56 protein-coding genes and 3 pseudogenes (1 of these 59 only partly in view) are annotated in these 57,671 nt (G+C 37.1%); 7 read left to right on the top strand and 52 right to left on the bottom strand.

The window, feature by feature from the left end; genetic code table 11:
* Positions 1 to 40: 40 nt before the first annotated feature.
* The 25 genes and pseudogenes from cccA to rpsU all read right to left on the bottom strand — a co-directional run bounded on the left by cccA (position 41) and on the right by rpsU (position 23,568).
* A complete protein-coding gene (gene cccA / locus BTHG_RS18115) occupies positions 41 to 400 on the bottom strand; it encodes a cytochrome c550 (protein ID WP_010678151.1) in 360 nt (119 codons plus the stop codon).
* 226 nt (positions 401 to 626) lie between these two features.
* Positions 627 to 1,766 carry an acyl-CoA dehydrogenase family protein gene (locus BTHG_RS18120; RefSeq protein WP_010678152.1) on the bottom strand — a complete coding sequence of 380 codons (1,140 nt, stop codon included), beginning with the start codon at positions 1,764 to 1,766 and terminating at the stop codon, positions 627 to 629.
* Positions 1,767 to 1,835: 69 nt separating this feature from the next.
* Positions 1,836 to 2,369, bottom strand: coding sequence for a hypothetical protein (locus BTHG_RS18125; protein ID WP_010678153.1), 534 nt, complete (start codon positions 2,367 to 2,369; stop codon positions 1,836 to 1,838).
* 146 nt (positions 2,370 to 2,515) lie between these two features.
* Positions 2,516 to 3,651: pseudogene (gene rpoD, locus BTHG_RS25360) on the bottom strand (RNA polymerase sigma factor RpoD).
* Between the two features lie 52 nt (positions 3,652 to 3,703).
* Positions 3,704 to 5,514 (bottom strand): annotated as a pseudogene (dnaG, locus tag BTHG_RS25365) (DNA primase).
* A 263-nt stretch (positions 5,515 to 5,777) separates the two neighbouring features.
* Positions 5,778 to 5,978, bottom strand: coding sequence for a hypothetical protein (locus tag BTHG_RS27490; RefSeq protein ID WP_010678155.1), 201 nt, complete (start codon positions 5,976 to 5,978; stop codon positions 5,778 to 5,780).
* A gap of 381 nt (positions 5,979 to 6,359) precedes the next feature.
* Positions 6,360 to 7,172: a pyruvate, water dikinase regulatory protein gene (locus tag BTHG_RS18145; RefSeq protein WP_010678156.1), complete on the bottom strand. Its 813-nt coding sequence runs from the start codon at positions 7,170 to 7,172 to the stop codon at positions 6,360 to 6,362.
* 47 nt (positions 7,173 to 7,219) lie between these two features.
* A complete protein-coding gene (locus BTHG_RS18150) occupies positions 7,220 to 7,858 on the bottom strand; it encodes a helix-turn-helix transcriptional regulator (RefSeq protein WP_187370811.1) in 639 nt (212 codons plus the stop codon).
* 138 nt (positions 7,859 to 7,996) lie between these two features.
* Entirely contained in the window at positions 7,997 to 10,075 is a 2,079-nt protein-coding gene (glyS, locus tag BTHG_RS18155; protein ID WP_010678158.1) for a glycine--tRNA ligase subunit beta, read from the bottom strand.
* Positions 10,068 to 10,958 carry a glycine--tRNA ligase subunit alpha gene (gene glyQ, locus BTHG_RS18160; protein WP_010678159.1) on the bottom strand — a complete coding sequence of 297 codons (891 nt, stop codon included), beginning with the start codon at positions 10,956 to 10,958 and terminating at the stop codon, positions 10,068 to 10,070. Before glyQ ends, glyS begins: the two co-directional genes overlap by 8 nt.
* A gap of 590 nt (positions 10,959 to 11,548) precedes the next feature.
* Positions 11,549 to 12,298 carry a DNA repair protein RecO gene (gene recO / locus BTHG_RS18165; protein ID WP_010678160.1) on the bottom strand — a complete coding sequence of 250 codons (750 nt, stop codon included), beginning with the start codon at positions 12,296 to 12,298 and terminating at the stop codon, positions 11,549 to 11,551.
* 96 nt (positions 12,299 to 12,394) lie between these two features.
* The gene (locus tag BTHG_RS26365) at positions 12,395 to 12,538 is read right to left on the bottom strand and encodes a YqzL family protein (RefSeq protein WP_010678161.1); all 144 of its coding nucleotides are present in this window, start codon (positions 12,536 to 12,538) and stop codon (positions 12,395 to 12,397) included.
* Between the two features lie 145 nt (positions 12,539 to 12,683).
* The gene (gene era / locus BTHG_RS18175; protein WP_010678162.1) at positions 12,684 to 13,595 is read right to left on the bottom strand and encodes a GTPase Era; all 912 of its coding nucleotides are present in this window, start codon (positions 13,593 to 13,595) and stop codon (positions 12,684 to 12,686) included.
* On the bottom strand, positions 13,582 to 13,986 hold the full coding sequence (locus BTHG_RS18180; RefSeq protein WP_010678163.1) for a cytidine deaminase: 405 nt from the start codon (positions 13,984 to 13,986) through the stop codon (positions 13,582 to 13,584). Before BTHG_RS18180 ends, era begins: the two co-directional genes overlap by 14 nt.
* Positions 13,987 to 14,130: 144 nt before the next feature.
* Complete coding sequence (locus tag BTHG_RS18185; protein ID WP_042342264.1) at positions 14,131 to 14,508, bottom strand: diacylglycerol kinase family protein; 378 nt, start codon at positions 14,506 to 14,508, stop codon at positions 14,131 to 14,133.
* Positions 14,492 to 14,962 (bottom strand): rRNA maturation RNase YbeY, encoded by a 471-nt coding sequence (gene ybeY / locus BTHG_RS18190; protein WP_010678165.1) that lies wholly within the window; start codon positions 14,960 to 14,962, stop codon positions 14,492 to 14,494. The genes BTHG_RS18185 and ybeY overlap by 17 nt, the downstream gene beginning before the upstream one ends.
* Positions 14,959 to 17,157 (bottom strand): HD family phosphohydrolase, encoded by a 2,199-nt coding sequence (locus BTHG_RS18195; RefSeq protein ID WP_042342312.1) that lies wholly within the window; start codon positions 17,155 to 17,157, stop codon positions 14,959 to 14,961. Before BTHG_RS18195 ends, ybeY begins: the two co-directional genes overlap by 4 nt.
* Before the next feature lie 79 nt (positions 17,158 to 17,236).
* On the bottom strand, positions 17,237 to 18,208 hold the full coding sequence (locus BTHG_RS18200; RefSeq protein ID WP_010678167.1) for a PhoH family protein: 972 nt from the start codon (positions 18,206 to 18,208) through the stop codon (positions 17,237 to 17,239).
* 3 nt (positions 18,209 to 18,211) lie between these two features.
* Positions 18,212 to 19,399, bottom strand: coding sequence for a sporulation protein YqfD (gene yqfD / locus BTHG_RS18205; RefSeq protein ID WP_010678168.1), 1,188 nt, complete (start codon positions 19,397 to 19,399; stop codon positions 18,212 to 18,214).
* Positions 19,400 to 19,429: 30 nt separating this feature from the next.
* Complete coding sequence (gene yqfC, locus BTHG_RS18210; protein WP_010678169.1) at positions 19,430 to 19,714, bottom strand: sporulation protein YqfC; 285 nt, start codon at positions 19,712 to 19,714, stop codon at positions 19,430 to 19,432.
* A gap of 126 nt (positions 19,715 to 19,840) precedes the next feature.
* Positions 19,841 to 20,320, bottom strand: a complete 480-nt coding sequence (locus BTHG_RS18215; RefSeq protein ID WP_010678170.1) for a hypothetical protein — start codon at positions 20,318 to 20,320, stop codon at positions 19,841 to 19,843.
* 48 nt (positions 20,321 to 20,368) lie between these two features.
* Complete coding sequence (gene floA / locus BTHG_RS18220; protein ID WP_010678171.1) at positions 20,369 to 21,355, bottom strand: flotillin-like protein FloA; 987 nt, start codon at positions 21,353 to 21,355, stop codon at positions 20,369 to 20,371.
* Positions 21,356 to 21,386: 31 nt separating this feature from the next.
* Positions 21,387 to 22,712, bottom strand: coding sequence for an NfeD family protein (locus BTHG_RS18225; protein WP_010678172.1), 1,326 nt, complete (start codon positions 22,710 to 22,712; stop codon positions 21,387 to 21,389).
* A 219-nt stretch (positions 22,713 to 22,931) separates the two neighbouring features.
* Entirely contained in the window at positions 22,932 to 23,378 is a 447-nt protein-coding gene (locus tag BTHG_RS18230; protein ID WP_010678173.1) for a GatB/YqeY domain-containing protein, read from the bottom strand.
* A 16-nt stretch (positions 23,379 to 23,394) separates the two neighbouring features.
* Positions 23,395 to 23,568: a 30S ribosomal protein S21 gene (rpsU, locus tag BTHG_RS18235; protein WP_010678174.1), complete on the bottom strand. Its 174-nt coding sequence runs from the start codon at positions 23,566 to 23,568 to the stop codon at positions 23,395 to 23,397.
* A gap of 346 nt (positions 23,569 to 23,914) precedes the next feature.
* Here rpsU and BTHG_RS18240 point away from each other — a divergent pair, with 346 nt between their 5' ends.
* Entirely contained in the window at positions 23,915 to 24,841 is a 927-nt protein-coding gene (locus tag BTHG_RS18240; RefSeq protein WP_010678175.1) for a Na/Pi symporter, read from the top strand.
* 218 nt (positions 24,842 to 25,059) lie between these two features.
* On the opposite strand, the gene deoC is transcribed toward BTHG_RS18240, so the two are convergent.
* The 13 genes and pseudogenes from deoC to gpr all read right to left on the bottom strand — a co-directional run bounded on the left by deoC (position 25,060) and on the right by gpr (position 40,550).
* On the bottom strand, positions 25,060 to 25,728 hold the full coding sequence (gene deoC, locus BTHG_RS18245) for a deoxyribose-phosphate aldolase (RefSeq protein ID WP_010678176.1): 669 nt from the start codon (positions 25,726 to 25,728) through the stop codon (positions 25,060 to 25,062).
* Positions 25,729 to 25,860: 132 nt separating this feature from the next.
* Entirely contained in the window at positions 25,861 to 27,222 is a 1,362-nt protein-coding gene (gene mtaB / locus BTHG_RS18250) for a tRNA (N(6)-L-threonylcarbamoyladenosine(37)-C(2))-methylthiotransferase MtaB (RefSeq protein WP_010678177.1), read from the bottom strand.
* A 5-nt stretch (positions 27,223 to 27,227) separates the two neighbouring features.
* Positions 27,228 to 27,970: pseudogene (locus tag BTHG_RS25380) on the bottom strand (16S rRNA (uracil(1498)-N(3))-methyltransferase).
* 12 nt (positions 27,971 to 27,982) lie between these two features.
* On the bottom strand, positions 27,983 to 28,927 hold the full coding sequence (gene prmA, locus BTHG_RS18260; RefSeq protein WP_010678180.1) for a 50S ribosomal protein L11 methyltransferase: 945 nt from the start codon (positions 28,925 to 28,927) through the stop codon (positions 27,983 to 27,985).
* Positions 28,928 to 29,117: 190 nt separating this feature from the next.
* Positions 29,118 to 30,248, bottom strand: coding sequence for a molecular chaperone DnaJ (gene dnaJ, locus BTHG_RS18265; protein WP_010678181.1), 1,131 nt, complete (start codon positions 30,246 to 30,248; stop codon positions 29,118 to 29,120).
* 376 nt (positions 30,249 to 30,624) lie between these two features.
* The gene (dnaK, locus tag BTHG_RS18270) at positions 30,625 to 32,466 is read right to left on the bottom strand and encodes a molecular chaperone DnaK (RefSeq protein WP_010678182.1); all 1,842 of its coding nucleotides are present in this window, start codon (positions 32,464 to 32,466) and stop codon (positions 30,625 to 30,627) included.
* Between the two features lie 33 nt (positions 32,467 to 32,499).
* Positions 32,500 to 33,096 (bottom strand): nucleotide exchange factor GrpE, encoded by a 597-nt coding sequence (gene grpE / locus BTHG_RS18275; protein WP_010678183.1) that lies wholly within the window; start codon positions 33,094 to 33,096, stop codon positions 32,500 to 32,502.
* Positions 33,097 to 33,187: 91 nt separating this feature from the next.
* On the bottom strand, positions 33,188 to 34,219 hold the full coding sequence (gene hrcA, locus BTHG_RS18280; protein ID WP_010678184.1) for a heat-inducible transcriptional repressor HrcA: 1,032 nt from the start codon (positions 34,217 to 34,219) through the stop codon (positions 33,188 to 33,190).
* A gap of 101 nt (positions 34,220 to 34,320) precedes the next feature.
* A complete protein-coding gene (gene hemW / locus BTHG_RS18285) occupies positions 34,321 to 35,457 on the bottom strand; it encodes a radical SAM family heme chaperone HemW (protein ID WP_010678185.1) in 1,137 nt (378 codons plus the stop codon).
* A gap of 73 nt (positions 35,458 to 35,530) precedes the next feature.
* Positions 35,531 to 37,354, bottom strand: coding sequence for a translation elongation factor 4 (gene lepA, locus BTHG_RS18290; protein WP_010678186.1), 1,824 nt, complete (start codon positions 37,352 to 37,354; stop codon positions 35,531 to 35,533).
* Positions 37,355 to 37,766: 412 nt separating this feature from the next.
* Positions 37,767 to 38,120 (bottom strand): YqxA family protein, encoded by a 354-nt coding sequence (locus BTHG_RS18295; protein WP_010678187.1) that lies wholly within the window; start codon positions 38,118 to 38,120, stop codon positions 37,767 to 37,769.
* 18 nt (positions 38,121 to 38,138) lie between these two features.
* Entirely contained in the window at positions 38,139 to 39,335 is a 1,197-nt protein-coding gene (spoIIP, locus tag BTHG_RS18300) for a stage II sporulation protein P (protein WP_010678188.1), read from the bottom strand.
* 87 nt (positions 39,336 to 39,422) lie between these two features.
* Positions 39,423 to 40,550 carry a GPR endopeptidase gene (gpr, locus tag BTHG_RS18305; RefSeq protein ID WP_010678189.1) on the bottom strand — a complete coding sequence of 376 codons (1,128 nt, stop codon included), beginning with the start codon at positions 40,548 to 40,550 and terminating at the stop codon, positions 39,423 to 39,425.
* A 250-nt stretch (positions 40,551 to 40,800) separates the two neighbouring features.
* Between gpr and rpsT the strand changes: the two genes are divergently transcribed.
* On the top strand, positions 40,801 to 41,067 hold the full coding sequence (rpsT, locus tag BTHG_RS18310; protein WP_010678191.1) for a 30S ribosomal protein S20: 267 nt from the start codon (positions 40,801 to 40,803) through the stop codon (positions 41,065 to 41,067).
* Positions 41,068 to 41,115: 48 nt separating this feature from the next.
* Here rpsT and holA read toward each other — a convergent pair whose 3' ends face one another.
* The gene (holA, locus tag BTHG_RS18315) at positions 41,116 to 42,132 is read right to left on the bottom strand and encodes a DNA polymerase III subunit delta (protein ID WP_026021888.1); all 1,017 of its coding nucleotides are present in this window, start codon (positions 42,130 to 42,132) and stop codon (positions 41,116 to 41,118) included.
* Positions 42,133 to 42,583: 451 nt separating this feature from the next.
* Between holA and BTHG_RS26370 the strand changes: the two genes are divergently transcribed.
* Positions 42,584 to 42,718, top strand: coding sequence for a YqzM family protein (locus BTHG_RS26370; protein WP_010678193.1), 135 nt, complete (start codon positions 42,584 to 42,586; stop codon positions 42,716 to 42,718).
* A 78-nt stretch (positions 42,719 to 42,796) separates the two neighbouring features.
* Here the strand turns inward: BTHG_RS26370 and BTHG_RS18325 are convergent, their stop codons facing one another.
* The 3 genes from BTHG_RS18325 to BTHG_RS18335 form a co-directional block, all read right to left on the bottom strand.
* The gene (locus BTHG_RS18325) at positions 42,797 to 45,103 is read right to left on the bottom strand and encodes a DNA internalization-related competence protein ComEC/Rec2 (protein WP_010678194.1); all 2,307 of its coding nucleotides are present in this window, start codon (positions 45,101 to 45,103) and stop codon (positions 42,797 to 42,799) included.
* Positions 45,104 to 45,128: 25 nt separating this feature from the next.
* Positions 45,129 to 45,698, bottom strand: a complete 570-nt coding sequence (locus BTHG_RS18330) for a ComE operon protein 2 (RefSeq protein ID WP_010678195.1) — start codon at positions 45,696 to 45,698, stop codon at positions 45,129 to 45,131.
* A 61-nt stretch (positions 45,699 to 45,759) separates the two neighbouring features.
* Complete coding sequence (locus tag BTHG_RS18335) at positions 45,760 to 46,368, bottom strand: helix-hairpin-helix domain-containing protein (protein ID WP_010678196.1); 609 nt, start codon at positions 46,366 to 46,368, stop codon at positions 45,760 to 45,762.
* 103 nt (positions 46,369 to 46,471) lie between these two features.
* On the opposite strand from BTHG_RS18335, the gene comER reads away from it, so the two are divergent.
* Positions 46,472 to 47,305, top strand: a complete 834-nt coding sequence (gene comER, locus BTHG_RS18340) for a late competence protein ComER (RefSeq protein ID WP_010678197.1) — start codon at positions 46,472 to 46,474, stop codon at positions 47,303 to 47,305.
* A gap of 159 nt (positions 47,306 to 47,464) precedes the next feature.
* On the opposite strand, the gene BTHG_RS18345 is transcribed toward comER, so the two are convergent.
* The 8 genes from BTHG_RS18345 to BTHG_RS18380 form a co-directional block, all read right to left on the bottom strand.
* Positions 47,465 to 48,208 (bottom strand): class I SAM-dependent DNA methyltransferase, encoded by a 744-nt coding sequence (locus BTHG_RS18345; protein WP_010678198.1) that lies wholly within the window; start codon positions 48,206 to 48,208, stop codon positions 47,465 to 47,467.
* Positions 48,205 to 48,561, bottom strand: a complete 357-nt coding sequence (gene rsfS / locus BTHG_RS18350; protein ID WP_010678199.1) for a ribosome silencing factor — start codon at positions 48,559 to 48,561, stop codon at positions 48,205 to 48,207. Before rsfS ends, BTHG_RS18345 begins: the two co-directional genes overlap by 4 nt.
* Entirely contained in the window at positions 48,554 to 49,135 is a 582-nt protein-coding gene (gene yqeK / locus BTHG_RS18355; protein WP_010678200.1) for a bis(5'-nucleosyl)-tetraphosphatase (symmetrical) YqeK, read from the bottom strand. The genes rsfS and yqeK overlap by 8 nt, the downstream gene beginning before the upstream one ends.
* Complete coding sequence (locus tag BTHG_RS18360) at positions 49,125 to 49,694, bottom strand: nicotinate-nucleotide adenylyltransferase (RefSeq protein ID WP_026021889.1); 570 nt, start codon at positions 49,692 to 49,694, stop codon at positions 49,125 to 49,127. Before BTHG_RS18360 ends, yqeK begins: the two co-directional genes overlap by 11 nt.
* A gap of 213 nt (positions 49,695 to 49,907) precedes the next feature.
* Positions 49,908 to 50,207, bottom strand: a complete 300-nt coding sequence (gene yhbY / locus BTHG_RS18365) for a ribosome assembly RNA-binding protein YhbY (RefSeq protein WP_010678202.1) — start codon at positions 50,205 to 50,207, stop codon at positions 49,908 to 49,910.
* Entirely contained in the window at positions 50,201 to 51,046 is an 846-nt protein-coding gene (gene aroE / locus BTHG_RS18370) for a shikimate dehydrogenase (protein WP_010678203.1), read from the bottom strand. Before aroE ends, yhbY begins: the two co-directional genes overlap by 7 nt.
* Before the next feature lie 42 nt (positions 51,047 to 51,088).
* Positions 51,089 to 52,198 (bottom strand): ribosome biogenesis GTPase YqeH, encoded by a 1,110-nt coding sequence (gene yqeH, locus BTHG_RS18375; RefSeq protein ID WP_010678204.1) that lies wholly within the window; start codon positions 52,196 to 52,198, stop codon positions 51,089 to 51,091.
* Positions 52,199 to 52,202: 4 nt separating this feature from the next.
* On the bottom strand, positions 52,203 to 52,718 hold the full coding sequence (locus tag BTHG_RS18380) for a YqeG family HAD IIIA-type phosphatase (protein WP_010678205.1): 516 nt from the start codon (positions 52,716 to 52,718) through the stop codon (positions 52,203 to 52,205).
* Positions 52,719 to 53,108: 390 nt separating this feature from the next.
* Between BTHG_RS18380 and BTHG_RS18385 the strand changes: the two genes are divergently transcribed.
* Positions 53,109 to 53,249 (top strand): sporulation histidine kinase inhibitor Sda, encoded by a 141-nt coding sequence (locus BTHG_RS18385; protein WP_010678206.1) that lies wholly within the window; start codon positions 53,109 to 53,111, stop codon positions 53,247 to 53,249.
* A gap of 11 nt (positions 53,250 to 53,260) precedes the next feature.
* Here BTHG_RS18385 and BTHG_RS18390 read toward each other — a convergent pair whose 3' ends face one another.
* Positions 53,261 to 54,073: a phosphatidylserine decarboxylase gene (locus tag BTHG_RS18390; protein ID WP_010678207.1), complete on the bottom strand. Its 813-nt coding sequence runs from the start codon at positions 54,071 to 54,073 to the stop codon at positions 53,261 to 53,263.
* 141 nt (positions 54,074 to 54,214) lie between these two features.
* On the opposite strand from BTHG_RS18390, the gene pssA reads away from it, so the two are divergent.
* Positions 54,215 to 54,787 carry a CDP-diacylglycerol--serine O-phosphatidyltransferase gene (gene pssA / locus BTHG_RS18395; RefSeq protein WP_010678208.1) on the top strand — a complete coding sequence of 191 codons (573 nt, stop codon included), beginning with the start codon at positions 54,215 to 54,217 and terminating at the stop codon, positions 54,785 to 54,787.
* Between the two features lie 10 nt (positions 54,788 to 54,797).
* Here the strand turns inward: pssA and BTHG_RS18400 are convergent, their stop codons facing one another.
* Positions 54,798 to 56,591: a M3 family oligoendopeptidase gene (locus tag BTHG_RS18400; RefSeq protein WP_010678209.1), complete on the bottom strand. Its 1,794-nt coding sequence runs from the start codon at positions 56,589 to 56,591 to the stop codon at positions 54,798 to 54,800.
* A gap of 175 nt (positions 56,592 to 56,766) precedes the next feature.
* Between BTHG_RS18400 and BTHG_RS18405 the strand changes: the two genes are divergently transcribed.
* A protein-coding gene (locus BTHG_RS18405) for a spore germination protein (RefSeq protein WP_010678210.1) crosses the window boundary here: on the top strand, positions 56,767 to 57,671 show its 5' portion. The gene runs 649 nt beyond the window's last position; 905 of the gene's 1,554 nt are visible here — the first part of the coding sequence; the start codon lies at positions 56,767 to 56,769; its stop codon lies off the right edge, out of view.

Consider the following 57,671-nt stretch of genomic DNA (forward strand, 5'->3'; position numbering starts at 1 on the left):
CCCTTTACATTTTTATGCAAAGGGCTTTACTTCATTTATTTTATTTTTGTTCTACTAACCAATTTGCTATTTCTTGTACTTGTGCAGGGTCTTTAACCAATCCTGCTGGCATTGCGCCCCTACCATTTGTAATTACGTCTTGAATCTCTTCAACAGAAAGATGGTCACCAACACCTTTTAATGCAGGTGCGTTACCTTGTCCTGCTAAATCCTGACCATGACAGGCTGCACATGTACTCTTGACAACCTCTTCTGGGGAAGCAGCAGCTGTTTCAGGAGCCTCCTCACCTTTGTTTGCCATTTCGTCCATGTTGCCTAGTCCAACAAAGCCTAATAGGAACATAAGTCCAATACCGAAAACTGCAATCAGAGCAAATGGTATTAACGGATTCTTTTTCATTTTTCTGACCTCCCTTACCTTATGTACATCATAAAAGCGAATATAATTATTATTCTATACAAACACTCTCTATTTTACTTTAAAAAAGCTAGAAACGAAAGACCTAATTGCACAAGAACACAATTAACATATTATTGCAAAATTATTTTACACAAAAATGTCACAAATTCGTCATAAAAATAAATAGGAACTCCTACCAAATGGAAAGGAGTTCCCAGTAACATAATTAGCAACCAATCGAACGCGCAATGACCAATCGTTGAATTTCGGATGTACCTTCGCCAATTTCAAGAAGCTTTGCATCCCGCATAAATCGTTCAACATGATATTCTTTCATATAACCATACCCACCATGAATTTGGACAGCCTGATTGGTTACCTCCATACAAATCTCAGAGGCATAAAGCTTTGCCATTGAAGCTTCTTTTGAAAACTTGCGTCCTTGGTCTTTTAACCATGCTGCTTTGTAAACCATATTTCGTGCCAACTCAATTTTCATCGCCATATCTGCTAGTTTAAATTGAATTGCTTGGAAGCTAGAAATCGATTTACCAAATTGTTTACGCTCTTTTGCGTAAGATAGTGCTTTTTCATATGCAGCCTGTGCGATACCTACCGCCATGGCTCCAATACCTATTCTGCCGCCATCGAGTGTGATTAGAAACTGTCTGAAGCCTTCTCCGCGTTTCCCCAGTAAGTTTTCTTCTGGAACATGGACATCCTCTAGGACTAGCTCCGTCGTGTTTGAAGCATTTAACCCCATTTTCTCATAATTATCTATAACCTGAAAACCTTTCGCATGGGTTGGGACAATTATAGCGCTAATCTCTTTTTTTGCTCCATCACGTCCTGTTATTGCAGTAAGAGCCAAATGTTTTGCAAAACTCGCATTTGTGATAAAGCATTTGTTTCCGTTTATAATAAACTCATTATTTTTAAGAACTGCCTCTGTTTGCGTTCCCCCTGCATCTGAACCTGCATTTGGCTCGGTCAATCCAAATGCCCCTAGGGATTCACCCGTACAAATAGGCGTTAAATATTTTTGTTTTTGCTCTTCTGTTCCAAATAAATGGAGGGGGGCACCACCTAACGAGATATGTGCTGAGTATGTAATTCCGGTAGAACCACAGGCACGGCTTAATTCTTCGACCACAATTGCAAAACTAATCGTATCAGAATCGGCTCCACCATATTTTTGCGGAAACGGCAAGCCCATCATTCCTAATTCACCAAGCTTTTGAAAAATTTCTTTTGGGAAACGTTTGTCTTTATCTCTTTGTTCAGCACCCGGAGCTACTTCCGCTTCAGAAAATTCCCTAATTGTTTTTTGAATTATTTTTTGCTCAATCGTTAAATCGAAATTCATTTATACCCCTCCCGTTGTATGCGTTTACACTTATTATTATAAAGGGAGTGGTTTAATTTTCAAATATTTTTAAATATTTACTATTATAAGGCCTGAGGTGATACCACCAAGAATACCTGCAATTAAAAAATATTTTTTCTTAGTGAAAATCCCGACAATGACCCAACAAATACAATTCAATAAAATAACTCCAAACATATAGATACCTTGCCCTTTGAATAGAAGTTCACTTCCATTCACTGAAAGAAGAAGGATAAAGAGGGCAAGGATAATTGAACCGATATGTACGGCAAATGGATTTTTTCTACTAAAAACCAAGCCTAAAATACAGATAATTAAAAAAATAAAGTTTATAACCATTTGCATTATAGCCGATATTTCAGTAAAATAAGTGACAAGAAACAAAACTGGTAAAAGCAAACCAATTCCAACTATCGAAATATATGGGTTTTTCTTACTGGGTGTAGTCTGAGTTGTTTGTTCAACCCCATCCCCTTCTGTATATAACGTGATAAGGAAATTACAATAAGCTTCTGGCAACAATTTATTTTCGCGCCAATAGAGAATTTCGTTTAGTATAATCTTTTTTCTATCTTGGTTCATGAAAGCGTTCACCTTTTTTAAGCATATGATGAAAGACTGAGAACACCACTCTTGTGGCAATGTCTTTGTTACCCATCTATTGTGGGCCTAAAAAAAAGAGTTTACTTCAATTTTATGAAGTAAACTACGAAATGTAAATAAAAATTTTATTCTAAGAAATCCTTGAGTCTCTTACTACGGCTTGGATGACGAAGCTTGCGTAGTGCTTTCGCCTCAATTTGACGAATACGTTCGCGAGTTACGCCAAAGACTTTACCTACCTCTTCAAGAGTACGTGTACGTCCATCATCTAAACCAAAGCGAAGTCGTAAGACATTTTCTTCTCGGTCTGTTAAGGTATCAAGGACATCTTCAAGCTGTTCTTTTAAAAGCTCATATGCAGCATGCTCTGATGGAGATGTTGCATCCTGGTCTTCAATAAAATCACCAAGATGTGAGTCATCTTCTTCACCGATTGGTGTTTCCAACGAAACAGGTTCTTGTGCGATTTTTAAGATTTCTCTTACCTTTTCAGGTGTTAAATCCATATCCTCTGCAATTTCTTCAGGTGTTGGTTCGCGCCCAAGGTCCTGTAGTAACTGACGTTGCACACGGATTAATTTATTTATTGTTTCTACCATATGAACAGGGATACGAATGGTTCTTGCTTGGTCTGCTATTGCACGTGTAATTGCCTGTCTAATCCACCAGGTTGCATACGTACTGAATTTGAAACCTTTGCGATAATCAAATTTCTCAACGGCTTTAATAAGGCCCATATTTCCTTCTTGGATTAAATCAAGGAAAAGCATACCACGACCAACATAACGCTTTGCGATACTTACTACTAGGCGCAGATTGGCTTCAGCGAGTCGTCTCTTTGCCTCTTCATCACCTTGTTCGATTCTTTCTGCAAGTTGAATTTCGTCATCTGCTGAAAGCAGGTCAACACGACCAATTTCTTTTAGGTACATACGTACTGGGTCATTTATCTTAACTCCAGGAGGTACACTTAGGTCATTCAAATCAAATTCTTCTTCTTTGGATAATTCTTGAATATTGGGATCACCTTCGTTGGTATCATCGGCATCATGTTCTTCACCTTCACCTATTAATTCAATCCCCTGCTCCCCTAGGAACTCGTAGTATTCATCAAGATGGTCTGATTCTACTTCAAAACCGGACATACGCTCGGCGATTTCTTCATACGTTAATACACCGCGTTTTTTCCTAGTTCAGTTAATTTTTCTTTAACTTGTTCTAATGTAAGTTCTGTATCAACTTGCTTAGACTTTTCAGCCATTTGTTCCCCTCCTTCCAAACTAGTAAGACATAGAGGTTAGAAAACCTATTGCTTAATGTAATGCTTTTTTCATTTGAATTATCTCATTTGCAATCGTTGCAGCCTTTAAATAATCCTTACTGCGTTCAGCCTCTACTTGCTCAGATTCTTTTTCTTTTATCATTGACATTTTTTTATGATTCAACACCTGTTTCACATAATCTGATAAAACAGAATCTGTTACCTCTTCTTCAACTGACATCATTGCAATATCAGTCACAATCCGTTTTAAATTATCATCATGTATCCTTGTTAGAAATGTACTGATATCAGGTTCATAACCTTCTTCGTAAAATGCATATAAATACGTTATTATTGCTCGATGTTCTTCAATATTAAATTCAGCCTGAAGTTGATCCTGTACTTTATTAGCTATATCACGATCTCGTAGCATATAAGCAATTAAGAATCGTTCTGCATTTTGATATGCTTTTAGTAAATGCTGTTTCGTTAAAGCAGGTTTCGCTTTCGTATTATTTCTATTCGAAGAGAAATTATCCCTTTTTTTCCGTTCAGTTTTATAATACTGGAGCTGTTGCTGTTTAAGTGCATCAAGAGAAATTGAGAATTCACTTGACAGTTGACGCAAATAATGGTCTCTTTCTACGGCATTTTCTAAAGAAGAAATTTCCTTAATAACATCTTCTATATAGCGGATACGTTCTCCTTCATCCTGAAGATTTTTTCCTCTTCGTAAGGACTGCATTTTAAATGCCATTAATGTAAGACTTGCCCCTATTACATCATTTTTAAACTTCTCTGCACCATATTTCTTAATGTAGTCATCAGGGTCCATGCCATTTGGCATAGTTGCAACTCGAACATAGCAACCTGCTCGGGCAAGCATTGCTGAAGCCCGTAGAGCGGCGTCTAATCCAGCATTATCAGAGTCATAACAGATGATGACAGATTCCGCATTTCTTCTAATTATTTTTACATGTTCTTCAGTTAATGAAGTACCCATTGTACCAATTGAATTAGGAACATCTGCTGAATCAGCTGATATTACATCTGCAAATCCTTCAAAAAGGACCACTTGCTGGTGTTTTCGAATATCAAGTCTTGCTTGATGGAAATTATAAAGGGTCTTACTCTTATTAAATATGATAGTTTCAGGACTATTTAAATATTTTGGTTCCTGTCCTTTATCAAGTACCCTGCCAGAAAAAGCGATTGTTTTACCTTGATGATCCCATATAGGGAACATAATGCGGTTACGAAATCGATCAAAGAATGACCCGGTGTCCTCCTTTTTAACGAGCAATCCAGCCCGCTCCATCAACTCAGGTCTAAAGCCCCTTTTTTGGAGAAACTTCGTGGCAAAGTCCCACGAATCGAGGGAATAGCCAATTTCAAACTTATCGATGATTTCTTTCGTAAAGCCCCTATTTGTTAAATAATCTAGAGCTTGCTCGCCCTCTTTTGTATTAAGTAATAGATGATGATAAAATTTCTTTAATAATTCGTGTGCCTCTTGCATTTTTGATGCATCATTGTTTTTTCAGTACCAGCAGTTTGCCTTTCATAATCTGATAAGTCTATGTTCACTTTTTCAGCTAAGTTTACAGCTGCTTCTGAGAAGGAATAACCTTCTAAATCCATTAAAAAAGAAAATACATTTCCACCTGCTCCACAGCCAAAGCAATGAAAGATTTGTTTATCGGGGGAAACAGAAAATGAAGGGGTATTTTCACCGTGAAATGGACATAAGCCAAAGTAATTTCTTCCTTGCTTCTTCAATTGAACATATTCACTAATAACATCAACAATGTCAACAGATAAACGAATTTTTTCGATTGTTTCTTCGGGAATTCGATAGCCCATGTTTTAACATCCCCAAGTACTAAGATATTCGATGTTTAGAGTTTAAATCCTGCAAGATTCGACAAACTTTTTTTAAAAATTTTAGTAAAATGTTGTTTGTCATCTTTGTAAAGGGTTTTAGTCCTTTTGAATAAGAACCATTACGTTTTCCCTTTGCAGATAAAAATCCAAAATGGAATATATTCCATATCTTCTTCTTTAAACTCTTTTCCACGGGGTGAACTAATATACTTACTCAGCCAGTATCCTGGGTAATGACGATATCATTTTTGATAGCATGATTCATAATAAAGATCTACAGCCTCTTTTTCTGCATCCACATATACCCACTTTCCACCCATAGGATTTGACATAACATGTGCATAAGAAGCTACAAATACAACATTGATATTATATGTCCCTGCTATGCTAAGTATTTCTTCCTTAACTGGACATGCATCCGCATCAACAAATATTTTATTCAATTTTCGTCATATTTCTCTATTCTACATCACTCCAGAGAATCCTTCTTTTCCTGAAAAGATTTTACTATGTTCAAAAAAACTGTGATTGTCCAATCTTTAGGTGAGTATTAAGAAGGGATGTTCATTTGCATTTTTGGAAAGAGAAATTTGAAATAAGAAAAAAATGTCGAAAATTAATTCATCTATTTCCTTAACTTACCCTTGACAACCTTCAATACATAGTTTATTCTATCCAATCGAACTCTAAACCTAAAAATATGTATTTTTATCACAATTTTTTATTATAATATAAAATTCTTTCAAGCGCCATAAAAAAACATATCTTTTTGAGATATGTTTTTTCCATTGTGTAATGAGAGAAAATTGAAGTTTTATTTAAATTTAATTGGTTCTTCGTTTATTGATTTTATTTAAAATAATATTTGCCGTCTCTTCAACAGCTTTATTTGAGACATCCACCACATCACAACCAATTCTATTCACGATTGATTCAAAATGGCCCAGTTCTTCTTTGATCCGGTTGATATTTGCATAGATTGCTTGGTCATCTAACCCTAATGATTTTAATCTTTCACGTCTAATATGGTTTAGCTTTTCAGGACTGATTTTTAATCCAAAGCACTTATTGGGTGATACTTTGAAAAGTTCTTCCGGTGGATCGACCTCCGGTACAATTGGTACATTTGCTACTTTATACCGTTTATGTGCAAGATATTGAGATAAAGGGGTCTTAGAGGTTCTCGAAACGCCAATAAGGATGATATCTGCACGAAGAATCCCCCTTGGGTCACGACCATCGTCATACTTAACCGCAAATTCGATTGCCTCAATTTTTTTAAAATAATCTTCATCTAGCTTTCTTACAAGGCCAGCTTCAAATCTTGGGTTGCTTTCATAAAGACCGGACATTTTTTCAATAAGTGGCCCGATGATATCGTTCACAATGACTCCTTCTCGTGCCGCTTCCTTCACAAGGAAATCTCTTAGTTCAGGAACCACAAGTGTAAAGGCAATAATTGCATTATTAAGCTTTGCAAGAGCTACTACCTCTGCCAAGGTCGCTGTATCTTCAACATATGGAATTCGTTTAATGTCTGTATGTGAGCCGTTAAATTGACTAACTGCCGCTTTTACAACTAATTCTGCTGTTTCCCCAACTGAATCTGAAACTACATACACTACGCGATTACTCATTTCCTTCTCCATCTCCTTACGTAAAAATCATAAGAACCAAATATATCTCAGATAATTTCATCTCCGGCTAACGCTACCAATGCTTTTGTCATATTTGTCTTGGTGATTCTTCCAATGACTTCAACACCCCGCTCAGAGTGCTTCACAACTGGTAATGCATCTATTTGCTTCTCAATTAATTTATGAGCAACATCGAGTAAAAGATCATCTTTTTCACACATTGTAATATTAGGCATTCTCGTCATAATGATTGTGACAGGAACGGATTTTAAATCTTGGTTTCCAAGACTCGCCCGCAGTAAATCTTTTCTCGACAAGACCCCAACAAGAATTGACGATTTGTCCACCACAAATAACGTTCCTACATCTTCCAAAAACATCGTCACAATTGCATCATACACAGATATACTTTCATTTATCACAACAGGAATGGATTGATAATCCATCACTTTTATTTTTTTTATTTTATCAGCTAGTAATTGCTGACCCGTTTTTCCGGTATAAAAATAACCAACACGAGGCCTTGCTTCTAGATAGCCAGCCATTGTGAGAATGGCGAGGTCTGGGCGAAGTGTTGCCCGCGTTAAATTTAAACGATCTGCAATGGCTTCTCCGGTAATTGGACCATTGTCTTTTACAATTTGCACAATTTGTTCTTGGCGTTTACTAAGTTCTATTGTACTCACCACCGATCCTATAAACATTGTTTTATGTATATATTATTTAATAAGGCTATACTAATTAGAATTATTATATACTAATTGAATCATAACGTATAGTGTATAGAAAAAGACTAGGAGCATGTTTTGCTCCTAGTTCATTTTTTATTTTACAATTATTGCATTCATGTCTCCAATTAAATAAATGATGTTGGCTAGTTGAACCATTTGAGAAAGACGGTTTTTCCTAACAACCTCATCGTCAGCCATGACCATTGTATGATCAAAATATTGGTCAATTACCTCTCTTAATGATGCTAATAAATGGAAAGATTCTTTCACATTGTGATTATTGAGACTATCGATTACCTTTGGTTTTATCTCTGTGAACTTTTCATAGAGCTGTTTTTCTTCATTTGACTCAAAGAGGTTCGGATTTATTTCGGCTTCTACCCCTTTTTTCGCAATGTTAACAACCCTACTTAATGACTCAATTGTTGATTTAAATTCTTGATGGTCTTTATTGTTTTCAAGCATTTCTGCCTTTTCCACGATAAGTCCTACATTTCCAATCTTTGTACCAAGAACTGCATCAATAATATCATAACGAATGTTTCTAGTATTTAGTTCATGTTTGATGCGCAACTTAAAGAACTGAACAAGCTCTTTCTCTATTTCTTGTTTTTCCAGCTTTGCGATATTAGCCTTGATAAATAGATTTAATACATATTCAAATAACTCTTCAAGGTTAATATTCCAGCCCTTATCAAGCAAGATTTGAACTACACCTGATGCCATACGGCGTAATGCATATGGATCTTGGGAACCTGTTGGAATGATACCAATTGAGAAGCAACCAACAATTGTATCAAGCTTATCAGCAAGACTAATGATAGCACCAATCGTTGATGCAGGACTAGCGTCATCGGCATGCCGCGGCATATAATGCTCATTAATAGCAATAGCCACATCTTCGTCTTCCCCACTCACTCGTGCATATCGTTCACCCATAACCCCTTGAAGTTCAGGGAATTCGTAGACCATATTTGTGACAAGGTCAAATTTACATATTTCTGCAGCTCTGTTTGCCTTTTTCTGTGTCTCACTATCTAATCCAAGATGCTCTGCTATATGCTTTGTAATTTGTTGAATTCTTCTAACCTTATCACCAATTGAACCAATTTCCTCATGATAAATAATTTTATCGAGCTTTTTAATTAAGTCGTCGATTTTTAATTTTTGGTCTTCCTTATAGAAGAAATCAGCATCTGATAAACGGGCATGAAGAACCTTCTCGTTACCTTTAGCAACTTTGTCAAGATGGTTATGGTCACCATTACGAACTGCTACAAAGTATGGAAGTAGAGCACCGTTTTTATCTTTAACAGGGAAATAGCGTTGATGCTCTCTCATGCTTGTAATTAACACTTCTTCCGGTAAACTTAAAAATTCTTTTTCGAATTTTCCATAAAAAGCTGTTGGATATTCAACAAGATTTGTTACTTCTTCAAGTAGATCAGCATCAATTGGAACCTCCCAATTGTTATCTTCCTCTAGTATCTTAATTTGGTTTGTGATGGCTTCTTTTCGTTCAAGATAATCTGCAATGACATATTGAGACATGAGAAGATTGTTATAATCTCTAGGAGATGTAATCTCAACCTCATGACCTAAGAAACGATGTCCTTTTGTTTTATTACTAGATGTTACGTTTGTGATTGTCATTGGGAAGATTTCATTTCCAAATAACGCAACAATCCATTTGATAGGACGAACATAGCGAAGTTCTTGGTTACCCCAGCGCATATTTTTAGGGAACGAAAGATGTGTAATAACATCCTCTAGTTCACCTAAGATTTCTTTTGTTTCTTTCCCTTTAATAAACTTATTGATATGTGCGTATTCAACACCGTTGATTTCTTTAAAAAAGATATCCTCGACTGTAGCACCTTGTCCCCTTGTAAACCCTATCGCAGCCTTTGTCCAATTCCCATCCTGGTCTAAGGCAATTTTTTTAGCTGGACCTTTTGCTTCAAGTTCAACATCTTTTTGCTTTTCTTCAACATCATGAACCAAAACCGCAAGTCTTCGGGGTGAAGAAAATCTTTCAATCTGCTCAAAAGAAATATTATGTTCAAGCAACCAGTTAGATACCTTATCTCCAAGCTGATTCATGGCATCTGTTACAAACCGCGCTGGCATCTCCTCTAATCCAATTTCAATCAATAAATCTCGATTACTCATTATGATCGTCTCCTTTTGCCTTCAGCATCGGGAAGCCCAATTTCTCCCGCTCTTCATAAAACGTTTTAGCAACTTTACGTGCTAAATTTCGAACTCTACCGATATATCCTGTTCTTTCAGTAACTGAGATTGCTCCCCTTGCATCTAACTGATTAAAGGTGTGTGAACATTTTAAAACATAGTCATATGCCGGATGAACAAGGCCTTCGTCCATTTGGCGATGTGCTTCCTTTTCATAAATACTAAATAAATTAAATAGCATTTCTGTGTCAGATGTTTCAAATGTATATTTTGAATGCTCATATTCAGGCTGATGAAAAATATCACGAACTGAAAAGCCTTTCGTCCACTCAAGGTCAAAAACATTTTCTTTGTCCTGAATATATGAGGCTAATCGTTCAATTCCATAGGTAATTTCAACTGAGACTGGTTTACACTCAATACCACCCACTTGCTGAAAATAGGTAAACTGAGTAACTTCCATTCCGTCAAGCCAAACTTCCCAACCAAGGCCCGCTGCTCCAAGAGTTGGCGCCTCCCAGTTGTCTTCAACAAAACGAATATCATGCTCTAATGGATTGATTCCTAAAGCACGTAAGGACTCAAGGTAAAGCTCCTGAATATTATCAGGTGATGGTTTCATAATTACTTGAAACTGATGATGTTGGTATAAACGGTTCGGGTTTTCACCATAACGTCCATCTACTGGGCGTCTTGATGGCTCAACATAGGCTACATTCCATGGCTCAGGACCAAGGCTTCTTAGAAATGTATAAGGGCTCATAGTTCCTGCGCCCTTTTCAACATCATAGGCTTGCATAAGAATACAACCTTGGTCTGACCAATGTTTTTGTAAAGTTAATATCATTTCTTGGATATTCATTAATTCTGCACCTCCACAATTTATAAAGCGAAAGCGCCTTGCTCAGCCCCGACAAGCACAAGAAGCGCCAGCAGGAAGGTTGCTCTTTGACCTTCATGATGGATTGGCTTGTGACCTCGAGGGGCTAGGCGCTGCAGCTAGATTCAAAAAACTATTTGAACAAAAATAAAAAACTCCCCTCCTCTATGCCTAATTCTAGACATAGGGACGAGAGTTTACCCGCGGTTCCACCCTATTTGCAATAACCCATAGTAAGAGTTAATGCCTCTTTCAAACGATACACTCTGGAACGCCTTCCTTATCTGTTCATACCCTAGCTTCCACCGTCCTAGGTTCGCTTTTATGAACTATTAATAAGTACTACTTTCCTTCACCGTGCTATATTTAGATGATGTTCAAAAAGTAGCCAAATGATAAGTCAGCGAATCACTAAGTCACTCGGCCTCTCCATCCTCGCGTATTTAGAGCATACGATTTCGGTCCTCAAGGCTCGCTTTCCTTGACCTTCTTGCTTCTGATTCATCAACTTTTTGAACTCAAATTGTAATTGAAATATAATTCAATTTCTCTACCATGTCAAGTAGGCTACTTTACGTTAGTCGAAAATTGTCAAGCTGGTCTAGGAATCGCTTTGATTTTAAATACAAGCCAGAGTACTCTTCATAATACATGTCAATAACCATCTTGATTTCTTTCTTTGTTGCCTCTTTCACAGTAATCGTCCCTAACCGGTTTAAATCAAAGTAATAAAACAAACGCAATAATCGAATCGTTGCTTGTGACACTTTAAGATGATATGGCTCCTTTCCATAACAGCGATGGCAAAGCAGCCCACCTTCTTTTATCGAAAATGCAAACTCACCCTCTGTACTTTTACAGATGGTACATTCATCAAAGCGTGGATACAATCCTAGTAAAGGAAGCATCTTTAACTCGTATATATAAAGAAGAATATCTGGGTCATATCCCTCATTCAAATAATGTAATGTTTGATACAGAATTTCGAATAAGAAAGGGTTTGACCTCTTTTCTTCCGTACATTTATCGGTTAGCTCGATTACATATGATGCATATGCCGTAAGAAAAATATCTTCACGAATTGATCGAAAGGTTGAGATGGTTTCACCTTGTTGTAAACCGCCTAATCCAGACGTTTTTTGCACTAAAAACTGACCGTATGTAAAAATCTGGGTAATAGCAGCTAGGCGACTACTTGGTTTCTTTGCGCCCCTTGCCATTACCCCAATTTTCCCCCACTCACGGGTATACAATGTTACGATTTTATTCGTTTCACCATAATCACTTGTTCTTATGATAATACCTTCGCATTTTTGTAGCACTTCTGTCACCATCCATTGGCAACAAGGCAAACCAATTACCATTGTTACTGAAATATGCGTCCAGATAAATAAGTCTATGACGCTTTTTTAGGATGGTCAAGTAATTGGAAAATCTATTTCTGCTAGCTCCTCACTTTGTGACTCGGGTCTCTCATTCTTCTCTTGTTCCAATTCCTTAAAAAGAAGATACGTATCAACATTACCTGTTTGACTAAACACCTTCCAGGTAAAATCTAACATACTAACCCCACCTTTCTGTTATTTACACTAGCAAAGACTATTCCAATTTCCTTCACTTGTATGAATATCTTGACCGAAAACCCTAAAAAACATGTCACACAAATTTTGCTAATCGGAGTATTTTTTTTCAGAAAAAGAGTGTTTATTAATATTCATCTTCTCTAAAACCAAAATCTCGAAGTTGGGACATTTTGTTGCGCCAGTCCTTCTGAACCTTTACCCAAAGCTCTAAATAAACCTTAGAACCAAGCAGGGCTTCAATATCTGCTCTTGCTCGTTTTCCCACTTCTTTTAACATACTTCCTTGCTTACCAATGATAATTCCTTTTTGTGAATTACGCTCAACGATTATGGTGGCACCAACGTAAACTGTATTGCCACCTTCTCTTCTTTCAAGAGAATCCATTACAACTGCTATTGAATGTGGAATTTCCTCTCTTGTAAGGTGAAGTACCTTTTCACGAATTAGTTCAGTGATGATGAATCGTTCTGGATGGTCTGTTACCTGGTCTGCAGGATAGTATTGTGGACCTTCCGGTAAGTACGTTTTAATCTGTTCAACTAATCTTGAGGTATTTGTTCCTTGCAATGCAGAAATTGGGACAATTTCCTTAAAAGGATAGAGTCCTTTGTATTTCTCTATTAATTCCAATAATTTATCAGGATGTATCTGGTCTATCTTATTAACAACAAGGAAGACTGGTGTCTGAATATTTTTTAGACGTTCGATTATGAACTCGTCACCCCGACCATATCCTTCCTCGGCATTGATCATAAATAAAACTAAATCCACTTCCTTAAGTGTGTTCTGGGCGACCTTCATCATAAAATCCCCTAGCTTATGCTTAGGCTTATGAATCCCAGGTGTATCGATAAAAATAATCTGGGAATCTTCTTCAGTTAAGACCCCTTGTACCTTATTTCGTGTCGTTTGTGGTTTATCACTCATTATGGCAATTTTTTGACCAATAACATGATTTAGAAAAGTAGATTTTCCAACATTTGGTCGCCCAATGATTGAAACAAACCCTGATTTAAAATTATTATTCGTTTCCATGTAAATCCTCCGGTGTAAATGCTCCTGGTAGTAGTTCATCAATTGTTATCTCTTGTACATCACCTTTGAGATTTGATAAGTATACCTTTGTATCACGCCCACACAGCTCAGAAATCACTTGACGACATGCGCCACATGGTGGTACTGGACGTTCTGTATCTGCAACTACAGCAATCGCTGCAAACTCTTTATCTCCTTCAGAAACAGCCTTAAATAGTGCTGTTCTTTCAGCACAGTTTGTTACACTATAGGCTGCATTTTCAATATTACACCCATGGTATACTTTCCCATCTTTTGTGAGAATGGCAGCTCCTACTTTAAATTTTGAATACGGAACATATGCTAGTTCTCTTGCTTTTTTCGCTTCGTCGATTAGTTCCTCAGTCTTCAAGTATATCTTCCTTTCTGCGTATCTAAAAGGTTTTTGAACCCGAATTTTTAGTACGGAAGTGTATTTTTATTTTACATAAAAACCGAAATGATTTCATGGTTTTACATCAATTGTTACATAATTGTAAGAATTTTCTCTAAACTATCATTTGAGATAAGGCAAAAATATAAAGATTCCTACGAGAACCGATATAACTGCATAGATAAGGACAGCACCAGCAGCTATATCTTTGGCCTTTTTAGCTAAAGGATGGAATTCACTTGTAACCAAATCGACCACTTTTTCAACGGCTGTGTTCATTAATTCAATTGAAAACATTCCGCCGATTACGATAATAATAATAATCCATTCTACTCTTGAGATTTGTAATAGGACACCACAAATCACAACAATCACTGAAGCTAAAAAATGAATTTGCAAATTACGTTCTGAAAAAAATGCTTCTCGTAAGCCTTGTAAAGCATATGAAAAGCTTTTAGTTAAACGTGTCCATTCACTTTTTCTATTATCTTTCAAGTCCATAGGCCTCTAATATTTCCTTTTGTCTTGAAAACATTTTATCCTCATCCTCTTTTGTCATATGGTCATAGCCTAGTAAATGCAAGAAACCATGGACTGCAAGGAACCCCAATTCCCGAGCAAATGAGTGACCATATTCCTCGGCCTGTTCCCTTGTTCTTGGAATTGAAATAATAATGTCTCCTAAGACTTTTGGGACATCATCTCCAATGATAGCAATTTCCCCTTCCCCCATTTCTTCTAGGGCAAAGGAGATAACATCTGTAGGTTGATCCTTGTCTCGATAATCTCTGTTTATTTCTTGAATGCGCTTATTATCAACAAATGTAATCGAAACCTCTGTTCCTTCTTTGACATTTTCTTTGTCGGCAGCTAAAAATAATAGTTCCCGAACCAATGTGCAATCTTCTTGACTTACTTCACCAATCTCATCATTAAAATCGATTTCTAATCTCATGCTTCCTTCACCTTCTGTTTTGTGGTCTCTGCAGGGTATTCTATTCTAGAGTGGAATATCCCCTTTAGGGACTCACAAAGTGTTTTTGCGACAATATCAAGTTCTTTAAGTGTGATATCACATTCATCAAATTGCCCATCCTGTAAGCGGTCTGCAATGATACTATTAACAAGTGACTCAATCTTTTGTGGGGTTGGATTTGATAGCGACCGTACTGCAGCTTCAACACTATCAGCTATTCCAATCACTGCAGCTTCTTTTGTTTGCGCCTTAGGACCGACATATCTAAAATCTGATTCCAGGATATCACGATCACTTTGCTGCTTTGCCTTATGGTAAAAATATTTTAGCAATGTTGTACCATGATGCTGTTCAGCAATATCAATAATTTCTTTTGGCATTTTATATTTAAGCAATGTTTCTGCACCATCTGTGGCATGGGCCGTAATAATTGTTTTACTAAGCTGTGGTGCAATCTTATCATGTGGATTCTCAATATTCATCTGATTCTCGATAAAAAAATGCGGACGTTTCGTTTTTCCGATATCATGATAATACGACGATACCCTCGCTAATAAACCATTCGCTCCGATTGCCTCACAGGCCGATTCTGACAAATTTGCAACCATGACACTATGATGATATGTACCTGGTGCTTCCGTTAAAATTTTTCTCAGTAACGGATGATTAGGATTTGATAACTCAATTAATTTCATCGTTGATAATATGTTAAATCCAGCTTCAAAGAACGGTAATAGGCCAATTGTTAAAACAGCAGCAATTACCCCTGATAAAACTGCCATAATAATCGATGATCCATAATCTAGGCTTGAATAACTACCATTGTGTAGTAACATATTTGAAAATATAACCAAGATATTGATTAGAGCCACAAAGAGTCCTGCTTGAAGGATCTTTCCTCGACGATTATGCTTACTTAAAAAGAGTACTCCAGCCAAGCAGCCAAACAGAAAGTACATTCCCGCCGAGAAATTAAAGGTTCCAGTTACACCTTCGTTAAAGATAAGACTTCCACAAACAGCAAAAATCATGCTTGAGAGAACGGCAACTTTTTCATTAATTAATAATTTTATTAACATTGCCCCCATTGCCACAGGAACAATATATCCTATATCGGAATAATCAATTTGTTGGAATAAACTAATACCCTTCATTAATAGAATGGTAATAGTAAAGATAATCGCAAAAATTAACAAATAGGTATTCCGGTGACGGTCAGTTGGTATCATATCATTATGAAAATGGTAAATAACACCTGTAATGATTAATAAAATGATCATGGACAAGCCGATAAATGGCTGAATTGGGTTATTTGTGCTAGTCATACCAAGAAGCTCAAGCTGCCGATAAATATCCCTCGTAATTAAATGCCCTTCTTCTACAATAATTTGTCCCTGTAGGATTTTAACAGGCTCAACTGCTTCAATAGCCTGCTGGCGTTTTTCCTCAGTTGCTTCAACATCATAATACACGTTTTGAACGACTGCAAATCGTGCCATTTCCCGCATCGGTTCACGAAGAGCTGTATCGACACTTGAATAACGAAGTTCCTCTACTACCTGATTTTTGGCATTCTCTACTTCGGATGCAGGAATTCTCGTATTCATCACATTATTAACAGCTGTAATAACGGCATCTTTTGTACGTGATAACTGGTTTGGTGTAGACGTTAATAAAGTTGAGAGAACATCATTTTGAATTCTATCTGTTAAATCCTGGGGCAACTTTGTCTTTAGAATTTGCAATTTTTCTGAAGCTGTAAGCTGTTTTGGTTCCTCTTCACGCTCTTCCTCCGCGACACCTTCCCATTCTTTCACCTTCGCATTGTATATTTCTAATGCTTCATTATTGGTTTCTTCAATTGAATCAAAAATGGAAATGACAAGGTCTACCTGATTATCTGCGTAATCAGATTTGAGAGTAAAAACATCCTCAACCTCTTTCGCGGCAGCATCTTGTTTTGCTTTTGTAGCAACTTTATCTTCAATTGTCAAAGGCGAACGAATCGTTTGTTCAGATGGTTTTAAAGCTTCAATATGTAAAACTTCTGGCTTGACATTGCTATACATAACTAAAAACATAATTCCCGCAAGGAGGATGTAGATCAAAATATGTAGGGATTGATAGCTTTTGATAAACGACAACTTATTTTGCAGTTTATTTGGTTTCCTCATCTCTTGAACCTCCTTTTCATAACCTGATTTTACCAGTTCTTTCAATGGTAAAAAAGACCCATTTCGCATGGGTCTCTTCTCATGATTGTCCAGCTTCAGCCTGTTCATAAGCTTCAATTATTCGAGCAACAAGTGGGTGACGTACTACATCAGACTGTTCTAAGTAGATAAACGCAGAACCATATACATCCTTAAGGATATGCATCACTTCATGCAAGCCGGATTTTACGCCTCTTGGTAAATCAATTTGGGAAATATCTCCTGTTATGACCATTTTAGAGCCAAATCCTAGCCGTGTCAAAAACATCTTCATTTGGGCTAATGTTGTGTTTTGTGCTTCATCTAAAATGACGAAAGCATCATCTAATGTGCGGCCCCTCATATATGCTAATGGAGCAATTTCAATTGTCCCGCGTTCCATTAAACGTTCTGTATGCTCAACACCAAGTACATCGTGTAATCCATCATATAAAGGTCGTAAATAAGGATCCACTTTTTCTTTTAAATCCCCTGGTAAGAATCCTAAACTTTCACCTGCTTCAACAGCCGGACGAGTCAAGATAATTCGTTTAACCTGACCATTTTTTAGTGCATTGACAGCCATAACAACAGCCAAAAAGGTTTTACCGGTACCGGCTGGTCCGATTCCAAATACTAAATCATGCTGTTTGATTGCAGCTACATACTGACGTTGTCCATGTGTTTTTACACGAATGGATTTTCCTTTTGCAGTTTTGGTGATTTCCTCATCATATAGTTCTTCAAACGAATCTAACTTTCCACCTTTTGCCATTTGAATACAGTAAATAACATCACGTTCACTTACACGTATTCCTTTTCGAATTACACTAAGAAGCTTTTCAAGAATTTCCTCAACAAGTTGGACATTTGTTGGGTCTCCTGACACATGAAGAGCTTCACCTCTTGTTATGATTGAAACATTTAATTCCTCTTCCATCCGTTTTAGATGAAGGTCATTGTTTCCAAATAAAACAAGTGCTTCGTTCGGATTTTCTAGTTGATGTTTACTCATTACTAAATCTTCAGACATCCTTTAGTCTCCTTGAACTAATGGTATCGTGGTAACGATATTCTCAATAACATTATATTTTATTTCCAATTTTACTTTACCATTGTTAATGGATTGACGCAAAACTTTTTCCTCTATAATTTCAGCATCGCTATCTAAATTTTGTTCTAACGTATTTCTGCCAATTCTTTTTGCTTCCTCAATGGCTTCTTTTGTCGGATACTTTATGGTGATATCTTCACTTTCGTGTACCGTATCTTTTTCATAGGCAATCGGAAGTTCCCAATTAAAAAATTTGATGTGTTTCTTATTTGTTTCTGTTTGATAGTTCTTAAATTCAACCTTGGCAAATCCCCAAATCGGAACACGCATATCACCAATTGAAATATAATGTTTTTGTATATTTTCCCCTGTTAGCACCTCAAGTTTCGTGGTAATTTCTTTCTCCACTGTATACTTGTACCATGTTTCGCCAAAAATTTTTCCACGTGCAGGCACATAGATTTCCTCCCCTTCTTTTCCAATTTTTCCTGAAACTAAGAGGTCTCCTTTTTTGACAAAATCATTTTCCATCACAACTGGTCTTCCTTCTTCCACAATCAACTTCTTAATAATTGCTTTCTTATTGGCAACAAGATTCCTTGGACTAAATTGTTCAGGTGGTTCTGGCTGGTTTTTTTCGACTACCTCAAAATGATAGGTAGTCCCATTTAACTCCACACCAATCCATGTAATATCGTTTATTGCGTCTTCCAGATGTCTTTGAAGGGACTCATTGTCTTCAATAAAGAATTGCAATTTCCCTCTTTCAACCCCAAGTTTCTTTAACTCTTGGATGATTAAATGTTCGGTCTCCGGTTTTGCTCCTTCCACTTTTATACCCCATACCATATTTGATAATAAGGTGACGATCATTAAAAACGAGATTGCTCCAATTAAGAAACCACTATTGTACAACGCCTTTTGAATGAGAAACGGCAATCCTTTTTTCCCAATAAAACGAAGTTTACATTGATTTTTACGGACAACTCGTCGAACTTTTTTAATATCCTTTAAATACATAGAGAAGCTCAGGGCATGGGTACCTGGCTTCTTCACATCCCAAACGACAATTCCTTGTCTCACACATTCATTTATGAATCGTTCCGTCCCTTTTCCTGTTATAACAACCTTGACACTTCCGCTAAAAAAGTGCATCCAATGATTTTTCATGCTAATCCCCCTAAGTGAATCAATTCTTAATCAATTCTCTATATATTGCACATGTTCAATTTTTCCTTCGAGCATTATTTCCTCAGGCAAAATGGTTTTAATCACAAATGCATTTCCCCTTATTAGAAGTTGTCCTTGTTTCAGTAATAACCGTACTTCCTTATCTGAGAAGGTTAATAATCCTCGATGATTTTCTATGTAAATATGTAATTGTCCAATCATTGTTATTCTAGGAAGATCCATCATGACGTCAGCAGGAAGTTCCATTTTGTTTGTAATCCATCTTCTCATGCGCAGTCCTAGATTTTTGGGCATAAAAAAGAACCCCCTTTCATCTCATGTTTATGAGTGAAAAGGGGTTCATAGAACTTTTTTAAGGAGGTTGAAAATGACACATCGAATTTCTCAGTTCTTTTCATCCTCATCTTTTGAACAGAGATTTTAACGACGTGATTGGTACGGTCTTTTTGCTCTTGGGGGTCCAAGTATTTCAGACCAAATAATTCCTTCAGCAACCTTATTTTTCGAGAAGTTCTTTATAGCCTTGTGTTGAGTAGTCTCTGTTGGTTTAATAACAGTAAGAGACGGCTCCATCTCCTCGCTTGTTGTTTCACTGTAAGTTCCCTTTTGTTGAAGTTCTTGATATCGTTCATAAAACGTATTTGGAACTGAGGCGTCGGATACCTCCTCTTCCTCTAGTACTTCAAATTCATATTTTGTTTCTACTTCAACCTTCTCTTTTTCAGGTTTTTGTTCCTGGTCAAAAGGATTAAACTGTTTTGGAAGTGGAATCTGAGTTGTAGGCTCTTTTTCACCACTACTAAAACGTTTAAACGCATTAAAAACAAATCCGATTATGACAATAAGAATCCACGCATTTGACATAATCAATTCAAATAGTCCTTGTAAAGGTGACTCCATAGTGTAAACCTCCTTTCGTGTATTGAGGTTTAGGTCGATTTTAAATTATTATTTATCTTCCTCATCCTTATGAGTACTTTTACCAATAGAATTTCTCATATCAGTATCAGCCATGATATTTTTTAAATTCGTATAATCAAGCACGCCAAGGTTACCTGAACGTAATGCTTCTGCCATAGCTAGAGGTACTTCAGCTTCAGCTTCCACAACCTTCGCTTTCATTTCTTCTACACGAGCGCGCATTTCTTGTTCACTTGCAACCGCCATTGCGCGACGTTCTTCAGCCTTCGCTTGAGCAATTTTCTTGTCCGCTTCCGCTTGGTCTGTTTGAAGAACCGCACCAATGTTCTTACCAATATCAATATCGGCAATATCAATGGAAAGAATTTCGAATGCAGTACCTGCATCAAGTCCTTTCGCTAAAACAGTTTGAGAAATCATATCCGGATTTTCAAGTACCTTTTTATGGTCCGTTTGTGAACCAATTGTACTAACGATACCTTCACCTACGCGGGCAATAACAGTTTCTTCCCCTGCACCCCCGACTAGGCGGTCAATGTTCGCACGCACAGTAATACGTGCTTTTGCTTTAACTTCGATACCATCCATTGCCACACCTGAAATAAATGGTGTCTCAATAACCTTAGGATTAACACTCATTTGAACAGCTTCTAACACGTCACGACCCGCTAAGTCGATTGCAGCAGCCCTTTCGAAGGTTAATTCGATGTTCGCACGTTGGGCAGCGATTAATGCATTTACGACGCGGTCAACATTACCGCCTGCTAGATAGTGACTCTCGAGTTGGTTTGTATTAAGATTTAAACCCGCTTTTTGAGCCTTAATTAACGGGATAATGACACGGTTTGGGATAACCCGACGTAATCTCATCCCAATCAATGTAAAGATACTTACACGGACACCAGCAGCCAAGGCCGAAATCCATAGTGCAACTGGCACAAATGTAAATAATACAGCTAGTAAAATAATAGCTAGTGCCACTAATATTAAAATAGTAATCATACCTGTTGGCATAATATTTTTCCTCCTACCATCTTTTTATAGATTAATCTTTCAAAACTTCTCGAACAACAATTCGTGAACCTTCTGTTTTAATGACTTCAATTTTCGTATTCTTCTCAATGTAATTCCCTTGTGTAACGACGTCAAGTCTCTCATTATTTATGATGGCCGTACCTGAAGGTCTCAGCGTTGTCAAAGCAATTCCTTGTTTTCCGATTAAATCTTCCCGATTCTTATTTGAAACATACCCACTCTCTGTATTGGTTGAATCAAAAAGAATAATCTTCTTAAAAGCATGCAATCTCTTGCCGAAAACTTTTACGAAAACAATTGAAACGACAATTGTAGCAACAAATGCGATTAAAAGTGAGATACTAATGACCATCATACTGCTTCCCGCCAAGAAAAAGCTCATTAAAATAGCACCTAAACCTATCAAGCCTATAATCCCCCCAGGCAATACAAACTCCAGTAACACTAACACAATTCCTACGATAAACAGAATAATCGATTCCATTCCAGCTAGTCCAGCTACTAAATGTCCATAGAAAAAGAGTAATAATGCCGATATCCCCATTATACCAGGAATACCAAATCCAGGTGAGTAAAGCTCTACAACTAAACCTAAGCTTCCAATTGTCAATAAAATTGAAACAACAACTGGATTTGTAATAAAGCGTGCAATTTTTTCTGCAATGCTAAGTTCTGCTTCCTCAACAGCAGCTTTTTCATAACCAAGTGTTTTCAGTAAATCTGCTCTATCTTTAACAACACCCTCAGCATATCCAACCTCAAGGGCCTGATTAGCAGTTAATGTTAGAAATTTACCTTTTTCAGCACCTAATTCTGGTAAATCGACGTCTTTATCCGCCATTGCTAGGGCATATATCGGATTCCGATTATTGTTTTCTGCAGCACCCTTCATCGCTGACAGCCAATAGGAAACAGCTTTTTCATCTGCGGTATTTCCGGCCTGATCAATGATTCCAGCAGCTCCCATTCTACCATTCTCAGACATGTAGATTTCATTTGCGTTTAGTGCGATAAATGCACCTGCTGAAATGGCATCGTTATTTACATACGCAACCGTAGGAATAGTTGATTCCTGGATTCTTTTCCCGATTTGTGTTGCAGCATCAACAGCACCTCCCGGAGTATTAATCTCGAGGATGATGGTATCTGCTCCTTTTTCCTCAGCGTCCGTAATCGAGCGATCAACAAAAGCACTCAGGCCTTTTTCTACAGTTTCTTCTAACGGGATGATATAAACTACCTGGTCTGTCGCACTTAAGCTCTTATTTGGCGTCAGTGTAAGTAGCAAAGGCAATAGAATAATGGAAAGGTATAAAAAAATTCTTATTCTTCTCATGGCGTTCCCCCCTTCTTCATTCATTTTTACGTCTTGATAGTATGTAATACGATTCAGAGTCGGAAGTGGTTTCATTTTTAGTGTGATTCTATGCAAATTTTCTGTTGGTAATTATTAACTCCCCATATGTACGTGAGGGTACGACTGCAATACATGCCTTCGTACCCTCTTGAATCCCTCATAAAAGAAAAACACCTTACACGATGTAAGGTGCTCTGGTTAAGATAATTGCTGTTGAACAAGTTTGTTAATGAGACTACCGTCAGCCTTCCCTTTTACCTTTGGCATGATAGCAGCCATCACTTTGCCCATGTCAGCCTTTGAAGAAGCATTGACCTCTTGCACTGTTTCTTTCACAATCTCAACAAGTTCCTCTTCGGACAATTGTTTTGGAAGGTATACCTCTAATATCTCAATTTCTGTCTGAACTTTATTAACAAGATCTTCACGACCAGCGTTACTAAATTCGCGGAGGGAATCTTTACGTTGTTTTAATTCACGAGTAAGAACCGTTAGTTCTGCTTCTTCTGAAAGTTCACCGGTACCAAGCTTAATCCCTTCATTCTGAAGAGCAGCCTTAACCATTCGAATAACAGATAGCTTATCTTTCTCTTTATTCTTCATCGCTGTTTTCATATCATTATTTAAACGCTCGAGAAGACTCATAAAACTACACCCTCTTTTAGTATTTGCGCTTTCTAGCAGCTTCAGATTTCTTCTTACGCTTTACGCTAGGCTTTTCATAGAATTCGCGCTTTCTAGCTTCTTGAATAGTACCTGATTTAGATACAGTACGTTTGAAGCGGCGAAGAGCATCTTCAAGCGATTCGTTTTTACGAACGACCGTTTTTGACATTCTAATTCCCTCCCTCCGAAAACAACCACTAACATCTAATTAAGACACATGTTCTATTTAATTTCTTAGTGTCGATAGCAAATATCGTCGAAAAAATAAACATGTACTTTGCAATTATAATATATGCATGTTTTTTGGTCAACAGTAATTCACAACAGAGCTACTAAAAAGCACATTTTTCACTACTAGTTTTGATGAAATATTCTCCTGCTATTCCTGTTAAATCCTATCTTTTCACGGTCTTTTTGGCACTCCTAAAAATTTTTGTCACGTTTCATTCGTAAAAGAAAGGAAGTAGGCATTTTCATACAACCTTGTCCATACAATGTGATAGGGGTGAGAATGCATGATTGAACTGGTATCGTTATTCGCTGTATTTATTGCGATTTTTTTATTTGGTATGACTGTTATGAGGACAGGCCTGTATAATCTTACAGGAGATAAAGTAAAGGTATGGTTGATTCGATTTACAGATAACCCCATAAAGGGCTTATTGACTGGGATGATTATTACAGCAATCATTCACAGTAGTTCTGCAGTTATGGTCCTCGTTGTTGGATTAATCGCTACCGGATATTTAACCTTTAAACAATCAATTGGAATTATTCTTGGTACAAACATAGGCACAACCTTTACCGCTGAGATTATTACGTTTGATATATTTGAGTGGATTGTTCCAATGCTGATTTTAGGATTTCTATGTTTATTTGTTCGCAGTCAACAAGTATTTAGTTTTGGTGCATTTTTATTTGGATTAGGATGCATGTTTGTAGCGATGAATGGATTCGAACAGCTTGCTAGACCTATCGCACAATTTCCGTCCATTCATACTTTTTTTCAGCATACAAACGAAAGTGGTCTTTTCGGTGTTGGTGTAGGGACCATTTTGACTTCTATTATTCAATCTAGTACGGCAACAACCGGAATCATAATGGGATTTATGAATGAACAGCTTTTAACTTTAAATGCTGGGATTGCAATTTTATTAGGGGCTAACATCGGAACATGTATTACCGCTTTTATTGCTAGTATCGGAAGCAAACATGAAGCAAAATTGGCTGCTTATGCCCATATTTGGGTGAATGTTATTGGTGTGATCTTATTTTTCCCGTTAATAAACGTACTTGGTCAGATTGCTATGTTGCTCACATCACACCCAGATGTTCAAATCGCCCATGTTAGTTTACTATTTAATGTTCTTACTTCACTACTATTTTTACCTTTTGCTGGAGTGCTTACGAAATTTATCATGAGGATACACCGGGCTGCATAAGGAAAGCTGGCCTTTTAGGCCAGCTCAGACTGTTGACAAACGCTCGCATACTGCGTTGCTTGCCTCTCTCGTTGCGCTTATTCGGTATCATCTCTCGCGTCTTCGCTCAGCTGCGCGCCTTGTCTGACAAGCATTTTCAGGACAGTCCGGAAATTGAATTAATATTTAGATATCCTTAAAAATTCATGTAGACAATGCAGTACCGACTTAATCGATTATTAATAGTCTGAAGATCCGGTCAGTCCGTTAACAATAGATACTCCTGCACTTGCACCTATTCTTGTTGCTCCTGCTTCAATCATATCTTGAGTACCTTTTAGGTCACGAACACCGCCAGATGCTTTCACACCGATATCTGGTCCAACTGTTTTACGCATTAATCGAATGTCTTCTACAGTAGCCCCTCCGGTTGAAAATCCAGTTGATGTCTTAACAAAATCAGCTCCAGCTTTGACTGAGAGTTCACACGCTCTAACCTTCTCCTCATCGGTTAACAGACATGTTTCAATAATAACTTTTGTAAGAGCTTTTCCTTTTGCTGCTTCTACAACAGCGCGGATATCTTTTTCCACTAGTTCATCATTTTTATCTTTAAGGGCACCGATATTAATGACCATGTCCACTTCTGTTGCACCTTTTTCAATTGCATCCTTTGTTTCAAATGCCTTTGTTTCAGACGTACTAGCCCCTAATGGGAATCCAATAACCGTACAAACTTTTACTTCAGAATCTTTTAAAAGAGTAGCAGCAGTCTCCACCCAAGTTGGATTCACACATACAGACATAAAACCATATTCCTTTGCCTCAGCGCAAAGATTCTCAATTTGTGCTTTTGTTGTATCTGCTTTTAATGCTGTATGATCAATCATTTTCGCAATATTTGTCATTATGTATTTCTCCTTTCAACAGTTGAGTTGTACGTACCTCTAACATCATATCATTGTTGCATTTGGTTTACTATATTATGTGATAAAAAAAGAAGCTAATCAGAGGATTAACTTCTTAGAAAAGTATTCAGTTTATGCAGTTGTTCTTGTTTCTTCTGCTTCTATTGGTAAGTCTTCTTCGATTTTCACAAATTTACCTTCGTTATATGGGTATCCAGCTTTTGTGATTTTTACTTTTACGATTTTACCAATCATATCTTCAGTTGCATCAAACTTTACTTTTAGATAATTGTCAGTATAACCAATGTATAGACCACTTGTTGGATCGTCCTTGTCTAATTCCTCTGGAATAACTTCTAGTACTTCTCCCTCGTAATTAGATGCATATTCCTTCGCCAATTGGTCTGATAGTGAAATTAAGCGGTGTACGCGCTCATTTTTCACTTCTTCGTCAATTTGATCTTCCATTCTTGCCGCTGGTGTACCAGTACGCTTAGAATATGGGAATACATGCAATTCAGAGAATTTATGTTCGTTGATAAAATTATAGGTCTCCATAAATTCTTCTTCTGTTTCTCCAGGGAAACCAACGATTACATCTGAGGTTAACGCCAATCCAGGTAAAGCCTGGCGCAATTTGGTTAGGCGTTCTGCAAAGAATTCCATTGTGTATTTCCGTCTCATTCGTTTTAACACAGTGTTTGAACCAGATTGTAATGGAACATGCAAATGTCTAACTACTTTCTTAGATTGATCAAGCACTTCTATTATCTCATCGGTAATTTGGCTAGCTTCGATTGATGAGATGCGGATTCTCTTCAGACCAATAACTTTTGATTCTAAGTCACGTAAAAGAGCAGCTAGATTATAATCTTTCATATCTTCACCATAGCCACCTGTATGAATACCCGTTAGAACGATTTCTTTATAACCAGCATTAACAAGCTGTTGTGCTTGCTTGATTACTTCTTCTGGATCACGTGAACGCATAAGTCCTCGAGCCCATGGTATGATACAGAAGGTACAGAAATTGTTACAACCCTCTTGTATTTTTAATGAAGCACGTGTACGGTCTGTAAATGAAGGAACATCTAGCTCTTCATACACGCGAGTCTTCATAATATTGCCAACGCCATTAATCGGCTGGCGTTCTTGTTTATACTGGTCGATGTATTCAAGCATTTTCTTGCGATCCTGTGTCCCTACAACAATATCAACCCCAGGAATTGCCATAATTTCTGCTGGTGATGTTTGCGCATAACAACCTGTAACACAAATAACGGCATCAGGATTTTTTCGGATTGCTCGACGAATGACCTGTCTGCTTTTTTTGTCCCCTGTATTTGTAACAGTACAAGTATTAATTACATATACATCTGCAGTACTTTCAAACTCGGTTCGCTCATAGCCAGACTCTTTAAAGAGCTGCCAAATGGCCTCTGTTTCATAATGGTTTACTTTACATCCTAATGTGTGGAATGCAACTAATGACATTGTTGTCACCTCGCTAATTCAAAATAATAAGATACAGCTGATAAAACGTATAATGGAGCTGTTTCTGTTCGTAAGATTCTTGGCCCAAAGCTACAGGAAATAAAATCATAATCTAGAAATGTTGATACCTCTTTTTCAGTTAAACCACCTTCAGGTCCAATTACAACAAAAAGAGATTCACCATTTTTCATTTGTGATAGTACGCGCGCTAGATTCGAACGCTCACCACGCTTTGCATCTTCTTCGTAGGCTACTATCTTATAAGTATAGGATTGGCTATAGGATAATAATTCTGGAAAAGGTAAAGGTTTACCTACAGCAGGAACGATTGCACGGTGAGATTGCTCAGCAGCTTCTTTTGCAATTTTCCCCCATCGCTCTACCTTTTTTTGCCCTTTTTTTCATCCCATTTCACAATTGAGCGGGCCGCAACAAAAGGGACAAACTCAGATGCCCCAAGCTCCGTCCCTTTTTGGATAACATATTCAAGCTTGTCCCCTTTTGGCAGTCCGCTTGCAATACATACCTGAATGGGGAGCTCATTTGAATTCCCTACCCATTCTACAACATTTGCCAAAACTGTATCATTGGTAATTTCAGTAATTTCACAAAGTGCTACTTTTCCATTATAACAACAAAAAATAGTGTCTCCAACTGACATTCTCATAACTCGTGTTATATGATGAACATCTTCACCTAAAATTGTGGCTTGCGTTTCGCTCATATGATTGACGAAATATCGCTGCATCTACTATTCCCCTTACTCGCTTTTCTTTCTTGCAATCATTGATACCCAATCTTCCATTACTAGTACTTCTTCTATTACAAAACCAGACGCTAGAAGACCGTCCTTCACTTCTTCTTTTTTTGTATTAATGATACCAGAAACGATGAATGCACCATTTGGCTTTAGAATCTTTGCTGCATCATCTGTAAAGCGTACAATGATTTCAGCTAGAATATTTGCAACAACAAGATCCACCGGTCCTTCGATATTATCAAGAAGGTTATTTTGGGAGACGGTCACGACTTCGTGTACTTTATTAAGTTTTATATTAAGCTTCGCACTTTCAACTGCAACTGTATCCAAATCAAGAGCTTTGACAGAGCTTGCGCCCAGCATCGCTGCAGCTATACTCAGGACACCGGAACCAGTACCTACATCAATAATTCTATCTCCTTGCTTTACTGTTCGTTCGAGTGCTTGAATACTCATGACAGTTGTAGGATGTGTTCCCGTTCCAAAAGCCATTCCTGGGTCTAGCTCGATAATTAGTTCGTCACTATGTACAGGCTCATAAATTTCCCACGTCGGTACGATAGTGAATTTTTCAGATATTTTTACAGGGTGATAATACTTCTTCCATGCCGTAGCCCATTCTTCCTCATGAACTTCACTAATGGTGATTTGATTATGCCCTAAATCAATATCAAAAAGCAAAAGATTGTTTATCGCTTCTTTTATTTCATCTACCGTTTCCCCTAAAAAGCTATTAATAGGGAGGTATGCTTTCACGATAACCCCTTCATCAGGGTAATCGTCAGGATTAAGTTGGTAGATTTCACCAAACACATTTTCTCGTTCCTTCGTTAGGTCAAATGGATCCTCAATGACAACCCCACTTGCACCAGCCTCATGTAGGATATTCGAGACAGGCTCCACCGCCTCTTGTGTTGTGTGAATACTTATTTCAGACCATTTCATATCTACCAACTCCAATCCAATTTATATCAAATACGCCCCGTCGAATTTGTGTCCGATTTTTAGGTCAACAGAAAATGGGCATAAAGATGTTGCCACAGTAGTGGCTTCCTTCGTCTTTACTCTTACTTCTCGAAAAGAATTCCGAGAAAATTCGTGGCATCCGACGAAGGCTTTTACTTTATTTAGGGTTTTATTCTCCCTTAAATGCGCGTTTTACTTTCGAAAAAAAATTATCATGCTGTTCATCTGGAGCTTCATTACCACTGATTTCTGTAAACTCACGAAGTAATTGCTTTTGTTTTTCTGTTAGTTTTGTTGGGGTGATGACACGTATGCGAATATGTTGATCCCCTTGACCATATCCACGTACATTCGGCACACCTTTGCCACGCAGACGGAATTTCGTTCCGGTTTGAGTTCCCCCAGGAATTTTAAGTTTCACTTTTCCATGAAGTGTTGGCACTTCAATTTCATCACCTAATGCAGCTTGAGCAAAGGTTAATGGCATTTCACAGAAGATATCGTCTCCGTCACGTTCAAAAAATTCATGCGAACGCACATGGAATACAACATATAAATCTCCAGGAGGGCCACCATTAATACCTGGTTCACCTTGACCGGATACACGTAGTTGTTGACCGTCATCGATACCTGCTGGAATCTTCACATGGATTTTCTTACGTTTTTTTACCTTACCAGAACCGCCACAAGTTGAACACTTGTCTTTAATATATTTACCGGTTCCACTACAGTGATGACACACTCGTCGATTCACGATTCTACCAAATGCAGTATTCTGTTCAACGTTTATTTGACCCGAGCCACCACAGTGTGAACAGTTTTCCGGTGTTGTTCCGGGTTTGGCACCTGAACCATGACATGTTGAACATTCTTCTTCTCTCGGAATTTCAATGTCTGTTTCTTTGCCAAATACCGCTTCTTCAAACTGTAAAGTCATTGTGTATTGTAAATCTGCACCTTGACGCGGTGCATTAGGGTCTCTTCGTCTTGTTCCACCACCAAAGATTGAGCTGAAGATATCTTCGAATCCAAAACCGCCACCAAAATCTGCACCTCCACCAAAACCACCAAAACCTTGGTTTGGGTCTGTATGACCGAATTGGTCATAATGGGCACGTTTGTTATCATCTGTTAATGTATCATATGCTTCTGTAATTTCCTTGAATTTATCAGCAGCATCCGCTTCTTTATTGATATCGGGGTGATATTTTTTCGACAACTTTCGATATGCTTTTTTTATTTCGTCTTTGCTAGCACTTTTCGAAACCCCGAGTACCTCATAAAAATCTCTTTTACTCATTAAATCCACTCCCGCATCATTCACATAAAGAATATTGTATCATTTAATTTTATGAAAAGGCAATAACACTTGTTTCTAGCATCAGTGTTCATAATTATCTAAATTTTAAAGACGAGTATGATTAAGACACATTTTAAACAAAAAAAGCCAAAGCCAAGACATGCCTGACTTCGACTTTTCCACAACTATATTTCTTTTAATGGTCTTTGGCTTCAGTGCCTAAAAACTCGAAAAACTTCAAATCACCCTACAAAGGCAAACTACGCCTCATTGTCGGAGTCTCCGCCGCACAGGATGTGCTAGTGCCGACTTCGCCACAGGGCGTAGCGTTTTATTCGGCCAGTTTCTCGTTTCTGTGCAAGGCACTTACGCTTTTCTATTTGTCGTCGTTTACTTCTTCGTATTCAGCATCTACTACATCGTCGTCTTTTTTGCCTTGGTTTGCACCATCTGTCCCTTGAGCGCCACCGGCAGCTTGGGCTTGTTGCTGTGCTTGTTCATATAGTTTTACTGAAAGCTGTTGAACGATTTCTTGTAGAGCATCCTTTTTCGCTTTGATTTCTTCAAGATCGTTTTTCTCAATCGCTTGTTTTAAAGCATCCTTCGCTTCGTTAGCTTTTGATACTTCAGCAGCATCTACTTTACCTTCAAGGTCTTTAAGTGTTTTTTCAGTAGTGAACACTAACTGATCTGCCTCATTACGAAGTTCAACCTCTTCTTTACGTTTCTTATCTGCTTCTGCATTCTCTTCTGCTTCGCGAACCATGCGGTCTACTTCATCGTCAGATAAACCTGAAGATGATTGAATTGTAATAGCTTGCTCTTTATTTGTTCCAAGATCTTTTGCACGAACATTTACGATACCGTTTTTGTCGATATCAAATGTCACTTCAATCTGTGGTACTCCGCGTGGTGCTGGTGGAATGTCTGTTAATTGGAAGCGACCCAATGTTTTGTTGTCAGCCGCCATTTGACGCTCCCCTTGAAGCACATGGATATCAACAGCTGTTTGATTATCCGCAGCAGTAGAGAATACTTGAGACTTACTAGTAGGAATAGTTGTATTACGGTCGATTAAACGAGTAAATACACCACCCATTGTTTCAATTCCTAGTGATAATGGTGTTACGTCTAGAAGAACTACGTCTTTAACATCACCAGTCAATACTCCACCTTGAATTGCTGCACCAAGAGCAACAACCTCGTCCGGGTTTACACCTTTATGTGGTTCCTTACCAGTTTCTTTCTTGATTGCTTCTTGAACAGCTGGAATTCGAGTGGAACCACCAACAAGGATTACCTTATCGATTTCGCTTGCTGAAAGACCAGCATCTTGTAGGGCACGACGAGTTGGTCCCATAGTGCGCTCAACAAGGCCTGCTGATAACTCTTCAAATTTAGCACGAGTTAAGTTTATTTCTAAGTGAAGCGGCCCTGCTTCTCCTGCTGTAATAAATGGTAGTGAAATTTGTGTAGATGTTACACCAGATAAATCTTTCTTTGCTTTTTCAGCAGCATCTTTTAATCGTTGTAATGCCATTTTATCTTTTGATAAATCAATGCCATTTTCTTTCTTGAATTGGTCTACTAAATAATCAATAATAACTTGGTCAAAGTCATCCCCACCTAGACGATTGTCACCAGCAGTTGACTTAACTTCAAATACTCCATCACCTAGTTCAAGGATGGAAACGTCGAATGTTCCACCACCAAGGTCATATACAAGGATTGTTTGGTCTTCTTCAGTTTTATCTAAACCATATGCAAGCGCTGCTGCAGTTGGTTCATTGATAATACGTTCAACTTCAAGACCAGCAATACGACCTGCATCTTTAGTTGCTTGACGTTCAGCGTCATTAAAGTAAGCAGGAACTGTGATAACAGCTTTTGTTACTGTTTCACCAAGATATTCTTCCGCATAGGATTTAAAATATTGAAGAAGAATCGCAGAAACTTCTTGTGGAGTATATTGCTTACCTTCAACCTCAACTTTGTAATCCGTTCCCATGTGGCGTTTGATTGACATAATGGTGTTTGGGTTTGTGATTGATTGACGTTTTGCAACCTCACCAATTTGTCTTTCTCCATTTTTAAAAGAAACAACAGACGGAGTTGTCCGGTTACCTTCTGGGTTTGGAATAACCTTTGCTTCTCCACCCTCCATAACAGCAACACAGGAGTTTGTTGTACCTAAATCTATACCGATGATTTTACTCATGATAAAACCTCCTTAATTGAATACAGCTTAAAATTATCCATTCACCTTCACCATGGAAGGTCGTAATACTCTATCTTTTAGTTTGTAACCTTTTTGAAACTCTTCTAGTACCACATTTGAATCTGCATCAGGCTCACTTACTTGCATTACTGCTTGGTGCACATTCGGATCAAATTGTGTTCCAACCGCTTCAATCGCTTCTACTCCTTCTTTTTTCAGGGCATCTACAATACTGCGGTATACCATTTCAACACCTTGCATAATTGATTTTGCTTGGTCGTTGGTTGCTTCTATTTGAAGTGCTCTCTCAAAGTTATCAAGAGCAGGTAATAAATCAGTTACTAGACTTTGAGCTCTATATGTAGCAGCTGTTTCTTGATCTAAGCGAGCACGTCTTTTAAAGTTATCAAAATCGGCAATTTGTCGCAAAATGCGATTCTCTGCCTCCTCAAGCTTAGCTTCAAGTTCTGCAATTTTTTCATTGGCTTTCGAAAGTTCGGCTTTCTCATCAACTTCTTGTTCTTCTACTAATTCTGCTTCAGCCTGTTCAATCGTTTCTACCACATCATTATCTACGTTTGCTTCTTCTACCTCAATTTCTTCTTTTACAACTTTATTCTCGTTAGCCAATACACTCACCTCCCTTAAAGTGAAGTCACTTTTATCATATTATCCAGTTTATTTAGTAGAGGATTACACCCTCTACTAAATATAGCCACTGCTATTCATTTTGATACAGCTTTGTGAGGACCGTTGAAAAATCCTGGCTGATATGCTGTAACAATGAAATAACTCGAGAATACTCCATTCTTGTCGGGCCTAAAATTGCGATCGACCCTAGATGTTCATTACCAACGGAATATGTTGCAGTTATTAAGCTGCAATCATTCATCGCAATATTGTTGTTCTCGTGACCAATTTTAATATCAATCCCCGCTTTATCGGTTCGTAACAGTCTAGAAAATTCGTTCTCTTTTTCAATCATGGTTAATAAAGAACGAACTTTTCCAATGTCATGAAACTCTGGTTGACTTAACATATTTGTTTTTCCACCAATAAACACCTTTTCTTCTGTAGGAAGTGTTAGTGTTTTATCCAAAACATTAAGAACCATATCATAGTTACGAATATTAGCTTTTAAAAGGGAAGCGACCTCTTTATAAATCTTGTTTTTCAGACTTGTCAAAGGAACACCCACAAGGCGCTCATTTAGAATATTAACCATTTTTTCGATATCGCTTGGGTCGATGGACTCAGGAAATGAAATAGTCCGATTTTCTACATGTCCATTATCCGTAACAATAATGGCAACAGCTGTTTCATTATTAATCGGAACAATTTGTAGCTTTTTCACTTTGTTCTCTTTAAACGCCGGACCTAAAACGATTGAAGTATAGTTTGTTAAATCTGATAAGATTTGTGCAGACTTTTGAACAATTTTTTCGAGTTCGTAAATTTTCTCTGCAAAAATCGATTTTAACTCCTGCTTTTCCTTTAGGGATAAACGGCCCGGAGATAATAAATGATCCACATAGTATCGGTAACCTTGTTCGGACGGAACTCTACCAGATGAACTGTGCGTTTTCTCAATAAATCCTAGTTCTTCTAGATCTGCCATTTCATTGCGAATAGTTGCTGAGCTAAACACAATCCCTTCCTTTTTCGACAATGTTCTTGACCCTACTGGTTGAGCAGATCTAATAAAGTCATCAATAATAACTTGAAGAATCAATAATTGACGATCTGTTAGCAAGGAACATCACCTCTGTTAGCACTCATTTATTGCGAGTGCTAATTCTATAATTAAATTACCAAATACGACTGCCATTGTCAACGATTTAAACCTCTAAACTTTTATAGCAAAAACGCTTGGAAAACCTCATTTCCAAGAAATTTCCCATTGTGTGTTAAGCGAATAAAATCATCTTTTTCCTCTAGCAACCCTTTTTCTTTTTGTTCTTTAATTTGGTCTGCAAATACATCAAAAATACTTACTGAAAACTTTTCTAAAAAATGCGAAATAGAAACTCCCTTTGTTTTACGTAATCCTAAAAAAAGCTCTTCTTCCATTTTTTCTTGTAACGTGACCGGATGTGTTTCAACGTATGGAAAACCATGCTCGTCAATAGCGGACATATATTTTTTGATTGGTCCTGCATTTGATATTCGTTTTCCGTTCACATAGCTGTGGGCACCTGCACCGATTCCATAGTATTCTTCATTATTCCAATACGTGAGATTATGACGGCTTTCGTAATTTTGTTTTGAAAAATTGCTGATTTCATATTGTGCAAAACCATGTTTGTCCATTTCCACCATTAATAATTCATACATTTGAGCTTCATTTTCTTGGCTAGGGAGATGCAATTTTCCTTTTCGCATTAAATTATAAAATACTGTTTTTGGTTCAATAATGAGGGAGTATGCCGAAACATGTTCTACTTCGAGTGAAAAGGCTAAATCAAGTGATTCTTGAAAACTTTCAATTGATTGATGCGGAAGAGCATACATTAAGTCAATGCTTATGTTTTTAAAACCAACATGCTTTGCCAATTCAATTGAATGAAAAACGTCTTCACGGCGATGTGTTCTACCAATCGCTTTGAGGAGTTCATCATCAAATGTTTGTACACCGAAACTAATGCGATTGACACCAGAGTCTAGCAATAGCTGTAATTTATCCTCGGTTAGATCCCCTGGATTTGCTTCAAAGGTAAATTCCATATCACTGTTTCTCGGCTTTAGATATTTATTAATACTATTTAAGAAATATTCTAATTGGGTCACGGAAAGGACAGTAGGTGTTCCCCCACCAACAAATATGGAGTTGAAAGGTAAAGGTGGATAAGCTTCAATTGTATTTTTCATTTCAATATCCATATATTGAAGATATTCATCTACAGGTTGTCCTTTTAGAAATACTTTATTAAAGTCACAATAGTGACAAATTTGTTCACAAAAAGGGATGTGAAGGTATGCTGCTTGTACCAAGTAATCACTTCTTTCTATTTTGAACACGTAATTATAGCTAAAAAACCGCAGAGAATTCTGCGGTATTTCCACATTATTTTTCGTCCATTTTCAATACTGCCATGAATGCTTCTTGAGGTACTTCGACTGAACCGACTTGTTTCATTCGTTTCTTACCTTCTTTTTGTTTTTCAAGAAGCTTACGTTTACGTGAAATGTCCCCACCGTAACATTTTGCTAATACGTTTTTACGGATCGCCTTAATCGTTGAACGTGCGATAATTTTTTGGCCAATTGCTGCTTGAACTGGAACCTCAAATTGTTGTCTCGGTATTAACTCCTTCAGTTTCTCTACGATAATTTTTCCACGTTCATATGCTGTGTCTTTATGAACGATGAACGAAAGCGCATCTACTTTTTCAGCATTTAATAAAATATCCATTTTTACAAGCTTAGATGGCTTATAACCAATTAACTCATAGTCAAATGAAGCGTAGCCCTTTGTACTTGATTTTAATTGATCAAAGAAATCATAGACGATTTCAGCAAGTGGAATTTCATAAATAATGCTTACTCGCTTTTCATCAAGATATTGCATATCAATAAAAATACCACGTTTACCTTGGCATAGCTCCATTACAGCACCAACATAATCATTTGGAACCATCATTGTCGCTTTTACATAAGGCTCTTCAATTCTATCGATTTTTTGTGGGTCTGGCATATCGGATGGATTATCAATTTTCAAATCTGTTCCATCTGTTAGGAATACATTATAAATAACGCTCGGCGCTGTTGTAATCAAATCGATTTTAAATTCTCTCTCGATTCTCTCTTGGATAATTTCCATATGCAATAGTCCTAAGAATCCACAACGGAAACCAAATCCTAGTGCCTGTGATGTTTCCGGTTCAAATTGAAGGGCAGCATCGTTTAATTCAAGTTTCTCCAACGCTTCACGCAAGTCATTGTATTTGGCTGTATCGATTGGATACAATCCACAGTACACCATTGGATTTAGGCGTCGATAACCTGGTAGAGGCGTGGTTACACCATTTTTAGCATTTGTGATGGTATCACCAACACGTGTATCGCCAACATGCTTGATTGAAGCTGTTAAGAATCCAACATCTCCAACCGATAGTTCTTCCTGCAATGTTGCACGAGGTGTAAACACTCCTGCTTCGATAACCTCAAACTCTTTACCAGTTGCCATCATTTTAATTTTGTCTCCAGGTTTAACAGTACCTTGGACGATTCGGATATAAGCAACAACGCCACGGTATGGATCATATACAGAGTCAAAAATTAGTGCCTGTAATGGAGCTTCCGGATCACCCTGTGGCGGAGGAACCTTTTCAACTACCTGCTCTAAAATATCTTCTATTCCAATTCCTGCTTTGGCAGATGCAAGAACTGCTTCAGAGGCGTCCAGTCCAATCACATCTTCTATTTCTTGTCTTACACGCTCTGGTTCTGCACTTGGTAAGTCAATTTTATTGATGACTGGTAAAATTTCCAGGTCATTGTCTAATGCAAGGTACACATTTGCGAGAGTTTGGGCTTCAATACCTTGTGCCGCATCGACAACAAGCACTGCACCTTCACATGCCGCTAAACTACGCGAAACTTCATATGTAAAGTCAACATGTCCCGGGGTGTCGATGAGGTGGAAAATATACTCTTCTCCGTCTTTCGCTTTGTATTTCAATTGTACTGCATTTAATTTAATTGTAATCCCACGTTCTCTTTCTAGGTCCATTGAGTCTAGCAATTGCTCTTTCATTTCACGATGGGTTAACGCATTTGTTTTTTCAAGAATACGGTCAGCTAATGTTGATTTACCATGGTCGATATGAGCAATAATTGAAAAATTTCGGATTCTAGATTGTCTATTACGTCTCTCTTCTTGGTTCATTAAAAATCCTCCTGATACGAAAAGCGCAAGCGCCTAATAAGCGTTCGTCTACTAAGTGCTGCCACGTCCTGTGGCAAACGTAGACGTCAGCACTTCCTGTGCAAGTCCGTCAAGCGCTCAGAACCCTGTCGAGGAGGCTCAAAAATAAGCAAAGCTTATTTTCTGCGAGGTTATCCTCACGAAGCTTTCCTGATTGTTACCGCCGCAGGTGGGGTGAAGCGACCTCGAGGGGCCAGGCGCTGGAGCTGGACAATATAATTTAATTATAGCTTTCCAGTCTGAATAAAAAATTATAAAACTACACTAGATTAGATTATACAGAAGTCTTTTGTCACATTCAATTACGAAAAATTTGAAAGAGTAGATGCAAAAAAAATAGAGCCTGCCATTTACGATAGCAAACTCTTCCCTTTTACAGTTTATCAAGTAAACTCCCTATTCCATTTCCAATGGAATTCATGACTTTTTCAAATAACGCACTAATCCCATTACCAAGCTTTTCTCCAATGCTTGAAAAAAGATTAAACGCTTCAACGTTTTCTAATTGTTTTTGCTTTTCTTCTAAATCATGACTCGTTACTTTTCTTCCTAAAACGGATGCTTCAACTTCTCCTTGATTGTCCGTAATATGAAAGGCACCTTGAAGAGAAGGGTCATTGTAGCCCCTCATCTTCTTCATCCCTTCATTTGCTTGTTGCATCCCAATCAACACACCTAGAAGAAGTACAGTCACTATTAAAAAACATTTCATCATAAATTTTACCATTGGAATACTCCCTCTTACCTATTCTTTCTTTGTATCATCCGCATTTACTTTCTCAGCCTGCCAATAGTATTCTGCGAGGGCATCAGCAACAGCAGCTGCTGTTCGACGGAGTTCTTCAAAGTTATTATCAACACCACCAAATTCAATTAACATGGCATTTTCGGATTTATCCTGGTTATACACACCATTATTACCTTTTCCACCTTGGTCTATTACACCCCTACTTAAACCAGGGTATTTTTCTTGTAACTTTTCATGCAATTTTTTCGCCATGGCAAAGTTTTTTTCAAACTGAGGATTCTCGGTACCTACAATAAATGCGATTTTTGCATAAGACTTTCCATTTATTGTAGTTGTTGTTTTATCTTTACGATGAGCATCCCGATGAATATCAATAAAATAAGATAAATCATGATTACTAGCCATCGCACTTGTTACAATTTCACCTGATCCTTTATAGGCTGTATAATAATTGTAGCCTTTTTGCTTTAAATATCGATTCATATTTGTTTTATCTAAGTCAGTACCTATACCTCTTGCCTCTAATTCTTGTTTAAGCATTTCCCCCACTTTTGTAACATTTACATCCGGATGGGTTGCATTATTTGGATTCTGTGTATCTACTCCTTTTAAATGTGGAAAATAAGCTTCCCATGAGTGTGTATGGTAAATATAGGCGACTTTTTTATCACCGGTTGTCATCGTTGGTGGTGGCACAGGTTTAGTTGGTTTTTCAGCCTGTTCAACATTTTGAGTGGCTATTTGTCTTTCGTCTAATAAAACATCCAAAGGCGGTGGCGATTCAATTGGCATATTCGTATAGTTCGTTCCTTCACCCGCTACTAGAATCTTGCCATCGAATATCGAGAACCCTGGAAGTTCTCTCCCTAAAAAGCTTCGTGGGTCATCCAATGATAGGTTTGTGGCTACTTTAAAAACAGCTCCTAAATAGTCGGGTTTCGTTGTAGATTCAGGTAAGCCCTGAACAAAATAATGGTTTTCATACCCCAATAAATGAACAAGTGCTTCTCCCGATAGATTTGTTGCTACATTACTAATGGAAGAAGAACTTATTCTATACTCTGGTTTAAGAGAGACAATCGCTCCCGTAATTGTAAATAATAAAATAAAACTAAAAATGAGGAATAGAATCCCTTTTACAATGCTTGTACCTTGAATTGAGATCATCATTCCTTGAGTCCGGAAACTCTTCATATTCTACCTCCTCAATGTTTGTCTATCATATTGATATGTACAAAAATGAGTTAGTAGAACTTATTTAATAGATTTCCTTCTCTTTTTTTAATGAGTGTAAGAACCTGAATTATCTTGGGCAATTTCACCGTGTAGTGCTGTATTAAGACCTCCGGCTATTACATTCGCCATGTCTTCGATAAAAACATCAACTTCTTTTGGAGTAACCATTAAGTTATGGCCAAGAGGTGCTAAAACTTCATGAATTAACTTCCTCTTTTCATCCTCAGGTAAGGTACCGACTATTCCTAAAAATGTATTTCTTTCTTTCTCACCAGGTAAGTCATCATCTGTTAAAACTTTCTTTTCCCCAAAGCTCATCCCTGCAGGCACTAAAGCACGTGAAGGCTTATCTCCTTCCTTAAGCTCTCTACCAAAATGTTTTAAGATAAAGTCAAATGCATCACTTGTAATAGAAACTGCATCTACTACCGTTGGGATCCCAATTGCAATTACGGGGATACCCAAAGTATCATGACTGAGTTCCTTTCGTTTATTTCCAACCCCTGAACCAGGATGGATTCCAGTGTCTGAAATTTGTATCGTTGAATTTACCCGTTCAACCGAACGTGCAGCCAATGCATCGATAGCAATAATAAAATCTGGTTTTGATTTTTCAATAACACCATAAATAATGTCACTCGTTTCAATTCCCGTTAATCCCATTACCCCTGGTGCAATTGCACTTACAGAGCGAAATCCTTCCTGAACGTTTTCCGGTTGAAGTGCAAACAGATGTCTTGTGATCACTAAATTTTCTACAGCAATTGGACCAAGGGCATCAGGTGTAACATTCCAATTCCCTAAGCCTACTACAAGGCAACTTGCCTCTTTTCCTATATTTAGATTTGATAGAAATTGACTAAACTCTTTTGCAAACACTCCTTGCACTTTTTGTTGGAGCTCCGAATCTTTTTGTCGTATTCCTTGAACTTCAAGTGTCAAATAGTTACCTTTTTTCTTTCCAATTGCCTTTGCTCCTTCTTCCGTAATTTCAACAGTTGAAATGGTGATTCCATCCTCTTGTCTTTCCTTTACGATGACACCTTCAATCTCAGAAACAGGTTGTTGACCTTCTGTTAGTGCTTTGTTGCGTTCTTCTACGGCCATAGCACTAGCCTCAAGGGCTAAGTCAGTACGAATCGAATATTTGGATAAATCTAGTTGTTCTCCCAATCCAATAACCTCCATTTTTCAAATAGTATCTATAGCTTTACCCCCAAAAATACGCTTCATGCAATTTTTATCATGTAGGAAATAGATTGGTATTGCATTATCACAATCAATTTGATAGAATAACTTTTGTTGTAACATCAGAGTATCAAAGACTGTATTCTGATCATTAAGCGACGGAAAGTAGATTTCCATTAGGTTCGTAAATGATTGATCGTATAAGATCATCTTGATATTCGCAGGAGGTGAAAGTATGCCAAATATTAAATCAGCTATCAAACGTGTAAAAACAAATGATGAAAACCGTGCTCATAACGCAACTGTTAAGTCTGCAATGCGTACTGCTGTTAAAAACTTCGAAGCTTTAGTTGCTAACAACGACGCTGAAAATGCAAAAGCAGCATTCCTTACTGCTTCAAGCAAGCTTGACAAAGCTGCTCGTAAAGGTCTTATCCATAAAAATGTTGCTGACCGTCAAAAAGCTCGTCTAGCTAAAAAACTTAACGAAGTTAACGCATAATACGCCAGACAATAAATAAACGACTCGATTTGAGTCGTTTTTTTTATATTATTTGCCTAACTTCATAATAAATAATTCTAATATCAATTGTTTATCCATTTTGCCGTTTTTCATTTCATAATCAGCCTCAGCAAGCTCACTCATAATTTTTAATAGTTCTTCTTGTGTAAATAAATTTGCTTGTCCACCTGCAAGCTTTACACGAAACGGATGAACCTTTAAATTCCCAGCAATTTGCTGTTGTCCGTACCCTTGTCTAGAAAGTTCCTTCACCTGAAAAATTAATCTGAATTGGTTTGCGAGCAAGGATAAAATCTTTATAGGTTCTTCATTATTCTGTAATAGGTCATAAAAAATTCGCAACGCTTCATCTAGCTTACGATTGACTACTTTATCAATAAGCGAAAAAATATTTTGTTCCAAAGATCGAGGCACTAGCAATCTCACCGTTTCCTCTGTAATTTCCCCATTTTTCCCCAGATATAAAGACATTTTGTCAATTTCCTGTGTAATATTCATTAGATTCGTCCCTGCGACATGTAATAGCTCCTGGATTGCAGAAGAATGAATGGAAACCGCATGCTGATTTACTCTTTCAGTAATCCAGTTATGTAGATCTTTTTCAGATAGAGTATTAACGGTCAAAACCTCAGCGTTTGCCTTTAATTGCTTAACAATTTTTTTTCGCTCGTCTAACTTTTCATATGGTGCCGTAAACACAAGAATTGTAAAAGGTGCGGGTTCTTTTAAATATTGTTCAAGAACCGTAAGATTATGTTCAACCTTCTCTTTGTTCTTTTCAGCAGTTAAAAAGTGAGGATTTTGTAAAATGACCAGTCTTCTTTCTCCCATAAAAGGAAGTGTTTCAGCATCTGCTAAAGCAATTTCAACAGGGGTTTCCTCTAAATCAAAAACGGATAAATTAAAATCCTTTTCATCCTCTTCTATACTATATTTTATGAGCAATTCTTTTGTCTCTTGGATTAAAAAGTTTTCCGATCCATGCAATAAATAAACAGGTGCAAATTGTTTTTTCTTAATTTTTTTCCAAAGCTCTAAATTCATACTATACCTCTCCACTGTAAGCCTTTTGTGTACATCTTCAATCGTATCGGGAAATCGAAAAATTTTCAACACATGAAAAGGGAATTGGTCTTTTCCAATTCCCCAATCTATATGAAACATTACCGCAACAAGCCCCGGGTATCTTGTCGAGTAATGATAATTTTTACAATCTGTAAACTTTTTGAGCAAAATTTTCGAAAGACCAATGTAGTGACGTGTTCTTATGTACTATTAGGATTGACTAAGTTTTTCGAACTATTTGTGACAAGTGTTGTTAATAAAGGAAGACTATCGGATAATAGAGGAAAAGGTTATCTTATTCTTTGGTTTTGTGATACGAATTGGGGTATGAATTACATCTAAATTAGTAAAACAAATCCGACTTTTTAAAGGAAATATAGATTTTTTTGAGTAGTTAGGCTATACTATAACTGTTTAGGAGGGGTTAGGCGTGAACGAATTTGAAAAGAATATTCGAAACACACGAAATGACGTTGTAGATGCTGGGGTAGCATTCGTTGTATCATTTGGCTTCTTCGCTACCATTTTCATTATCGCAACATTAATTAAGGTTATCGGAGCTTAATGCCGACAGAATACATACTGTCAACCTCGAGACTGCCCTTTTGCGGCAGTCTCTTTTCATTTCTTTTTCTACCTTATATTATGGAATTGTAGTTCTAAAGGTTCCTTTCTTTTTGAAAAAACGATATTGGATTGCCCCATTTTGATCAGTTCGATATACACTAATCTTTTCACGTTTAAAACGATTCATTACTTCTGGATGAGGGTGGTTAAAACGATTATTCTCACCCACCGGGATTAGTGCAAGTTTGGGACTTAGGAATTGAATGAAGTTAGCACTTGACGATGTTTGGCTACCGTGATGTCCAACTTTCAATACATCTGTCCTTAGATTTCGATACGTATTCATCAGTTCAAGTTCTCCCGTTTTTTCAGTATCACCCGTGAATAACCAACGTAGGCCACCAAGCTTTGTATAAATAATAATTGAGTTATCATTTTCCTTCATTTCGTTTCCTTGAGGGGCTAGTATATAAAATGCATTGCTTCCAACTTTCCAGTTTTGTCCACGTTCAGCAAGCGTATAGTGAATCCCCTCTTTACTGGCGATTTTTTTCAATTCAATTTCTTGATGAGTATCCTTCTTACTTTTTCCTATGACTAGTTCCTTAACCTTTATTTTTTCTATAAGACCTTTCGCACCTCCGATATGATCTTGATCTCCATGTGTGATGATAAGCTTATCCAAACTCCGTATTCCTTTAGATTTTAAATACGGGATGATGATATCGGAAGTTGAAAATTCTTGTCGTCTTTTTTTCCAGTGTTCTTGTTCGAATTGAATTGTCCCTCCTGTATCTATAAGATATAGTCCTTGTCGATACGGGAGTTCAATATATATACTATCCCCTTGTCCAACATCAAGCATAGTAACTTCCCCATATGGATTCACATAGGGCAGCACCGCGTGAAGGAATAGGACCCCAATCGGGGCAAATAGAGAACACTGTATAATTCTTTTCTTTTTCTCCCAACTAATTAAAAAATAAAAAATGGAGACACAATACAAAATCATAAGGACTAGACCAGGTTTTCCTAGTGTTAATTCAAAGAAAGAAAACTTGGATAGCCAAACAGTTGCTTGATTTAGAAATTCTAAAATCCATGATAGGAACCAAGCAATAATTTGCCCAAGCGGCTCAAAAATAACTAGCAAAATCACGGCGAATATGGCAAATGGTAAGATAACTACCGAATATAATGGAACATACAACATATTTAGGGGCAAACTTATCAATGAAAATCCATAAAAGTGATAGAGTAAAACCGGGAGTGAAGAAAGTTGCGAAATAAACGAAACAGCAAATAAGGAAGCAAAAGTAGTAGGTTGATGCTTGAAAATTGCTCTTGAAGAAAGGATTAAAGAGGCACTTACGATGAATGATAATTGAAACCCGATATTGACTAAAAAGTACGGATTAATGGCAAGCATGGCAATGCAAGCAAAACTAATCACATCGAGCATACTGCTTTTTTTCCACCACTTGATGCTTGCTAACAAAAGCATACACATTACTACCGACCGAATGACTGATGGTGAACCTCCAGCAATAATAATATAAGCCGGAAGCAAACATAATAAAAGAGTTGCTGTAGTCTCACGCGTTATGCCAAATCGAATACATAAATAGTAGAACATACCTGTCATGAGACTTACGTGAAGACCCGATATTGCTAATAAATGAATCAACCCTAACGTTTGATAGGAATTTACGATATCATTTTCTATATTTGTTCTTTCTCCATAAATCAACGCCTGGATGATTCCAGCAGATGACCCTTCAAAATTAGTAGCAATATAATTGATTCCTGCTTCCCTTATTTGAAGTAGCCAGCGATTTAAATTCAACCTTTCTTGGGTATAACATTTTTCTGGTGCAATTTCATTTGTTTCAAAAACCCAATGGATTTTTTGTGTATGTAAATAGTTTTTATAGTCAAAAGAATGTGGATTACGAGAGGATTGTGGTTCTTTTAGGGTTCCTTGAAACATGCAAACTAATCCCATATGAACAGAGGTGCTAAGTTGCATTTTTTCTATTTCAGTTTCAATGTAATAAACTAACAGTAGCTTTTCATTCTTTGAAGTATTGACAGTGAAAGAGAGTTTATCGCCATTAAAGTCTGGGGCTTCGATTATTTCGGCTTTAATCGTGTTTGTTGTAGGACCAAGTGTTGTTTGATTGTTGGAATCAAAGATGATAAAAAGAATCATAAATGAAAAAAGAGTTATAATACTGAGAATAACCAATGAGAAATGAAGGCGGAAAATGATAAATCCTAATATGAGGAGTGTGAGGAGTATACTAATCCATGAAAAAGAGGAATAAGGGACTACGATACCAAACACCGCAAAGAAAGCAAGATAGACAAGCTTCCCTTGCACAAAGTCCCCATACTTCCTAATCAAATTAGCTAATATTCGAAAAAAGTGTAGCAGCCTTTTCATGTAATTCCTTAATCTCTTTATCATCCGCACCCGACTCTGTTAATTTCTCAATTAAATTAGTAACAAATTCCAATTTTTCTGAAGAATGTAAATCAATCACCATTTCTTCAAGTGGAACCTTTTCAACCCTTACATTTGATTTCTCAAACAATTCGATTGCATATGGGTGATTTTTATAATCTTCCGCGTAATATACAACCTTAATTCCCGCTTGGATAATTGCCTTTGTACATTGGAGACAAGGAAAATGTGTAACATAGATTTCCGCATTATCTGTAGGGACTCCAAACTTTGCGCATTGTAATAATGCATTTATCTCAGCATGGACGGTTCTAATACAATGATTATCTACAACATAACAACCCTCGTCTATACAATGCGTACCTCCAGAAACTGAGCCGTTATATCCCCCTGCAATAATTCGCTTATCTCGAACTATAGTTGCACCAACTGTTAACCGTGTACATGTGCTTCTTAATGCAAGCAGATGACTTTGCGCCATAAAATATTGATTCCACTTGATTCGATTCAAATCTTCCCCCATCCCTTCAACAAAATCTTACAATTATTTTATCGGTATTTAACATGAATCGTCAATTTAATTTAAGTTCATCCTTTATTTTTTCAAAAGATTTCTCACCAATTCCACTTACTTGTAGGAGATCTTCTAATTGTTTAAATGGCCCATGTTCTTCACGATATGTAATGATGGCAGCTGCTTTAGAGGGGCCAATTCCTGTCAATGTTTCAAGCTCTACTTGTGTTGCTTTATTTAGTGAAACCATGCCATCATCGACTTGTGAGATACTGCTTTCCCCCATATTCATTGCCTCACCTACGTGTGGGACATCTATGACCATTTCATCCTCAATCCGTTGTGCTAAATTCACCAGTCTTTGTTCCGCATCTTCTGTAAATCCTCCAGCCATTTCTACGATGTCCTTTACTCGCATTCCGTCCCGGGCCTCATATACACCCTCATTATGTACAGCACCCTTAATATCCACCAGTATCAATTTTGGTTCATCCTCTACAACAGCTGGTTCTTCCTCAAGGACCGGTTCAAATGTTAATTCATCTTCCTCTATGCTCGGCTTCGCTTCTGTTTTATTCAAAAAAGTAGTATAGAACGCAAATAAAATGCCAAGACATACTCCAAAAACAATCAGTATTAATTTCATTTTTTTTGATTTTATATCCATAATTTTTCTTTCCTTTCATTTATGATTTGATTAAAACGTATACATATTTTAGTAAGAAGAAGCATATTGTGTTAGGAGAATAGTCTGTAAAGGAGGGACGAACTTGAATATAGGGTTTATCGGTACAGGAAATATGGGGAAAATTTTAATAGAGTCTTTTGTAGAATCTCTTGCTGTTCCACCTTCAAAACTTACCATCACAAATCGAACACTCGAGAAAGCAATAGCCATCAAGAACTCCTTGCCAGATATTACTGTAGCAGCGACTAATGAAGAGGTTGTAAAAGGCTCTGATTTAATTTTTATTTGTGTGAAGCCTTTGGAAATTCACCCCCTTTTACACCAATTGTCTTCTTCCCTAACTAGAAATAAATGTATCATTTCGATAACAAGTCCGATTTCAGTTGAACAGCTTGAGTCAATTGTGAATTGTCAGGTAGCACGTATCATCCCAAGTATTACAAATCGTGCACTTTCAGGTGTTTCGTTATTTACTTTCGGTGAGAGTATTAGTAGCAGATTTAAGGATTATTTAACATTTTTATTTGAGCAAATTTCCACTCCAGTTCACATAAATAATGACATAACAAGAGTTTCGTCTGATATTGTTAGTTGTGGTCCGGCATTTTTTACTTATTTAGTGAGGCGGTTTATTAGTGCAGCAGTAAAGGAAACGAAAATAACAGAGGAACAGGCAACAATATTAGCAAGTGAAATGATAATTGGAATGGGGAAACTGCTTGATAAGCAATTTTATACATTACCAACTCTCCAGGAAAAAGTGTGTGTAAAAGGCGGTGTAACTGGGGAGGGCATTAAGGCCATGGAAGAACATATTGGTGAATTATTTGAAGAGTTATTTAGGGGCACTCATAGAAAATATGACGAGGATATTTGTGAAGTAAGTGTACAGTTCAATGAGACTCCATCTCGATAAATATATCATTTTGACAAGTAATGCGCAAGCGTATTCCGAGCAAGCAAGAAGGTTGCTCTTTGGCTTATTTGCCGGATTGATATGTGAGCTTGAGGGGCTAGACTGCTTGTACTGATGTAGAAAGCTATGTGCAAAAGAGGGCAGACATTGTCTGACCCTCTATTTCTTTGCTGTAAATAAGATTCGTTCTGATGTCTCTTGAACAGAATCTGTAAAATCAGCTTTAATATTTTGTACCTTAAAACCCGTTTCTTCAAGCCAACTTTGATACACTTCAGTCGGAAAGGTTCGTTGTTCATGGAATTCATCAAACCTTATATAGTCTTCATTATGATCATTTTTCACAAAAAAAGACAACTCATGCTCGATACTATGGGGATGTTTCCCTTCAAAACAATTCCAAATAAAACTAACCTCTTCCTCGCTGCTAACAAAAGGCCCGTCCATGAAGATTGAATCCATTTTATAAACGGAATGAACATCGAACAAAAACAGTCCATCTTTTCTTAAAAGTTGAACTACATTTTGAAAGGTTTTTCGAACCTCTTCTTCCGTTTGTAAATAATTAAGTGAATCACAAAATATCACAACAATATCAAATGGATCAAAGCCGGAGATATCGACCATGTTCTGTTTGTAGAAGTCAACCTTCACTCCAGCTTCCATAGCTTTGTTATTCGCAACAGCCAGCATGTCATCAGAAAGATCAACACCGACTACCTCATAACCTTCTTTTGCAAGTCTAATTGCAATTTCTCCCGTTCCACAACCAATGTCAAGAACACGTAATGAACCAGTATTAGTTAGATGTGATACATTTTCTTTAAAGAATAAAATCCATTGTTCATAATCTACATCACGCATCAATTCATCATAGATATAGGCAAATTCCCCATAACTCATAAACTTAGCACATCTTCAACTGTTTCAGTAGGGGCATCTCCCCAAAGGCGTTCTAAATTATAATAAGTTCGCTCATCTTTGTGGAAGACGTGTGCAATAACATCCCCTAAATCAACAAGAACCCATCTCGCTTCATCAAGACCTTCAAGTCGTTTAACATGAATTCCATTTTCATCAGCTTTGTCCTTTATTTCACGTGCAATTGCCTGCACCTGTTTTTCGGAATTTCCGTGGCAAATTAGAAAGTAATCAGCTACAAGGGACAGTCCCTTCATATTTAATGCAATTATATTTTCCGCGCGCTTATCGTCTGCAGCTTGAACGGCAAAGGTTAAAATTTCTCTTTCATTCACCTTTGGATTCCCCCTTTTTCTCAATGAGTAAAGAATTGTAAGTTTTTATTGTATCCGGGTAAATTGCTTGATTTCTTTTCGCTAAAAAAATGATGGTATTGCGCAGAGAATAGATAAGTGCTGTATCTAAATCTTTTCTTGCAACTTCCCTTACTTCCTCTACACCCGGAAAATGTCTTCCTGGTTCTATATAATCGGCTACAAAAATAATTTTTTCAAGAAGGGTCATTTTTTCCCTCCCAGAAGTATGGTATCGGATAGCATCAAGAATCTCATCATCATCAATTCCTACCTCTGACTTAACAAGGTACGCTCCCACCGGGGCATGCCATAATTCTGTATTATGAATTAATAAATCTTGTGGGAATTGTTGGTCAATGATAATTTGCTTCATTTCATCCTTTGGTCTGAATTTTGCATAGTCATGAAATATTGCAGCCGTTTCGGCCTTTTTTTCATCAGCATGGAATCGTTTTGCAAGCTCTATTGCAGTTTCCATCACACCAAGTGTATGCTGATAACGATGCTCAGTTAATTGTACTTTGACAATCTCTAAAGCTTTTTCACGTTCCATATAAGTGGTTCTCCTCTATATAGTTTCGTACTTTTTCAGGAAGTAAATACATTGTATTTCCTTTTTCTTTTAACCTCTTTCGAATCATCGAAGAAGAAATGTCCATTTGTGGAATATCTACTTCGGTGATTGGATATTGGGTTGGAAACGAATAACCTGGTCTTTTCACACCAACGAATGTTACCATTTCAATGAGTTCATCAATTTTATGCCAGTGTGGCAAATATTCGACCATATCCCCACCAATAATAAAATAAAACTTCGTATCCTGATGTTTTTCATGAAGTATTTTAATCGTATCATATGTATACGAGGGGCCTTCTCTATCCAACTCAATCAACTGCAATTTAAATTTTGGCTGATCCGAGATTGCAAGAGAAAGCATTTCAACCCGCTCTTTATCAGTCACGTAACTTTTCCGTTCTTTATGCGGAGGAACATGATTTGGCATAAACCATACTTCCGTAAGATTTAATCGTAACAAGACCTCAGAAGCGATGAAGAGGTGACCAATATGAGGTGGATCAAATGTACCACCGATAATTCCAATATGGTTCACTTTTTTCCCTCCCATTCGGACGAAAATGACACATCGAATTTCTTCGTTGGCTCGCTTTTGTCGTTCCTCACGCATTCCATATATACGCTCCGGTACTCAAAGCTTCCCCGCCTCGAACTTTCGACGCACAGGACATGCTAGTGTCGACAATGCCACATGAGGCAGTGGCGTTTTTGTCGAAGCGGTCCTTTTCATCTTCCTTTTTTTGATTACTCATTTATTCTTCGGTAGCTCTAGTTGTTTGTTTTCTTTTGACTCTTTGTACAACACAATCGTATTCCCGATGATTTGGACCAATTCAGCTTTTGCACCTTTTGTAAGCTCTTCGGCAACCGTGTCACGATCATCTTCACAATTCTGTAGGATACTTACCTTTAATAATTCGCGTGCTTCAAGTGCATCACTGATTTGTTTAATCATATTTTCGTTTACTCCGCCTTTTCCAACTTGAAAAATTGGATCAAGATGGTGAGCTTTCGAGCGTAAAAATCGTTTTTGTTTTCCTGTTAGCATGTCCTGCCTCCTAATAACTTTGTAACTAGTCTTTCCATTCGATCCGTATCTGGAAAAATTCCTGTCCATTTTTCAAAGGCTAGGGCCCCTTGATAAACAAACATTCCAATTCCATTCTGTGTGATTGCTCCATATTTTGCAGCATCTCTCAAAAATTTAGTTTCAAATGGATTATAAATGATATCACTTACAATCGTTTTTGGAGCGAGATTCTCTACTGATAGTGGAGTATCGTCCACGTTGGGATGCATTCCAACTGATGTTGTATTTACAACAACCTGATATTTGCTTAAGCTTGCTTCTGCCTCTTTAAAACTTAATGGATGCGATTCTACTTCAAACCTGCAATCGTCAATGATTCCTTTTGCACGCTCAATTGTACGATTTACGATATCAATTTTGCTTACACCCATTGCTGCTAATGATATAAATATTCCCCTTGCAGCGCCTCCAGCACCCACAATCAATACATTTGCAGAACGTAATTCCTCATTACTAATCACCCGATTTAACGAGCGAATAAATCCATTCCCATCCGTATTATAGCCTATTAATTTCCCATTCTCATTGACAATTGTATTCACTGCACCAATATTTGCTGCAACCTCTTCTACTTCATCCAAGTAGTCAATAACCTCAACCTTGTGCGGTATTGTCACATTAATGCCATATACCCCAAGTCCTCTTATTCCTTCAATTGCTGCCTTAACCTGGCCTGTTTGAACGTGAAAGGCATGGTACCTTGCTTCAATATGATATGTTTCAAACATATCATTGAGCATCGCTGGTGACATTGAATGTGAGATGGGATTTCCAATCACACCGTAAACCTTTTCCATTTCCTCACCCATTTATAAATATAATTTTGCTTTTATCTCTTTCTAAATTAATGACTTTCTCACCATTACGCCTACACCCTTAGGAACATGTGCTACAATCTTCGTCTGTGGTTCGTTAATTGTTACCCAGCCCAAACCAGAAAATACAATATCAGTTTTTGCTTCTTTTATCATAAATTCATGTGCAATCAATGGTGGGAACTCGTCTAATTCACTTTCCCCAGGTGGATTTAATAGTTCACCCTTATGGTTTTGATATAATTCATCAGCATTTTCAAGCTTTGTACGGTGAATATTTAACAAATTTGAAAAATGACAGACGAAAGATTGTCTGTTTCCAGTCACAAAATCAAAACGAGCTAAGCCACCAAAGAACAATGTTTGTTGTTCGTTTAACTGGAAGACTTTTGGTTTTATTTCTTTTTTCGGTGTTATTACTTTCAAGTCTTGTTTCGAAACGAAATGAGCCATTTGATGATGATTAATAATTCCTGGTGTATCAAATAAGGAATGCTCCTCGTCAAGTGGAATATCTATGATATCTAGTGTTGTGCCAGGAAAATGGGACGTCGTAATAAAGTCCTCCTTCTCCCCACTAAATTCCTTAATGAGACGATTGATGAATGTAGACTTTCCGACATTGGTACAACCTACAACATATACATCTTTTCCAAACCGATAATGCTCGATTGCCTCTGCTACCTCTTTAATTCCGGTTCCCTTTTCTGCACTTATTAAAAATACATCAACTGGCTTCAAGCCAAGTTCTCTAGATGATTCTTTCATCCAGTTTATTAGTTTCTTCTGTTTCACCGATTTAGGCAATAAATCTACCTTATTCCCTACCAACAAAATAGTATTGTCTCCTACAAAACGATGAAGCCCTGGTAACCAGCTGCCATTAAAGTCGAATATATCAACAATTTTCACGATTAAAGAATTGGTAGAGCCAATCCCATGTAAGATTTTTAAAAAGTCATCATCTGTTAATGAAACATCTTGTACTTCATTATAATGCTTTAATTTAAAACAACGTTGACAAATAACTTTATCTTTTTCTAGCGCAGAAGGTGGTGCATAACCTAATTTTGTTTTGTCAGCCGTTTGGATTTCTACTCCACAGCCAATACAGCTAATCTTTTCTTGTTCCACTCTATTAATCCTCCCAATAAAGCATTCCGCGACGCTTCATCCAAGTAAGTATTCTTCGTTCAACAAAGCGATTAAACTTTGTGAAAAATCCATCAGTTTGTGCAACCGGAACAACAAGAATGGTATGTAATCCACTACGGTTTCCACCTAATACATCAGTTAACAGCTGGTCTCCAATCACAACTACCTCATCTTTCTGTAGTCCCATTTCCTTTACTGCTCGTTTGAAAGCACGTCCCAATGGCTTTCTTGCTTCAAAAATAAATGGAATTCCCAGGGGATCCGAAAAGTCTTTTACCCTTTTTTCCTGATTATTTGAAACAATTGTCACTTTAATCCCATGAACATTAATGTCTTTAAACCATTTAACAAGCTCTGGTGTTGCGTTTGGACGATCCCATTCCACCAATGTATTATCTAAATCGGTTATGACACCTTTTATTCCTAACTCTTTCAATTTACTAGGTGAAATCTCTAATACAGATTTCACATGTTCATTCGGTAAAAAATTCTTTAACAATACGTTTACACCTCACCAGACTTACCTTTTTGTATCCATCCTATCATAACGAAAAATAATGGTTTCTACAAAACAAAATTACGTCACGAATGGTAGCTTTTAAAGAAAAATAAAAAAGTTTTCGACAAAAGTCAGTAAATTTCAACAGTTGTGGATAAACTTATACACAAATTACACAGTGATATACTTAGATTATCTAAATTTATAAACAAAATACCCACAGGTTATCCACCATTTCCTGTGGATAACAGAACGGTTGTTCTATTATTTTTTTCGTGATAGAGTTAAATTAATAACAGAAAATAACGTATTAGTATATGACAACATGAAGTTCAATAGAACCATACGCTAAAATTTTAGGAGGTGAATGCCAACCATTGGCAGCAAGATATGAAAAAATTATCAGATGACTTGTTGATTGAATCTTATTACAAAGCAATAAAATTAAAGCTAAGTCCTGATTTTATTCACCTTATTGAAACTGAAATTATGCGCAGATCATTAGGACATAGGATTAGAAATATATCATAACAAATCATTTATTACAAAGAGCCGTTACAGGCTCTTTTTTCTTGTTCATTCATAATACCTATAACTTGTCCAACTTTAATATTTTTCGATACACCTATTTCGGGACTAAGTGTAAAACTGTCTTTTTCAAATAATAGAATGACAGTTGATCCAAACGAAAAATACGCGATTTCTTCTCCTTTTTTCACAGTATCACTTGTGTGAGTTGTTTCTATACTATTTACAAACATTGCCCCAACTTTCACCATTGCAACTTTAGAATCACTTACTCGTATTTCTGTAATCTTTCTAAAGTTTTTAGATAAGGGATCTCTTCCATATTTTAACCCGAGTCGATTAACTGGATACGATTTCCTTCCTAATTCCCATTGCTTTGTTATGACCCCAGAAATTGGACTGTGAATTCGATGATAGTGGCTAGGGCTTAAATAAAGTATAATGTAGGTACCACCTATGTATGTAGACAACGACTCTTGGTCGCCAAGCATTTCTACCATTGAATACTGTTTATCTTTTACAATCATTTCCTTCGAATCAGTAATAATCCCCGTTTCTTCAATGACGCCATCTACTGGGCTGATTACGGTATGATTCGTTTGATCAATCTTACGACTATCCGATTTCAGTTGTCTCACAAAAAGGTCATGAAGGGTTTTAAATTCAGATAAGTTTTTTTCCATTTCAGCTTGGTTAATATTGTATATTTTCGCATAACTCGGAATAAGTATAGCACTAACTCTTGATTGTGAAAATTTTTTTAAAATCGCCGAAGTTATGCGATGATTGGTTAATTCAATGAAGAAGCGATACAGCCATTTCTGCAAATCATTTTCCCCCTAAAATTTACAATTTCCCTTTACTTTTTCGCTTTTCAAGGAATAAAATAAGGGTAATAATGCAATACTATTCTATTTTATTTATTTTGGCTATTTTTACAAGAAAATTTACCTGAAAGGAGTGAAGTTATGTTTTTCTTGGACTATTTAGATTCAACATTAAAAAAGCTTAAAGCCCATACTGCCAATATACTGACTTTAATCAACCTGAGCTTAGGTGGTTTTTCAATATTATTTATCCTCAAAAACGAATTAAACTTAGGGCTTCTCCTCATTTTTTTAGCTGCTCTTGCTGATCGATTTGATGGTATGGTAGCAAGAAAATTTCAGATTGAATCAGAGCTTGGGAAACAGCTCGACTCGATGTGTGATATTATCTCATTTGGAGTTGCACCTGCGCTTCTATTATACCAAGGAATTATCCATGAGTTCGGAGCACCTGGAATGTTTTTCACAGTCTTTTATATCGGATGTGGAGCATTTCGCTTAGCAAAATTTAATATTAGTGACAATAAAGGCTTCTTTGTTGGTTTACCAATAACAGCTGCCGGCTGTCTTTTGACACTAAGCTTCTTAGCAATCCCTTATGTTTCTCCTCAGTTCTTTATATACCTTATCATTATTCTTTCTTTCCTAATGGTCGGTACGTTTAAATTAAAAAAGTATAAAAAAACCTACCCACTTCAATTTGAAAGTGGATAGGTTTTTTTACTTATTTTGTTAGTTCCAAAAATTCTTCAACATCTTTAATTGAAAGCTTTACAGCCTTTTCCCAGAAATCACGTTTTGTTAAATCCACCCCTAAATGTTTTGCAGCAAGGTCTTCCACTTTCATGCTTGCAGTATCCTTTAATAACGCGATATACTTCTCTTCATAATCTGTACCTTCTTCCAGTGCCTTTGAATAGATTCCTAAAGAGAATAAATAACCGAATGTGTATGGGAAATTGTAAAAAGGTACCCCAGTAATATAGAAATGCATTTTTGACGCCCAAAATTGCGGATGATATTGATCCAATGCACCACAATATGCTTCCTTCTGTGCTTCAAGCATCAGTTCATTTAAACGTTCTGTGCTAACAATGCCTCGTTTACGTTCCTCGTAAAATCTTGTTTCAAACAAGAAGCGTGCGTGAATATTCATATAGAAGGCAACACTTCGTTGAATTTTATCTTCTAATAATGCGATTCTTTCGTCTTCTGATTTTGCATTTTTTACAGACGCATCCGCAACAATCATTTCCGCAAAAGTAGAAGCAGTTTCTGCCACGTTCATAGCATAGCTACGATTTAAAGTATGAACACCTGCCATTGCATGCTGATGGAATGCATGTCCAAGCTCATGAGCAAGGGTTGATACATTTGAAGGTGTTCCTGAGAAAGTCATAAAAATTCTTGATTGATTGCTTTCTGGGAAACTCGTACAAAAGCCACCTGGTCGCTTACCCGAACGGTCTTCTGCTTCAATCCAGTTGTCTTCAAAAGCTTTTTGTGTAAATTTGGTTAGCTCAGAACCAAATTTGCTAAATTGATCTAAAATAAATTCAGCACCTTCTTGATAGGAAACCTTGCTTTCCGTTTGTCCTACAGGTGCATCAAGATCGTACCAACTTAACTTATCAAGACCTAATAACTTAGCCTTCCGATTTAAATAATCAACAAATGGAGCTTTATATTCAGTAATGACAGACCACATTGTTTCCAGTGTTTCCTTGGACATTCTGTTAATATCGAGTGGCTCCCTGAGTACGTTTTCCCAGCCACGTGCTTTATATACATTTAATCGGAATCCGCCCAGATGATTTAAAGCTTCCCCGATATAGTCGGTATGCTCATCCCAAGCTTTTTCCCATTGTGTAAACATCGATTTTCGAACGCCTCGATCGGAGCTAGAGAACTTATTAAAAGCCTGACCAACTGAAAGTTGTTTTGTTTCACCATTATCCTCAAATGGAATCTTGATGTTTCCTACAACCATATTATAAAGCTGTCCCCATGCATGATAGCCATCCACACCTAAACTATTAATTAGGTTTTCTTGTTCGAGGGTGAGTTTTTCCTTTGCTCTAGTTCTTCTTTCCTCTAATATATAAGAAAGCTCGTTAAATGGAGGTTCTGATAATAGTTCATCCCAGACAGGTTGCTCAATTGCGACTAGTTTTTGATCGAATGCTGTTAAGATTGATTGAAGCTCACTACTAAGCTGAGTAGTTTTTCCTTGTAAAAGGTTCGCGCCTCGATCTGATGTGTCTTGCGCCGTTAGACAACTGACAAATGCTCCTGCTTGACGAAGCTTTTTAAACGATGATTGAAAAGCATTAAGAATGTTTACTAACCCTTCTTTGTCATGATAGTTAGTAGGTACTTGAAACGAGTCCACTAATGCACTGAATTCAGTTAATTCCTTATGCAGCGCTTCCAAAAAGGAGTGAAAAGCTGGTGAACTGCTTCCACCTTCAAAAAATACGTCCAAATCCCATTTTTGTTCATATGTACTTGTATTCAATTTTATTTCCCCCTTCTTATTTATTTAGACTCTCTAAATAATTTACATGATTCATTATAAATGGATTTTTAAAAAATTTCTATTATTTTAGAAAGATTTAACCTTCTCCTCCTTTTTTTGCATTAAATTTCACCTTAAGTGGCAAACTTAGGAAAAAGTCCGGAGTTATGTGTTTATGAAAAAGATTCCAATCAAAAATTATATAGACAAATTTAAAAATCCAAAACTTGATCCCGAGCAATATCCGGAAAAGTCAGCATCTGAAGAGATCGAAATCAAAAGCCAAGAAATTGATAAAAATCTTCATACAAACATAACCACTCTAAAGAAGATATATTCTATTCCGGAAAACAACGATGTCAAAATCCACAATTTCACAATTGGTGGGTTACATACAAAAGCTGCCCTGTTGTTTATTTCAACGACCACTGATGTGGATATGATTAGTGACCATATTCTTGAGCCTTTGTTAAAGAATGAGGATCCAGAAAAGGAAATTGGAAATCTAATCGAAGTACAATCATTCACAACTGCCCAACAAATAAAGGATATTGTGAATGGCGCTAACCAAGGGAACACCATTTTATTGGTAGATGGTGAAGAAAAAGGATTAATCATTGGTACTTCAAATTTTCAAAGCCGATCAGTTGAGAAGGCTGAAAATGAAGTTGTGATTAAAGGTCCTAAGGAAGCATTTAATGAAAAAGTAAGTACAAACATCTCCTTAATTCGAAAAAGAATAAGGAGTGAAAATTTAATAGTAGAGCAAGTATCCATTTCTAAACGTTCTCATAATGAACTTTATATTCTTTATATAAAGGACCTTACAAACGACAAATTGGTCAAAAATATTAAAGAAAGAGTGAGTGCTTTAGATATCGATGCTATTCAAAACCTCTCTCTACTGGAGCAATATATCGAAGAACGCCCGAAATCTATCTTCCCGAGTGTACTTTACACGGAAAGACCTGATCGCGCAACTTCCTTTTTAGAGGATGGATATATCGTTTTATTAATGAACAACTCACCTGCATCCCTAATACTGCCTGCAACATTTTGGTCGTTTATTCATAACCCTGA

Origin of the sequence: Bacillus timonensis (genome assembly GCF_000285535.1) — a bacterium.
GTDB lineage: Bacteria > Bacillota > Bacilli > Bacillales > Bacillaceae_L > Ferdinandcohnia > Ferdinandcohnia timonensis.

Coding starts and splice junctions, on each gene's coding strand:
- cccA (WP_010678151.1), bottom strand. CDS start 400: ATGAAAAAGAATCCGTTAATACCATTTGCTCTGATTGCAGTTTTCGGT.
- BTHG_RS18120 (WP_010678152.1), bottom strand. CDS start 1,766: ATGAATTTCGATTTAACGATTGAGCAAAAAATAATTCAAAAAACAATT.
- BTHG_RS18125 (WP_010678153.1), bottom strand. CDS start 2,369: ATGAACCAAGATAGAAAAAAGATTATACTAAACGAAATTCTCTATTGG.
- BTHG_RS18145 (WP_010678156.1), bottom strand. CDS start 7,172: ATGAGTAATCGCGTAGTGTATGTAGTTTCAGATTCAGTTGGGGAAACA.
- glyS (WP_010678158.1), bottom strand. CDS start 10,075: ATGAGTAATCGAGATTTATTGATTGAAATTGGATTAGAGGAGATGCCA.
- glyQ (WP_010678159.1), bottom strand. CDS start 10,958: ATGAATATCCAAGAAATGATATTAACTTTACAAAAACATTGGTCAGAC.
- BTHG_RS26365 (WP_010678161.1), bottom strand. CDS start 12,538: ATGTTAGATTTTACCTGGAAGGTGTTTAGTCAAACAGGTAATGTTGAT.
- era (WP_010678162.1), bottom strand. CDS start 13,595: ATGGAAACGAATAATAATTTTAAATCAGGGTTTGTTTCAATCATTGGG.
- BTHG_RS18185 (WP_042342264.1), bottom strand. CDS start 14,508: ATGGACTTGAAAGATAATAGAAAAAGTGAATGGACACGTTTAACTAAA.
- ybeY (WP_010678165.1), bottom strand. CDS start 14,962: ATGAGATTAGAAATCGATTTTAATGATGAGATTGGTGAAGTAAGTCAA.
- BTHG_RS18195 (WP_042342312.1), bottom strand. CDS start 17,157: ATGAGGAAACCAAATAAACTGCAAAATAAGTTGTCGTTTATCAAAAGC.
- BTHG_RS18200 (WP_010678167.1), bottom strand. CDS start 18,208: ATGTCTGAAGATTTAGTAATGAGTAAACATCAACTAGAAAATCCGAAC.
- yqfD (WP_010678168.1), bottom strand. CDS start 19,399: ATGAAAAATCATTGGATGCACTTTTTTAGCGGAAGTGTCAAGGTTGTT.
- yqfC (WP_010678169.1), bottom strand. CDS start 19,714: ATGCCCAAAAATCTAGGACTGCGCATGAGAAGATGGATTACAAACAAA.
- BTHG_RS18215 (WP_010678170.1), bottom strand. CDS start 20,320: ATGGAGTCACCTTTACAAGGACTATTTGAATTGATTATGTCAAATGCG.
- floA (WP_010678171.1), bottom strand. CDS start 21,355: ATGCCAACAGGTATGATTACTATTTTAATATTAGTGGCACTAGCTATT.
- BTHG_RS18225 (WP_010678172.1), bottom strand. CDS start 22,712: ATGAGAAGAATAAGAATTTTTTTATACCTTTCCATTATTCTATTGCCT.
- BTHG_RS18230 (WP_010678173.1), bottom strand. CDS start 23,378: ATGAGTCTTCTCGAGCGTTTAAATAATGATATGAAAACAGCGATGAAG.
- rpsU (WP_010678174.1), bottom strand. CDS start 23,568: ATGTCAAAAACGGTCGTTCGTAAAAACGAATCGCTTGAAGATGCTCTT.
- BTHG_RS18240 (WP_010678175.1), top strand. CDS start 23,915: ATGATTGAACTGGTATCGTTATTCGCTGTATTTATTGCGATTTTTTTA.
- deoC (WP_010678176.1), bottom strand. CDS start 25,728: ATGACAAATATTGCGAAAATGATTGATCATACAGCATTAAAAGCAGAT.
- mtaB (WP_010678177.1), bottom strand. CDS start 27,222: ATGTCATTAGTTGCATTCCACACATTAGGATGTAAAGTAAACCATTAT.
- prmA (WP_010678180.1), bottom strand. CDS start 28,927: ATGAAATGGTCTGAAATAAGTATTCACACAACACAAGAGGCGGTGGAG.
- dnaJ (WP_010678181.1), bottom strand. CDS start 30,248: ATGAGTAAAAGAGATTTTTATGAGGTACTCGGGGTTTCGAAAAGTGCT.
- dnaK (WP_010678182.1), bottom strand. CDS start 32,466: ATGAGTAAAATCATCGGTATAGATTTAGGTACAACAAACTCCTGTGTT.
- lepA (WP_010678186.1), bottom strand. CDS start 37,354: ATGAACCAAGAAGAGAGACGTAATAGACAATCTAGAATCCGAAATTTT.
- BTHG_RS18295 (WP_010678187.1), bottom strand. CDS start 38,120: ATGGTAAAATTTATGATGAAATGTTTTTTAATAGTGACTGTACTTCTT.
- spoIIP (WP_010678188.1), bottom strand. CDS start 39,335: ATGAAGAGTTTCCGGACTCAAGGAATGATGATCTCAATTCAAGGTACA.
- rpsT (WP_010678191.1), top strand. CDS start 40,801: ATGCCAAATATTAAATCAGCTATCAAACGTGTAAAAACAAATGATGAA.
- holA (WP_026021888.1), bottom strand. CDS start 42,132: ATGAATTTAGAGCTTTGGAAAAAAATTAAGAAAAAACAATTTGCACCT.
- BTHG_RS18335 (WP_010678196.1), bottom strand. CDS start 46,368: ATGGATATAAAATCAAAAAAAATGAAATTAATACTGATTGTTTTTGGA.
- BTHG_RS18345 (WP_010678198.1), bottom strand. CDS start 48,208: ATGAGTTATGGGGAATTTGCCTATATCTATGATGAATTGATGCGTGAT.
- yqeK (WP_010678200.1), bottom strand. CDS start 49,135: ATGGAACGTGAAAAAGCTTTAGAGATTGTCAAAGTACAATTAACTGAG.
- yhbY (WP_010678202.1), bottom strand. CDS start 50,207: ATGCTAACAGGAAAACAAAAACGATTTTTACGCTCGAAAGCTCACCAT.
- aroE (WP_010678203.1), bottom strand. CDS start 51,046: ATGGAAAAGGTTTACGGTGTGATTGGAAATCCCATCTCACATTCAATG.
- BTHG_RS18385 (WP_010678206.1), top strand. CDS start 53,109: ATGAAAAAATTATCAGATGACTTGTTGATTGAATCTTATTACAAAGCA.
- pssA (WP_010678208.1), top strand. CDS start 54,215: ATGTTTTTCTTGGACTATTTAGATTCAACATTAAAAAAGCTTAAAGCC.